The organism is Paenibacillus vietnamensis (genome assembly GCF_020169515.1).
GTDB lineage: Bacteria > Bacillota > Bacilli > Paenibacillales > Paenibacillaceae > Pristimantibacillus > Pristimantibacillus vietnamensis.
In genome coordinates this window covers 115,343-173,013 of the sequence record NZ_JAHMHW010000011.1, presented here as the reverse complement: position 1 = coordinate 173,013, position 57,671 = coordinate 115,343, and the positions used below count along the sequence as shown (strand labels likewise).

Sequence of the window (57,671 nt, the reverse complement as noted above, 5' to 3'; positions counted from 1 at the left end):
ATCGTAGGAAACTGAGGGGCAAACATCTTAAGCGTCATCTGCTTATTCACAATCGGATACGAACCTACGGCCGTGAATACATCCTCTTGTACTTGATTGTTCTCTTTCTGACCGCTTTCCGTATTGCCATTCCCAGGCGCCTCCGTATCCTTGCTGCACGCAGAAAGGAACACGACACAGCTCAGTACGATGTACAATAAGATTGCACTTGATTTTTTCCATCCTTTTCTCATCGAACGACTCCTCCTTGTTATATCGTTGACACTCCCTGAGGCATGAAATCGTGTTAATTCTGAATCTGTATGACCGCCCCGGTCCCAAGGGCGCTCCATCCCCCCTTAACGGAATCATTCCTGTTTAGCCTTTCAACGAACCGATCATGACGCCTTTAACAAAATATTTCTGAACAAACGGATAGATAATGAGCACCGGACCGCTGGCAATGACGATCAATGAATATTTCAACAGGTCCTTTAATCCTTGCTGGGCCAGCATCTGATTCGCATTGGCAACCATGGACGCATCAATCGTATTCAGAATAAGCACGTTGCGCAGCACGATCTGTAATGGGAACAGATCCGGGGAACGCAGGAATATAAGAGCATCGAAATATGCATTCCAATGGCCTACCGCATACATTAGCGTCATAACGGCCAATATTGGTTTGGAAAGCGGTAACACGATACTGAATATAAAACGAATGTCGCTGCAGCCGTCCAAATCGGCAGCCTCGGACAGCTCATCGGGAATGGTCGACTGGAAGAAGGTTCTCGCTATAATGACTTGAAATACGGCCAGCGCTCCCGGCAAAATCATCGCCCACCGGGTATCCAGCAGATTCAGTTCCTTCACGACCAAATAATACGGAATAAGTCCTCCTTCGAACATCATGGTAATGACTAACAACACCATAAAGATATTCCGTCCGTGGAATGTCTTTCTTGCCAAGGGATAAGCAAGCATTACCGTCAGGACAACATTAATTAACGTGCCGACGACTGTGTAGAACAGAGAATTCAAAAATCCGCTGCCGATCTGCGGGTTGTTAAAAACGGCCTTATATCCGTCCAGCGTAAATTGGACCGGAAACAGCCATACTTTGCCCGAGACGACAGCCTGCGGCGAACTGAATGAAGAACTTACGATGTAGAGAAGCGGCAGCAGCACAACTAGCAGGACAAAGGTCAGAAACGCATAGACCAAAACCATGAACAAGCGGTCTCCGCCCGACTCTCGAATGGATACGGTTCTAGCCATCATGACTCCTTTCCGCCCGTAACCGGGCTTGGCGGGTTTGGATTAAGGATTTGGAGCCGTAACGCAAATTACCACAGGCTATTGTTGGACAGCTTTCTGGCTATAAAGTTAACGACAACAAGCAAAACCAGATTAATGACCGAGTTAAAGACTCCGATAGCCGCCGAAAAGCTGAAGCTCGAACCAAGCAGTCCCACTTTGTACACGTAAGTGGAAATGACCTCGGAAGTGGCCAGATTAAGCGGATTTTGCATCAGATATATTTTCTCGAAGCCGAGCTTCATCAGATTTCCCAGATTAAGAATGAGAAGAATGACAGATACCGGAATCAGGCTCGGAATATCGACGTTGATTATTTTTTGGATTCTCGATGCTCCGTCCACTTTTGCGGCTTCATATAACTCAGGATTGACACCCGCTAATGCCGCAATATAGATGATGGCCCCGTACCCGGTATGCTGCCATACATCAGACCAGACATAGATGGATTTAAACAATGACGGGATACCCATAAAGTTTGTATTTTCCACGCCGAGCATCTGGAACAGCTTGCTTACCATGCCTACATTCGGAGTCAAGTTCACAACAATAATGGATACCATAATAACTGTCGAAATGAAGTAAGGCGCATAAGAGACCAGCTGCACGCTTTTCTTGAACAGGCCATTGCGCACTTCATTGAGAGCAAGCGCCAGGATAATGGGAGCCGGAAACCCGACAAGCAAGCCGTAAAGGCTAATGCCCAGCGTGTTTTTCATGTACAGCCAGAAGTTAGGGGATTCGAAAAACTGATGAAAGTATTTCAGTCCGACCCATGAACTTCCCCAGATGCCTTTGACGACGTTATAGTCTTTGAAGGCGATCATAATGCCAGCCATAGGTACATATTTGAAAATAATGAGATAAGAAATAGGCAATAGGATGACAAGATACAGCTGCCAATGACGCAACATCTTGCGCAAGGCCTCTTTTCGTCTCGCTGCTTGCATGGGAAGCAGGGAGACGGGATGCATTTCATGATGAAGTTTGGACATGGGCTTACCTCCTTTTTTTCAGCCTCGTTATTGATTGCGCTTTCATGTGATCATTCTATAAGCTGCCCGCACAAAGCCGCAAGATACATTAATATCAAGCTTAATCTTTTTCGCAATCGCTGCCTCAGAAGAAACGGCAGCACCCGATACACAAGGTGCTGCCGCCATTATGCCATTCACTTTCCTATCAATTATTTAACAATTTTCTAGGGCTTAACCATTTTCGACTCCATCTTAACTCAACCGTTATGCTTCTTCAGCGACTCTGAACGGTATTCGCCAGGCGAAGATCCGACGACTTTCTTGAATACTCTGGTGAACGATATCGCGCTCGCGTAGCCTACGTCTTCCGCAATTTCCTGAACTGGCCGCCGCGTTTCGGCCAAAAGCCTTTTCGCTTCATTTAAGCGAATGTCTATTAAGAAATCGATGAACTTCTGTCCCGTTGTTTCCTTAAACAGCTTGCTCACATATTTCGCATTAATATTGAATTTCTCGCTTAAATATTCAAGGGACATGTTTGGATTCACGTATTCCGCTTCTATAAAGCTGCGCATTTCCTTAATAATTCCCGCATGCTGCCCGTTGTAGCGCATATCTGCAAGCGTATCCGCAAGCTCTGACATTTTAACGATTATAGCTTCACGCATATCCTCCAAAGAATTGCATTTATCCAGTTTATCCGTTAGAACCGGCAGGGCTTCGTTCTCCCATTCGTCCTGAAACTCCTTGCCGAGCCCCGACAATTCGCGTCCTAAACTGTAGATCAAGTAATTCATAATATTCATGATCTCGTCCTTGGTCAATAAGCCCTGCTTCAGCTGGCTAAACATATCGTCCAACAGCGCTTTCCAACTGTCTTCTGATTTACGGAAAGAATGTGCGGCAGAACGAATGATTCCGAGATAGGAGTATACTTCAACTTGGCCTTGACTCATCATATCTTCTCGAGTAATGAGGCGATTTTCTCCCAGAACCATCTTATAATCAAGCGCATCCAATGCTTGATGAAAGGATTTTGCGATATCGGATAAATGTAAGGACGGATCCCCCATCCCTATGCTAATTGTAAATTTCATATTCTGCTCCGTCCAACCGCGGATGCTGTCGCTTAGCTGAACCAGCCGTTTGCCGTCAACCTCGTCTCCATTCTCGAACAAAATGACGCTGAGGCGGGATGAGGCTGTCCATTCAGCCCAGCAGTCGTATCCGAACCGTGAAGACTGTTCATAAGTAATGCTGCGCAAGGCAAACTTCAGCAGATTTTGATCATGACGTGAATAGCTGCTGCAAAATTCTCCATACTTGTCTATTTCCAAGACGATAAGGGAATGAATCTTCGAAGGCGACGGCAGCTGCAGCCTTTCCGCTTCGCGCTGCCAAACCTCCAGCGTCAGCGCTGTTCCTTCTTCTATCAGCTGATGGAACAGGTTGCGAGTACGCAAATGAAGGTCCTCCTTGTATTGCTGCTGATACTGTTTGGCCTGCTCCGTCAAATTGTCAAGAGCGGATTCGATAAATACGAATTCATCAATTCGTCCGGCATTCGTTCTTCCTCCGGCAAGCGGCAGCATATACCCGCTAAAGCGTGAGACAATCTGTTCAACCGGCCTGGCATTACGCCTGGTTATATATATGATCCATAAGAGACCCGCGCCGATCATGATAAGTCCGATAACAAACCAAGCATTATAAAGTAAAGATACCGTTTGTATGAAAGTGCCCTGAACAAACCCGCTTATATAGGACCAATTCGAATAGCTCGACTTATAATTCGCAAATACGCGCATAGATTCTAAAGGCTCCGACTGTTTAAGCAGTCCGTTGCCAGCCCCGTCGTTAATCTGGATAAAGCTCACTTCCGAATCGTACAGCTCATTAACTAATCGCTGCAAGGAGTCCGTTGCCACATTCACGACAATCATGCCTTTTTTGTTCGTCATGAATGGGACACCCCTTACCAGACTGACAACCTTTTTGCCCTCCAAAACGGAAAATTGACGGAACGTCCGCGAGTCCGTCCACTTCTGAGAGATCGACATCCGGTTCTGCTCGATAAAGGATTTGTCCGGGTACGATCCGATATGCCCGTTCGTTGCATTACTTAACACAACCTGGTCATCGTAACGAACAAGATAGATGGAATCGATCAGCGGATAATAGGCAATCAGTTCTTTCATTTTCATAACAGCGCTTATGTTGACGTACGGATCTCCGCCCTCCTTGCTATTGAAAAAATCGATAAGCGGCTTGCTATTGATGGATTCATTCATAACCATATTATCGATAGCCCTTAAGGACGTGTCTATTAAACGCATCGCTTGCAATGACAACATACTGTTGGCATTGATAGCCTCTTTGCGGCCCTGTTCACTGATGAGTTGAAAAAAAACGAAAAAGGTAAAGGTGACCACGATAATAAATATCGGCATATAGGAAAGAAGAAGCCGGTTAAACCATGATTTGCTCATATTTTTGCCCTCACTCACTCCGGAATATTTGGAGCCATCGCTTTCTGTTTGGCAGCCACCCCTTATCTGAAATTTTAGTATCATTAAACAAACAATACAATACTTGAATAAAGAGGTCGCCGTGGCATTTCCCGGGCGATACAAATCGAAGAACCCCGATACCGATTCAGTATCGAGGCATGAATGCTTCATATGGTTCTACACTCGGCCTAAAGGACCGAAGACCGACAGCGAACGAATCTCCGGAGATTCAACTGACTCCAATACGCGCAGTCTGATTCGGCTCGTACGGACAGGCGGTTCGATACGGTCGATCTTCTTATGTCCAATTGCGCTGCCCCCGGCAACAGGTGCCCAATCGCCGGCCATCTCGGCTTCGACGATGTAATGCCTGACCCGCTCGCCATAAGCAATGTCTTCCATCGTCACGACATGATCGATCTCTTGTTCTTTCCCGCATTCAAGTATGATCTCATTGCCGCTGCCCCGCGTCTCGGACAATGGATTGCCGAATCGGTGCCGAATCTCCGCGCCTAATTCCAGCACCCGGCTTACATCTGCCTCCGGCAGCAGTCCCCGATTATCCGGAGACACATTCAGCAGCAGCGTCGTGCCGTGACCGACGGAACGGTAATACAAGTCCAATAGATGCTCGAGCGAATGCAGGCTCTGTTCATCATTCGGATGCCAGAACCAATGACGCTTGCGGATAGGCACGTCGCATTCGGCGGGGACCCATGCGGGCGTCTCTTCCATCCAAGTATTCATGTCGCTTGTGAACATGCTGACTCTGGCGCTTTCAGCGGTATTCCAGCACGGGTACGGAGCGACGCCATCCTCATTGCCGACCCAGCGAATCGTAGGCGCTCCCATGTTAAAGATCATCGCATCCGGTTGATGGCGTTTCACCAGCCCAATAATGCGCGCCCAGTCATACTTTCGCCCTTCCGACCCCGCCCCGTCGAACCAGACTTCAACCAGCGGACCATATCCCGTCAGCAATTCGGTTAATTGTTCGGCATAAAAGTCGTCATAGGCATCCGGATCGCCGTAGCAAAGAGCATTCCGGTCCCAAGGCGATACATAGAGTCCGAGCAGTATGTCCTCTTCACGGCAAGCATCTGCCACCTCGCGGACGACGTCGCCCTTTCCATCTTTCCAAGGGCTTGACTTCACGGAATAATCGGTCGTATTCGTCGGCCATAGACAGAAACCGTCATGATGCTTTGCCGTCAAGATCACATATTTAAAGCCGGCTTCCTTAGCCGTGCGTATCCATTGGCGGACATCAAGCTCCTTCGGATTGAACAGTTGCGGCGAATCCGTCCCTTCCCCCCATTCCTGATCGCAAAAGGTATTAATGCCAAAATGAAAGAACATACCCAGCTCCAAATCCTGCCATGCCATCTGCTGAGGCGTAGGCTGTGCGAGTTTCGTATTATGATTCATCCTGTTTCTCCTCTCATCGAATAAGTTGCCTCCATCTTTGGAGGAAGCGCTATCAAGATCACTAAACTTTTTTCGGCCTCCTGCATCTATCGCCTTAACCGGTCAACCCAGGCCGATGTTCGGGAAGTACGGCAACCGTGCCGTCATTCTGACGTATCCAGGTGTGGAAATCGCGTTCGCCGGCTTGCAAACGGATAACCCTTGCTCCTGTCGGAAACCAATCCTTCCGGATGCCGTCTACATAGCTTACATATCGAGTGGAACGGCCGTAACAGAGACGGATACCGTGAAGCATCCCGCAGAAATCGTTAGCATGATCATGGCCGGCGAACGTTCCCATGACGTCTCCCATTTCCACCATTGCGGCGAAAAATCCTGAATTGATTTGAGGCGAGCTGATCGGATCCTTGCAATGCCCATGACATACGTGATTATTCCAAACCTCGAAATATTCCGGTAACGGAATGTGAAAGAAAGCGAGAGCCGGCAAAGGTTTACCGCCGTTCGTCTCTGTCATTTTCCGGGATTCGGCGACATACCATTCGATCTGATCTCTGCGGATCCAGTCGTAACCGCCGAGCGAAGCGATCGGCGAATAATCTCCGCTGTCGAGAAAATACAGCGCCGCGGCAGGTTTGTCGTTCCGGCCCCGCAGTGTCACGATATAGTTTCCTGCACCGCTGACGTGAGGCGGATCCGCCTCGGCGACACAGTATTCATAAGCCAATTGTTCTTCATGCATCCGTTTACGCGGCACGCTTCCCTCTGAATCATGATTTCCGAAAACCGCTGCCCAAGGGATACGGCGCTCTTCCGCTGCGGCTACCGCCATCCGAAAGGATTGGATGGGATCCTTTCCCCTTGCGCTTGCGGTAACATCCCCCGCAAATACGATCAGGTCGGGCTTTTCGTGCTCGATGACACCTTCCATCGCAGCCCTCGTCATCAGATTTTGCTGGCGGGTTTCCGGGTTGTGGTCCTCTTCGTCAATAAACTCCACATCGGAAAATTGAACGATGACAAATGTGCCGTCATCACGAAACTTCATCGTTTTCCCCATCCGTCCCTCTCCTCATCCGGTTACCGGCACTGACATTGCCTTTATCGCTCGATTGATCCTCTCCCGGGTATGAAGCAGCCAGCCAGGATCTGAAGGGTATGTCTTGAAGGTCAATCCATCCTTCAGATTCTCTTCCAGCAGCGCCATCGCCTTCGTTCTTCCCGCCAGAGATTCAAACAATTCCAATGCGCGCAAATCCTGCAGCGCCTCACGGAATACCTCCCATCGAATCGAATCAATCGGTCCGTCCTGCCCGGGATAAACGACGAACGGATCCCCGGATGCAAAGGCGCAATCCGCGTCGGTGACCCGGAAAGGATCGATCGCTCTCGTCGCATATTGCGAGTACCAGAAATTATAGCCCCAGTGCAGAAACCCCTGGATGCCGAATTTATACAGCTGTACGCCCAATACCCGGTTTCGCGAGGACGGCATGCTGAAAAACCGGTTGGAAACCTCCCGATGCTGACCGCAGCAATAGTAGGTCCATAAAGGCTCGACGCCATGTTCGAGAAAGGGCTCGATATGATCGTTGGAGGGAATCGGGACCGGAACAAGGCCATGCTCGTAAAATTCGTAATCCGAAAGCGCCTCCAGGAACGCGAAATCGGATAAGTGGCTTTTTAAAATATCGCTTGCCTGCTTATAGCTGTCCAGTTGATGCGTAACCGGTTCATCCGAGACATGGAAATACACTTGCTTCTCCAAGCCGCGGGAGCGGATAAAACGCACGAGTTCAGGCAGGAATTGGTCCAGAAATTGCCGATACGGTTCGCCTGCCGCTTCCGTTTCCCATCCGAAGATCCGTTTCTCCTCGCCTTCCACAGCGGCCATGATCTTCGGCGCATGCTGCGCGCCCCATTGCGTGAACAGGTGGGAAAACTCAAAATACCGGATGCCCAGGTCCTTGCACATGGCAACCCAACGCTCCAGCCTGCTGAAGTCGAAACGATATTGATTATCGCCTGTTTGCTCAACGCCGACTAACTGGACCGTCAGACGCTCCCCTCCCACAGCCGTATCGAGCGGCGGGGTAAACAGAGGGGTAAGCAGCATATTGACCCCATGGTCTGCCGCATTGCGTATGTAACGGTCAATGAGCTGCCAATGCTCTTCGCTAAATACCTCGCAGCCGTAATGCGTCGCAATACAGTCGCAATGAAACCATTCCGTGTGAAGCAATTTTTGCTCAGGCAGCTCCGCCGGCATGACCTCCAAAGTAAAATGTTCCTCGCCCAAGAGGTTCCCGTCTGCGTCTGAAAACTGCAGATCGATCGTAAACAATGAGCTTGGACCTATTATTGCCGAATCGAAGTCTGCCTTAGAAGGCAAGGATATGGTAACCCATACTGCTCTCCATTGGCCGGGCATGGCACGAAGTCCCTCCGAAAGCGGATATAACGGATCCGGATATAAGCCCGGCGCCGTTCGCAGATAACCGGAGTCCGGATTGCTGTAAACCGGCAGCTCCGAAGGCGATAACCCGACCGTCCGGATAGAAAGATAGGGCAAGAGCCGGGAATCCACCTTGATCTGGAGAGGCTTGATTAATCTGGAGGAACGGTAAGCGACTTGGAAAGAATAAGTCTCCTTCCAAAGCGCCGTCCCTTCGCATACGGCAGAGTCTTGAAGCTCCGTATCGGCGAATACTTTACTCAGCGAGCTTACACAGCGTGTTTCGAATATGAGAGGCAATTTTGTCACCGTGCCAACTCCTCTGTCGATCGATTTCGTTTCCAGAAACCAACAGGCCATTTCGTAGAAAACGATTGTTTATGGCTCCATTCTAACAAAGCAAAAATACGTCAACAATCTGAATTTGTTAGCCAAACTATTACGATATTTACCTCTAATGGATTCGGCATTTCCAAACATTCGCTTATGCTCCGCCTGTTTATGATACAATTTACAATACAGGATTGATATTAGGAGGTATCCAAATGAATCACGGCGCCTTTGCGTTTCGGTATACCGAACCCATTCCCTATATGCTTCTCGACTCAATCGGCTGGCAGTCCACAAACTCGGAAAAATACGGGAATGACGGACTAACCAGAACCGATAACGGTCATGTGATCTTTCAGTATACGTTAAGCGGAGAAGGCAAGCTTGACCTGGATGGACATACCTACCCTTTGCGTGCAGGTACTGCTTTTCTGGTGAAAATTCCAAGCTCGCATCGCTACTACTACACCAATGAGACCGGAGAACCTTGGGAATTTATTTGGCTAAACGCCAAAGGGGAAGATGCGCTGCGAATGTGGGACCGAATCCTTGAAAGATACGGCCACATTCTAACTCTCCAGCCCAAATCTTTGCCGATATTTAGATTCTGGGAGCTTTACAGAGCGATATCGGAGGATCGTGTATCCGATCCCGCTGCTCTTTCATCCCTGCTTTATCATTTCTTGCTGACGATGCTGGCTCCCGATATCGCCTATGCCCCGGACCAGGAGTCACACCCGTTGATTCGAAAGGCCAAAAACTTTATGAAGGAAAATTATACATTAAATCTTTCATTGGAGGATATTGCCTCCCACTGCGGTATATCCCGAGCCTATCTTTGCCGTTTATTTCAGAAGAAGGAGCTGATTTCCCCTCTGGAATTTTTGCGCCGGAGAAGAATCGAGGCCGCCGTAACCATGCTGCGGATCACGGCTGTCAGCGTTAATGAGGTTGGAAAGCTGTGCGGATTCGATAGTCCAAGCTATTTTGGCAAAGTTTTCCGCCAATACCTCGGATTATCTCCGCGCGAATATCGAAGCCGTAAGATGGATTACCCGTTCCACACCGTCTTTCTGGAGTAGAAGCTTCTGTTTATTCTTGTGTTAACCTCCTCCTCCAGACCGAGCAAAAAGCATGCTCCGGACCCTCCCTCCCCTTACTTTTCCGGTATAAAATGGAGAAAATCTGATTTGGGAGGTACTCTAATGCCCGTATTGGAAGTTCGCGGCTTGCAGAAATCGTTCGGCCCGGTTACCGCAGTCGAAGATATCAGCTTCTCGGTCGAGGCCGGGGAGGTGTTCACCATTATCGGACCGAACGGCGCCGGCAAAACGACGACGCTCGAGATGATTGAAGGTCTCGTGACGCCCGACGGAGGCACGATCGGCTTCGGTCCGCTTACCTGGGCGAAGAACAGCGAGCAGATCAAAGTCACGATCGGCGTGCAGCCGCAATCGAGCGCTTTGTTCGACCTGCTGACCGTCGAGGAAAACCTCGATTTGTTCGCCACCTTTTACCCCAAATCCCGCCCGACCGCCGAGGTGCTCGAAATGATTAACCTGACCGATCAGCGGGATAAGCATGTGAAGAAGCTGTCCGGCGGTCAAAAGCAGCGGCTTGCCATCGGCCTTGCGATGATCAACGATCCGACGATGATTTTTCTCGACGAGCCGACGACCGGACTCGATCCGCAGGCCCGCCGGAACATTTGGGACATCATTCTGAAGCTGAAGGAGCTTGGCAAAACGACGATCCTCACCACCCACTATATGGAGGAAGCCGAGAAGCTGAGCGACCGCGTCTGTATCGTCGATTCCAGCAAGGTCGTCACGCTGGATACGCCGGCGGCGCTCATTGAACGGCTGACGAAGGAACGCGAGGTGCGGCTTGCCCTGCTTGATGGAGAGGCGGCGGCGATCGAGACGGAGAAGGTGGCGCAGATGCATGCCTCCGTCGTAAGAACGGAGCGGGACGGCTCCTCGCTGAAGCTATGGTCGACGCAGCCCGAGGATACGCTGTATGAGCTGTTCGGCTTTACGAAGGACAAAGGCTACCGGGTCGAGCAAATTTCCATCCGCGAAATGAGTCTGGAAGATGTGTTCATTGCCTTCACGGGCAAGGAATGGAGGGATTAGATGAATCATTCCAAGCAATTCTCCAACATGTTCGTCGCTCAGATCAAAATGATGTTCCGCGAAAAGCAGGTCTGGTTTTGGAATATTTTTTTCCCGGTGATTCTGATGGTGCTGTTCATGATCATTTTCGGGGGAAGCTCGAGCAGCGAATTCAAGGCAACGGTCGCCGTCGCCGATCCGCAGCCGAATGCCTCCTCCGCGATGATGCTGGAGCAGCTGAAGCAAATCCCGGTGTTCGAATTCAAGGAGGAGCAGCCGGTCAGCAAGGAGCAGGGCGCCGAATGGGTCGAGCAAAAGGACATTGATGCGCTCATCGTTCTTCCCGATTCGGAAAGCGGCGCCGCGCTGCAGGTCATCTTCAACAAGGAAAATGAGCAGGGCGCTTCGGCCCAGGCGATATCCGGCATCCTGGACAAATTCGTGCAGCAGGCGAATCTGGCCGCGGCCGGGGCGGAGCCGGCGTTCAGCCTGACGACGGAATCGGTGTCCTCGGGCGCGGACGATTTGAAATATGCGGATTTTCTGCTGACAGGCATGATCGGCCTCTCGGTCGCGCAAGGCGGACTGTTCGGCATGGTCGAGCTCGTCGATATGCGCAAGCGGGGGCTCATGAAACGGCTTCGCATGACGCCTGCCAACATGGGGCTCTACGGCCTGGCGGGCATGCTGGTGCGGCTGCTGCTCGGCATTATTCAAATCGTTATTTTAACGCTGATCGGCGTGCTCGGCTTCGGCGCCAATCTGCACATTAACGTATTCAGCCTTGTCGTCGCTTTCGTGGCCGGCGGTCTCGTCTTTAATGCGATGGGCTACCTGTTCTCCTCCCTGAGCAAGACGATGGAAGCTTACATGGGCATGGCCAATATCGCAAGCATGCTCATGATGTTCCTAAGCGGGGTGTTCTTCCCGATCGAAACGCTGCCGGCCTGGCTGCAGACGGTTCCGAAGGTGCTGCCGCTGACCTACTTCGTCGACGGCATGCGAGACGGGCTGATCTACGCATCGGGCGTCGCGTCGGCGAGCTTCTGGATCGGCATCGGCATCATGCTGCTGTGGGGCGTCGTCGCCTTCCTCGTCGGCTCGCAGGTGTACAAATCGAAATCGATCGCCGCGACGAGATAGGCACAGACGAAACGCCGGCAGCCTTGGGCAAAAATCAAGCCCTGGCTGCCGGCGTTTTATTTTGATGGAACATGCCTAAAATTGCTTTTTCAAGCTCGACTTCAATTGTTCGGAAATATAATCCGACGTACGGATGGCAAGAGCGATTGTGGATAAGGTCGGATTGGCTGTGCCGGATGTGGGGAGAACGCTGTTATCGGCGACAAAAAGTCCTGAAACGCCATGAACCTGGCCATAACGGCCGGTCACGGACGTCTCCGGATTTTCGCCCATCCGGCATGTCCCCGTTTCATGGAACTCCCGTCCGGGAATCCTCAAGCATACTTCTCCCTCCCCCGGAACCGGCAGACTCATTGCGGATGCCGCAAGCCTGGACAAAGCGGCCATTTGCCGGATAATCTCCAAATCTTCTTCACTGTAGGAGAAAGAAATTTGAACCTCGGGAAGCCCGTATTCATCCCTTCTCACCGGGTCAAGGGCAACTTTATTCTCATATCTGGATTGAACCTTTCCGTAAGCCCCCAACCAGATTTCCCATTCCTCGCTTAACGGCTTCGCTTTAAACGGCTGGTAGTAGTCCCCTGTCACAAGCTGAAACTGAAACGGACGATCCGCTGAACGGGGAATTAACACCCTAAGGATGCCGGAAACTTCTGCAAATTCGGACCGCCGAATCTTCAAGAAGGAATCGACGGTAGAATGATTGGCCAAATAATGGCCGACAGCTCTCCCGCCGACTCCGGACTGGAGCAAAATAGGTGGATTTCCGAACGTACCCGCCGACAGCACAACCGTCTTGGCCCTGAGCATATACGGCTTTTTGTCCCTGGAGATCGCTTCGATGCCGGACACATGCCCATTCTCAACAAGCACCCGGGTAGTCCGGGCATTGACCGCCAGATCAAACGGCTTCACATTTAAAGCTCTTGCGATAAGCAAAATGGAGCTGAAGAAAAAGCTGGAATTAATCCGTCCGTGTTGGGTCGCCGTGAAGTCGACGGCCGTTGGGGTATCGGTGGCCTCAGGGAACCCGTTCTCCCGAAGACGCTGAAGAATAACTTCCTGAATCGACGAACCGGCGGCAACCCGACGCGTGACGTTCATCATCCGTTCCGCTGTTTTATAATAAAAGTCCATATCCCCGATCGGGACCGGCCATTCCGCCAGGTCGACCGGATCCATGCGCACGCAGCTGTGGCCCCAATGGACCATTCCCCCGCCAAAAATAACCGGCTGGTGAAAATCGATCGGAATCGGAGCCGCATCATTCGAGGCATAGTTTGTCCGGTAATGCTTCACATATTTCGGACTTCTCCACATAAAGACTACATCGTCTACATTCACAGTCGGCAAGTTCTGGGTGTGCGTCGGCACAACCAAATCTCCCGCTTCGACGATCCCGATCCGTATTCGCTCTTTCGCCAATCGCTCGCATAACCGCCAAAGAACGGTGCCGCCCCCCGCTCCTGTACCTACAATTAGAATGTCATAGTCGTTTTGGGACATTTCCTCCAGGCTGATATGCCTGATCCAGGAGTTCATGAAGTCCAAGCTCTTCCCCCCTTGATGTTCCGGAATTTAGTCCATTTTTTCCACGATATCGTCTGCCGTCCGGATTGCGAGCGCAACCGTGGTGAGTGTCGGACTGGTCCCTCCGCTTGCAGGAAGGATGCTGTTATCGGCCACGTAGAGGCCGGACACGCCATGAACACGTCCGTATGGATCCGTTCCCGATGTATCCGGGTCAAAGCCCATTCTGCAGGTGCCCATGCTGTGGAATTCCTGCCCTGGAAATCCGTAGGGCAACTTTCCGCCGTTTACCGTTACAGCTGTTTTCATTGCCGATGCGGCATACTGTATTCCTTGGCTCATTTGAAGAATGACGGCTGTATCTTCCCGGCTGTAAGAAAATTGAACGAGAAGCCCGGGCAAACCGAACTCGTCTGTTTTTGACCGATCCAGCATCACCCGATTTTCGTATCGCGGCTGTACCTGGCCCGTAGCGTGCAAATAAATGTCCCAATGCTCCCGCAAAGGCACTTCTTTAAATTGATACCAGAAGTAGCTGCCCGGTCCTTGAATTTTAATTTGATAAGGTCTTGAATTAGCACTTGGAATTAAAATACCCGCCACTCCCAGATTTTCCGGGAACTCCTTCCGGCTTACGGTACCTGCTGCTGAAAGCATGGAATGATGAACAAGATAATGTCCGATCGCCCGGCCTTCGATATCCGAAGAAAGCAAAATCCGCGGAGTTTCAAAGGTGCCTGCCGCCAAAATAACGGTTTTGGCTTTAATCAAATGCAGCTGTTTATCCGCCGACATCACCTGAACGCCGACGGCCCTTTCCTTCTCAACTTCCACCCGGACCGCACGAGCGTTCACGGCCAAATCAATCTGCCGCCTGTTCATCGCCATCGCCAGGAAATGAAGCGAGCTGAAAAACACATTGGAATGGACTAACCCGTAATCGCTTCTATTCAAATCAACGGCCATCGGAAGATCCGCGGCATCGGGGAAGCCCTGCTTCTCCAGCCGGTGCAAAAGAATATCCTGCAGCTGCGATTCCCGGGCATACATCGCATTGACGCTCATGGTTTGTTCCGCGATATCGTAATATCGGGCCATTTCCTGAGCAGGCACCGGGAAGTGAAGCAAAACGGAATCGTCCATGCGCGGGCTGGTCGTTGCCCATATTAGCGACTGTCCGCCCAAAGCGATAAATTCGCTAAAGTAACCATCGACCAAAGATGCTTCAGGACCAGAAAATGAGCCCGCAATCGGAATTTTCTTTAAAAATAACGGATTATGCCAAAATTGTTCGAAGCGGGCGGTATTGAAGGTCGGGATATTCTGGCCGTGTGTCGGCAGAACAAGATCGCCGGCTTCCACAACGCCGATTCTTTTCTCGTTCTCTCCCCATTGTTCGCTTAACCTCCAGACAGCGGCTCCGCCGCCCGCACCGGTGCCGACGATCAAAACGTCGTACTCTGTTTGAGCCATATCCTCCAGAGAGGTTAACGGAATCCAATGCTCGGGATATTCCGTGTCCGGCACTGGACAAAGAGGCAGCGGCAGCTGCCGGCGAGGCGCGTTCGCCCGGGCCGGAAGCCGAACGTGTGTCCCGTCAATCCATTGATCGGGGTCCGTAATCCGCGAATTTAATGCTAGCAAAGCATGTACATCGGTTTCGTGCTTGGAGGCAATAGATCTAAGCGTATCGCCGTACCCGGCCACGTAAATTCTCAGACACATACACTCCTTTACACCGTTTGGCTTATATAATCTGCTGTCCGAAGCGCTAAAGCGACAGTCGTCAGCATCGGATTAGCCGGCCCGGTTAGACGGATAACGCTGGAATCGGCCACATACAAACCTGGAATGCCATGGATTTGACCATACGGATTAGTTGCGGAAGTATCGGGATCAAGCCCTATTCGGCAAGTACCGCATTCATGATTATCCTCCCCGGGCTCGATTAACCATGGCTCCTTATCGAAATCCAGCCCCATGCCATGAACCGCGGCACGCATCGTTCGGAATAATTCAGGAATTCTGGCCCGGTCCTGATTGCTGTGAGAGAAGCTGACCTGAAGTCGCGGGATGCCATATTCGTCTTCCGTGCCAGGCTCGAGAAACACATGGTTCTCATAGCGCTGCTCCACCGGTCCTGCACTGACCATTCTGAATTTCAGCTCACTCAGCAGCGGTTTCTGTTCATAGGCATACCAAAAATAATCAAAAGGGCTCGTTCCGAAGCCATACAAAATCCCCCATTTGTTTCCCGGTACCGGGACCCAAAGGCTGGCGACGCCCGCTGCTTCGCCGAATTGGCTCCGGGCTCCCTTAACATCCGCAAACACCTTCATGTGATTGGTCAAATAATGGCCGATAGCCCGCCCGGGAATGCCGGAATGAAGAAGCAGCCGCGGCGTCTCCCATGTCCCGCAGGAAAGGATAACCGTTTTGGCACGAATCGAATGGGTTTTAAAATCAGGGGTCATCACTTCGACGCCGGCGGTTTTTCCTTTGTCGATCAGCACTCGAACAGCCTGCGTCCGGACAGCCAAATCGAAAGGTCTCGTATTCAACGCATAGGCCAAAAAATCAATCGAGCTGAAGAAAACATTCGAGTGAACGCGTCCAAAACGGGTAGGTTCCAGGTCGGCCGCCAGGGGAGTATCGGTTGCGCCCGGGAATCCGTTAGAACGGAGACGTTCCAGTAAAATTTGCTGGATGGACGAGCCCGCAGCATATTTGGAAGTTACGTTCATCATTTGTTCGGCTGTTAAATAATAAGGAACAAGCTCGTCGTACGTAATCGGCCAGGTGTGGAAGTCTTCCGGATTTAATCGGGGGGATACCATATACCATTGAAGCGTTCTTCCCCCAAGCGCTTTTATCATTTTGGCGCCTGGATATTCCGGCCATGACTTTCCGATATATTCGGTATGCAACGGATTTTCAAAATACTTGGTGAATCGCTCCTCATTCATGGTCGCCATATTTCGTCCGTGTGTCGGTAATAAAAGCGGGCCCGATTCGATCAGTCCGATGCGCCGGCCGCTGTTTTTCCACTGCTGGCACAATCTCCAGAGCGCCGCCCCGCCTCCTGCTCCGCTGCCGACAATGATCACATCATATTCGGTTTGCGACATGTTCCGGGCCGTACTCAGAGGAATCCAATCATCCATGTTTTCATTGGCCGATTTGATCATGGATATCTCCCCCATCCCGATTACTCTTGAAAATATATTTATGAAAAATACAGGTCAATTATGAAGTAGATTAATCTGGCATATTCCCGTGCCCTACTTTTAGCTGTGCTCAATAAATTTATAACATCAAGTTTACCCTCGTCTAACACTCTCCTAGTAGGATGAACCTAGTAAACAAATCCTATCTCGGAGAGGAAGTTAATCATGTTCAAAAAATGGACTGACAAGCGGTGGGTTCGTACAAGCCTTCTGCTGTCTGCCGCTATTGTGGCCGTTCCAGCCGTCAATGTTGTGGCAGAGCAATTAGCAACGAAGATGCCGACTGCAGAAATCCATAAACCGTCCCTTCTACCCGACAGGGTCGTCCTGACGTGGGAAGGGGATACGGCGACGACTCAAGCTGTAACCTGGCGTACGGATGTTAACGTCAACACGCCTCAAGCCCAAATCGCAGTGGCAACCGACAATTCCGATTTTGAGGATACTGCAATGACCGTTCCAGCCGAGAGCACTTCCGAAGTTGCTACATACCTGGGCTACTCGCAGAAATATCATTCGGTCAACTTCGAAAATCTTACACCTGAAACAACCTACCTGTATCGCGTAGGCGACGGGGTTAACTGGAGCGAGTGGTTCGAATTTACCACCGCGTCCGACCAAGCAAAACCATTCTCGTTCCTGTACGTAGGCGATGCTCAGAACGATATTTTGGAGCACTGGTCCCGCGTCATCCGCAACGCTTACTCCGACCTGCCTGACGCGAGCTTTATCGTCCATGCCGGCGACCTGATCAATCATGGCGACGCGGACGATCAATGGGGCGAGTGGTTTAAAGCAGGCGGATGGCTGAACGGCATGGTGCCGAGCATCCCAACTCCGGGCAACCACGAATATGCCAGAATCTCGAGCAGTACTCCTGCCGGCCTCACTCCTTACTGGCGCCCGACGTTTGCACTTCCGGAAAACGGCCCGGATGAAGCCGTATTCAAAGAGAATGTGTATTACGTTGACTACCAAGGCATGCGCATTGTCTCGCTCGACACGAACCTCAGAGGCGTAAACCTGGACAAGCAAGTAGCATGGCTGGATAAAACGTTGGAAAACAATCCGAACGAATGGACGGTTCTCACGTTCCACCATCCGGTCTTCTCCAGCGCAGAGGGACGCGATAACGCGGAAGTCCGGAACAAGCTGCTTCCGATCATTCAAAAATATAACGTGGATCTGGTGCTCCAAGGTCACGATCACACGTATGCGCGCGGCCAGGTTGTGAACCAAAAGTCCGGCCAGAAGGTGGTCGATCCTGACAGCACTACGGTATTCGTGAACTCGGTTTCCGGTCCGAAAATGTACGAATCCTCTTCGGAAGTCTGGGATAAGAACGGTGCCCAGGTGGACAAAGCCATCGCAAATACCCAGCTGTACCAGCTGATTCATGTCGAAGGTGATGTTCTCCGGTACGATGCACGGACGGCAACCGGCAAACAATTCGACGAGTTCGAGATCGTCAAGCTTCCTAACGGTAAAAAGCAGATGATTGAAAAGAAAAACTAATTTTCGTCTAAAAAGCGAAAGCATAGAGATGGAGACGGCACTCTCCATCTCTATTGTTTTGCGCAAAGCATTAAGAATAGATAGACAAGAAAGGATTCGACTATGAAACGGATCAGAATATTCATTTGCGCTTTGTTTACAGCTCTTGCGCTGACGGGCCCGATTTTTATGCCGTTCCCCCAGCCCGTAAGCGCGCATGCGATGGACAACGGATACTTGGATGTGCAGATTGAACCAAATGAGGTATATGCAGAGCTGCTCCTGGACTTTAACGATCTTGCGAGCGTAGTTCCGCTGCCCGTTGATTTGATGTCTTCAACGTCCGTTGAAGAACTTCAACGAGCGCTTGACGACAGAACGGAGCCGCTGTTCGATTATGTAGCATCAGGGGTTAAAATATATCGTGACGAGGTGCCAACCGAGCCTGAGCTTGTCGGCACAAGCGTCGAGAGGGTTGACGGGATGCCGTTGGCCAGATTTCAATTGGTTTACTCCGGAGAAGGCGATTCCACCCGGATCAGCTATGATCTATTTATCAAAGACGTAAACAAGTCCCATACAAATATCGCTCAAATTAGCGGACCACAAGGGGATCAGGAGTTTATCTTCAGCATTACGAACCAGGAACTGGCGGTAGGCGAACGCAATTGGGTGCGTCAGGCGTGGCAGTTTATTCTCCTCGGTACGGAGCATATTTTTACCGGGTACGATCATATCCTATTCCTGCTTTGCCTGCTCCCGGCTGCCAGAAACCTGGCCGGTGTCGTTGAAGTGGTTACGGCGTTCACGCTCGGGCATAGCGTAACACTGGGATTGGCCACCTTCGGGGTGGTCCAAGTGCCTGGCCGATGGGTAGAATCAGCCATTGCCGCTAGCATCGTCTTTGTGGCGGCTCAAAATATATTCGACAAAAATCCGAAGCACCGTACGATCGTGACGCTGCTTTTCGGCCTTGTGCACGGATTAGGGTTTTCGGGCATTTTGCAGGATATGTCGCTCCCCCGCGAAAGCTTGTTATCTTCGTTGCTATTTTTTAATGCAGGAGTGGAAATCGGACAAATCATCATCATTTCTTTGGTTTTCCCGCTGCTGGTGCTGCTCCGGAATTACCGGACCTATCCCCGCGCCGTCTCGGTCGGCTCCGCCGCTGTGATCGCGGTAGGCCTTTTCTGGTTTGTTCAGCGGGTTATTGAGTTTTAATTTAAAAAAGCCGGTTCTCCTTTGAAGGGAGGACCGGCTTCTAGCTAGGGAGCCTATCGTTTATTTCACCTTTTCGATCTTGAAGGAAAAACTCCATGTCGCGGTTTCTCCGGAATATCTGCCCCGATTCTCGGTCACCGTTACGCTCAGCGATTTGTTCATGCTTTTTATTACGGAAGACGCTTTAACGGAAACATTCGCTTCGCCGTTGTCGGGATATTTGTCCTGTTCCGACACCTTGGCCTTAAGCTTGACCGAATCCGCCGGCTTCAAGGTCAGAACGAGCGATCCGCCCGCCTTCAGTTCCTTCCCGTTCACATATGCTCCGCTCCACCATTCGTTGCCGACATGATTGTTTTCCACCAGCTTGGCGCTTACGAAGGTAACCTTCAGTTTAACCGTTTTACCTGCGGCGGCCAGCGGCTGCACCGTAACGATCAGCAGCAGCACCATACAAAATAAAACCTTTGCCGTCTTCCACATTTTCATAGACCTTCCCTCATTATGATATATATTCCAATTGAATATATTATCACCAAGTCAGTTGGCGGTCTACGTTTGTTTGGGTGAGCGAATCATTGTTGAAAAACGGGTGCTTAAGTCCGAGGCGGCTGAGCCGGACGATCTCAAACCTTCAACTCCGCATGCTCGAGACCCGGCTTCTCGATCTGGATCGTCGAATGCTCGATATGGAAGTCGGCGGCGATTTGCCGGATCGCTTCGTTCAGCACCTGCTGGCAGTCGGTATGGTCCTCGACAAGCAAGTGGCAGCTTAGAGCGTCGAGCCCCGAAGTAATGGTCCAAATATGAAGATCGTGCACATCCTTAACGCCATCGATCCGGAGCAGTGCCGCTTTGACCCGGTCCGCGTCGACGCCAGGGGGAGTGCCCTCCATCAGAATATGGACCGTCGATTTGATGATGCCCCATGCGCTTTTTAGGATGAGCAGCGCAACCACGACGCTAATGATCGGATCCGCGATGTACCAGGAAAATAGAGACATAAGCACGCCCGCAAGGATCGCGCCGACGGATCCAAGTGCATCGCCCAGCACATGCAGGTATGCGCTTCGGACGTTAAGATTGTCTTTGACGTCAGCCTTCCTCATGAGAAACCACGCGCTTGTCAGATTGGCCGCCAAGCCGATGAACGCAATGATCATCATGGAACCGCTGGCGACAGTCGGCGGCTCCGCGAACCGCTGCACCGCTTCGGCTACGATGAAGGCGGCAATGACGAACAACGCAGCCCCGTTCAATAATGCCGACAAAATTTCAAAGCGGTGAAAGCCGTACGTCCGCACCTTCGAGGCAGGCCTTACCGCTACGTACATCGCGGCAAGACTGAGCGCCAATGCAGCTGTGTCGCTAAGCATATGGCCGGAATCCGACAGCAGCGCGAGCGAATTCGTCACAAGCCCGCCGAAAAACTCCAACAGCATAATACCGGTCGTAATGAGCAAGGCGATGAGCAGGCCTGCTTTGTTGTTCGGGCCGTGATGGTGATGACCGTGACCATGGCTGTGGCCGTGATGGTGATGGTGATGACCGTGGCTGTGATTGTGGCCATGAGCGTGGCTGACGTTATGGTTATGGTTATGGTTATGACTATGGTTGTGGCTGACGCTTTGGCTATGGCTATGACCATGGTCGTGACCATGGTCATGATCGTAATGTTCATGATTATGGTCATGCTTATGGTCGTGATCATGCTCCTGGTGGTCGTGTTTGCACGAATTTAATTTATGTTCACTCGTTTGCCCATCTGATGACGCTTTCGTGTGGTCCAGAGTGTGCCCAGCCGAATCACCTGTAACTTGCCCGTACACATGTTCCCCGTGATCATGTCCGAACGAATGCTCCTTGCGCTCATGGCTGGTGTCCGCTTTTTGAAGTTTGGCCTCGTCTTCACTTATCCTCTGATGAACCGTATGATTCCTGCGTTCTGAACTGCTCATCCTACACTCCCCCAGTCGGCCTTCGAAACTCATTACATATGCTGCACTGTCAGTTTCCCTTGTCATCTTTCAAGTATGATATGCCGGCTCCCTGTTCCACGCCCATTCTCCCGAGCTCAAACGACGGTAATCCATGCTTCATACATTTAAATGTATTTGATGCTCCTATTTCTCCCCATTTTGTTCAAAGTCGCATCTTAACTGGATTGGATACAGCTATTATCGCAGAAACGAGGCAATCCGCCAAAAAGTGCTGATTTTACTACATCAAATCCAGCTATTTTTCGCAATTGAGGTACATCACCTAATTTATATACAAAAAATACAGTAAAAACCAGATACAATATATGAACACATGCTCATATGTATTATATGTAACCTACGGCGCTTTTGCAAACCAAATTTAGGGATACTCGCAACCGGCATTCATTCATCCAAAAAAAAGAGCAACCTGTACGAAACGAAAACGCCGTTCCGTATAGGTTGCCTTCTCAAGCCTCTTCTTACCCTTCAAGAGGCTGAACCGCTTCCGCCAGCTTCCGCACCAGATCCGCCGTATACAACGAGCGCTGCTCCCCGCTCCAGCCAAGCTGATTCGCCATAGCGGCGATGACCGGCTCCTTCCATTTGCGAACCTCGGCAATACGGAAAAACAAATCGCCAGTTCGGCGGATGAAGAAATCGACCGGCTTCACCGCCATCTCCTGCTCGATCGCATACTTCAGCTGCACGGCCGCCAAGAGCGGCAGGCCATATTCGGCCTGCCAAGATTGGCACGCCTCCGCCAAGGCGAACAGCCTATCTGCATTGGAGCCATAGCGTCCCGCAAGAAAAGCCGCCTCCTCGCTTGTAAAACCAAATCGCGCACCCTCGCCGCTCTTGCGGCTGACAAACGCTTCAAACCCGTCTGAGCCGCCAACGTCTCCGCCGGACATCGTAATCGACTTCGTTCCGCTTGCCGCATACTGCTTGCCGCGTCCCTCCCCGGACAGCAGCTCGATTACTTTATCGACGACGGTTTCGGCCATTTTGCGGTAGCCCGTCAGCTTGCCTCCGGCAATCGATATAAGACCGGACTGCGATACGAATATTTCGTCGCGCCGAGAAATTTCCGAAGGGGACTTTCCTTCCTGCTGAATGAGCGGCCTCAGCCCCGCCCAGCTCGATTCGACGTCCGTCTCGGTCAGCTTCAGCCCCGGAAACATAAAGTTTGCCGCCTTCAGCAAATACGCTCTGTCCTCGTGCGTCATCGCCGGGTTTGCCGTATCTCCCTTGTAATTCGTATCCGTCGTGCCGAAATACGTTTTGCCTTCGCGTGGAATCGCGAACACCATGCGGCCGTCCGGCGTATCGAAATACACCGCCTGGCGCAGCGGGAACCGGCCCTGGTCGAACACGAGGTGAACGCCTTTCGTCAGGCGGAGCGTTTTCCCTTTTTTGGAGCCGTCGATTTCCCGAATATCGTCCACCCACGGACCTGTCGCGTTAATAACCTTCGCCGCTTTGATATCGTATGCAGCACCGCTGATCGTATCGCGAACGTGAACGCCGACCGTTTTGCCCGCTTGATCGTATAGCAGCTTTTCCACCTTCGCATAGTTAACCGCCAGCGCTCCGGTTTCCACCGCCTTCTTCATCACTTCGATCGTCAGGCGGGCATCATCCGTCCGGTATTCCACATAATAGCCGCCGCCCTTCATGTCTTCACGCTTCAGCAGCGGCTCCTTGGCAAGCGTTTCCGCCGAGCTTAGCATTTTGCGGCGCTCCTTCCGCTTCACCCCGGCGAGAAAATCGTACAACCGCAAACCGACCGAGGTCGAAAACTTCCCGAAAGAGCCTCCCTTGTAAAGAGGCAGCAGCATCCATTCCGGCGTCGTCACATGAGGCCCGTTCTCGTAAACGATCGCGCGCTCCTTGCCTACCTCTGCAACAACCCCGATTTCAAGCTGCTTCAAATAGCGAAGTCCTCCATGAACCAGCTTTGTCGAACGGCTGGAGGTACCCGCGGCAAAATCCTGCATCTCCACCAGCCCGACCTTCATCCCGCGCGATGCGGCATCAAGCGCGATGCCCGCTCCCGTAATTCCCCCGCCGATCACCAGCACATCAAGCGGCCCGCCCTGCATGCGGCCAAGCAGCTCCGCCCGGCTGCCGGCTCCAAACCCAGTCTGTTTTCCATTCCCTTTATCCGTCATTCGTAATGCCTCCCAGCTCTCTATTCTTATTAATGCCCGATGCTCGCCATTTGGTTACATCCGGGATCGTAATCACGCAAAAAAACCACTCAAACCGCTTCCTCATCCCCCAAAAAGGGACCGAAAGCGGCCTGCGTGGTTTCTCCGAATCTCCAACCGTTATTAACTTGTCATCAACTATACCATATTTATTGCGCAAAAGCCATGGCAGCTTTCACCGCACGCTGCCAGCCGGCGTATAAAACGTCTCTTTGCCCGGCATCCATAGCCGGCGAAAACACGCGGTCGATTTGCCGGAGAGCGGAAATCTGTTCGCGGCTTTCCCAGAAGCCTACGGCGAGCCCCGCCAAATAAGCGGCGCCCAGCGCCGTCGACTCGTTCACGACCGGCCGTTCGACCGGCACACCAAGCAGATCGCTCTGGAACTGCATCAGCAGGTTGTTCGCGACCGCGCCGCCGTCAACGGACAACGACTGCAGCGGCAGCCCCGCCTCCTCCTCCATTACGGCCAGTACGTCCTTCGTCTGATAAGCGAGCGATTCCAGCACTGCACGCACAAAATGCTCCTTCGAGGTTCCCCGCGTCAGGCCGAACACCGCTCCGCGGACGTCGCTGTTCCAATACGGCGTCCCAAGCCCAACGAATGCCGGCACGACATATACGCCTTCCGTCGATTCAACGCCGGCCGCATAGCTTTCCGTTTCTCCGGCCGATTCGATCAGCCGCAGCCCGTCCCGCAGCCATTGGATAGCGGCGCCCGCTACGAATACACTGCCTTCCAGCGCATATTCAAGCTTGCCGTTTACTTCCCACGCGATGGTGGTGAGCAGCCCTTTTTCCGACACGATCGCTTTCTCGCCCGTATTCATCAGCATGAAGCAGCCTGTGCCATAGGTGTTTTTCGTGCTGCCCTTCTCGAATGCCGTCTGGCCGAACAGCGCCGCCTGCTGGTCTCCTGCCGCCCCGCCGACCGGAATGCAGCAGCCGAACAGCTCCGCAGCCAGCTGCCCGTACACCTCCGAAGAGGAACGGACCTCGGGCAGCATCGCCTTCGGCACATCCAGAATCCGCAGCAGCTCGTCGTCCCAGCGGCGCTCGTGGATATTGAACATGAGCGTCCGCGATGCGTTCGAAACATCCGTCACATGAACGGCTCCGCCCGTCAGCTTCCAGATCAGCCACGAATCGATCGTGCCGAACAGCAGCTCGCCCCGTTCCGCTTTCTCCCTTGCGCCTTCGACATGTTCCAGCAGCCATTTGACCTTCGTACCGGAAAAATAAGCGTCGATCAGCAGCCCCGTTTTTTCGTGGAAAAGCTGCCCGTGTCCGTCATCCTTCAGCTTGTCGCAAATGCCGGCCGTTTGCCGGGATTGCCATACAATCGCCTTATGGATCGGCTCGCCGCTCGATTTGTCCCACACGACGGTCGTCTCGCGCTGATTCGTAATGCCGATGCCCGCAATCTGCTCGGCATTCGCGCCGGTCTTCTTCAGCACTTCTGCGATCACCCGCTTTGCCGACTCCCAAATAAACGCGCCGTCGGCCTCCACCCAGCCCGGGTGCGGATAATCGAGCGGCAGCTCCTCGCGCGCCATATCGACGATCTTCCCTTTGCGGTCAATGAGCAGCGCCCGCGTGCTTGTTGTTCCCTGGTCTAATGCCAGCATGTATGTCTCCTTCATCTATGTTTCCCCTCTCTCCTCAATCCTATATGCCCGGAGCCGCTTCCGCCTTCCACAGCTCTTTCCGCGACGTCGTAATAGCCGAAGCGCCCGCCTCGATCGCCTGGCTGACATGCTCCCGCGTCCGGATGAGGCCGCCGGCGATAATCGAAATGCCGCTGCGCTCCTTCACTTCCCGGATAATATCCGGAATAACCCCCGGCAGCACCTCGATATAATCGGGCCGCACTTTATCCAGCTGCGTGTAGCTTCGCTCCAGCGCGTCGGAATCGATCAGAAACAGGCGCTGAATCGCAATCAGTCCGTTCTGCTTCGTCCGGCCGATCACGCTGGCGCGGGTCGAAATAATGCCCGCGGGCCGAATCGACTGGCATAGAAACTCCGCCGCATATTCGTCGTTCTTCAGACCGTCGATGAGATCTGCGTGCAGCAGCACTTTTTTGCCGTGCCTGTCCGCCAGATCGACGATGTTTTTCAGCTGTCCCAGATGTCCGCCAAGCAGCACCATATACGTGAACCGGGAGGTCAGCACCGCCTCCACATCCTTGAGCTTATGCACGGCCGGGAGCACCTTCTGACCGTTCAATGCCAGTGACATTGCTAAACGCCTCCCCTTCCGGTAGCCTTCATTAACCAAACAAATAAGACTATTCTCCGGTCGCAACCTTTCGAAGTAGCCTTATTTTATCCTTATTCGTGCTTCAAATGCTGGAGCGTCAGCATAAAAATCTGTTCCACGTGATCGTCGTCGAGCGAATAAAAAACCGTCTTTCCCACCTTCCGGCGCTTCACGATACGCATGTTCCGAAGCAGCCGCAGCTGATGGGAGACAGCCGATTGGCCCATGGCAAGCACCTGGGTGAGATCGTGCACGCATAGCTCCGATTGCGCCAGCGCGTGGATCATCTTCACCCTCGTCGGATCGCCGAGCGCCTTGAACAGAGCCGCAAGGTCGACCGCCGTGTTTTCGCCGATCAGCTTGCTCCGCACTTCCTCAATATTCGCCTCGGAGCCCGCGCAATTATCGTCGCAGGCGGCGCTAACGCGGTTATCCATTGACATCCCACCAACTCTATTTGTCCGTCATGTGGCCTATTATAGCACGATAAGGGCCGGCGGGTGAACATGGGCGCTTGGGCGGCGAGCTCCTGTGGGGGCCGGAGGATAATTCTAACTGATGAGCGTTTCCTTTAAGGTATTAAATAAGGAGTCTCTTCGGATTCTTGAAAATTTTAATAACACAATCGTTTCTGGTGTGAGCAAATGGGTAACAGTTCTAGAAACGTCTTGATCCGTAAAACAATAGTGAATATCATCATGATTCATACCCAGTTTCATGGCATGTTTTCCAATTTCTATTGATTTTTCATCTGTAATGATTAATTTATCAATACCTGTTTCCATAACTCTTGTGGCCATATACTCATATTGCTGCTTGGCCGTATTGCTCTCTCCTAATCGCGGAAAATAGCCTAAAACAGCAATATTTTTCTTCCCATTCGAAATCTCTTTCAATACATTTAGTGCGGCTTCCATAGCGGGAGGGGTATTGTTCCAAGTATCATCAATAATTGAACATCCATTTATCCCGGAAAACGGTTCTAAATGAGAGTCAAGATGACGGAACTTTGATAATTTGTTTATGGACTTCTCTATATCCATACCAATTTGATAAACAGCAGCAATCGAGGCTAAAGCATTATAAACATTATGTCTTCCATACCCTGGTATAAATGCCGGGTACTCTACAGTTTTGTGAACAAGACTAAAGCTTATCCCTATATCCGTATATTGAATATTCTTTGCCATAAAATCAGCTTTTTCATTTATACCAATGTAAATTTTTTGTGTAACATGACTAACATCAATCTTTTTAATATTTGAACAATCGGCATTTAAAATGAGGATATCTTCAGGTTTGATCCTATCCAATATTTCAGCTTTTGCCTTAATATAATTTTCCATCGTTACACAGCCCTCAAGATGGTATACGCCAATATTTAACAATATTCTTATATTGGGCTGAAAGACCCTGCAAGTCTTTTGAAGATCACCGGGTTTTGCCAACCCCATTTCAATGACAGAGGCATCCGTTTTATCGGTAATCTCTAAAAGATACTGTAAATCTCTACTGGGTCCATTATTACTTCTATAAGTGGATTGAACATTTAATCCTTCCATTGTTAACACTTGTGATATCATTTCTTTTGTGGTTGTTTTCCCGCTAGTACCGGTTATTCCAAATACAGGTATCTTAAAAGACTCACGGTAATGGCAAATTAATCCCCAATAAGCAGCATGAATATTCCTTACCTTAATAACCAAATGACTTAACTGAGTGGTTTTAATGAATGTAGACTTTTCGGTAACAATAACTAAATTTTTATATTTTCTTAAACGTTTTAGACGATATCTTGAATTTAAATGAAAAAACAATGTATTTTTATTTCTGTCAATTTGACTATATCTGGTGGCAATATGATTAATCAATGGAGTCCCTTTACCCGATATAACGGTACCTTTTAAAATCTTTAATACGTCTTTTAACGGTAAAGAATTCAGTGGCGCCGCCTCCTTAACGTCCCTAGCCGTTTCATGATTAAAATTCAGCTAAACTTTTAGAATATAGCATAATTGTTTTTAAATACTCATGATACAGGGTCTTATCAAGGAGAAAGCCTTTCTGACCTGGGGAATTGAACTGTATTTCAATAATCCATACCTTCTTAGTGATATCGACTCCTATATCTACTCCTGTATTTGCAAAATGAACGCCTGATTTTTCTAAAGCTTTAACTGCTTTTATTGCTGCAGTCTGCATTGTATGCTCGATTTCATTTACTTCCTGGTCAGTCAGAAACAGTGTTTCTTTTAATAACTGAAGCCCTCTCCCGGCTACCCCTCCTCTATTAATATTACTAACAATCTCCCCCGGCATTCCTTCCTTGGAGAATGTTGTAATATACTTCCATTCTTTTGTGCTATCCTTTGTGAGGTAGATACGAAAATCAATAATACCAGCATTCTTTGTAACAAGATCCAGTGATTTTTGAACGATATATTTGCCTGGTATTAACCTTTGTCTAAAAAATCGATTCATCTCTTTTTGATTATTTAAATTTTTTTGAGTCACTTTACTTCGACCAAAGTATTTAACAAGTGCTCTGTTCTTCCCTAATCGATCTATTTTTATAATACCGTTCCCTCTTGAAGAATTTATGGGTTTCAGGTAGGCTGAGGAATTCCCTTTTAAGAAAGATAAAAGGTCAGAAGGCTTTGTATATAGAACGGTTTTAGGAACGTAATCGGTTAAATCAGGCGAATTCATCAAATGTTTGTGTATACTCCATTTATCAAAGTAAAAATTATTAAAAATTTTATTACCCATAAATGATTCGAAATGTTGCTGCCACTTTGGACCAAACCATTTAATACGCAAAAATAGGGAGGAAGGGTAAAGATAGATACCTTTTTCCCACTCTTTATTTGTCGGATTAAACATAAATCCTTGTATGGTTTGTTCTTCTGGTGTAACTTCATCTAAAGAAAAAACGATGATTGCTCCTCCAATTTGATCATAGTGATATACATAATCTGAAAAATTATTTAAATTTCCCTCTAATTCTTTTTTAGATAATGAAGCCAATATACCGATGAAAGGCCCAATCATAAGATTTTGCTGGTCATTAATAAATTCAAATTCACAGAATAAAGGAATCTTAAGATGCTTTAAAACATTTTCTGAGATGTATAATTCATTTTCTTTGTATTTTGCAGTAATTATTATGTTTATGGTACTTGCTTGGGTGCCGAATTTAAGTGTTCCCGTTCCTTCCTCAATTTTCATCCTTTCTGCCGTAATCGGATGCAAATATACCGTATCTTTTGAATGGTTATCTACTATTAAATAGATTTTCGAATTCACCTTCTCTTCCCCTCCCATATTCACCCTTATTATATGAAGTCTTATAGAGAGCGTTTGTTATAAACAACCAACTGAAATAAAAATAGTTCATTTAACTATGTCAGAATATTTTTTCATGAATATATTCAATTAAGGAAGGGTACAGTCAGAGGTCAGAGAGGGAATATGTAATGGAAATAAAACCAAGCGTTACACTTTATGATATCTATGGACCGGGGTACGTCTTTAATCAACGGGCATCTTATAGAAATATGCAATGGTTGCCTGACTCCGTTTCCCAACATTCTGATACGGGCAGATTATTGAGCATAGCCGGTAAAATGCCGATCTTATGCCATAGTGGTGTTATTGAGCCATCCTCTTTGTCGATTCTTAAGGAATCTGGATTGCAATTGGCAAATAAAATTCATACTTATTGTGATGAAAGAAGTTACTATAAGAAATTAAATGAATTTAATCATTCTAAAGATAAAGTAGTCGTTAATTTCCCGCATTTACTGGAGGAACTAAATTACAATAAGTATTGGATAGCTCCTGAATTAATTGCCTATTTAAATAACAAAGGCAACCTTAAAGACTTAGTCCCAAAACAAAACCTGGCAAGACGTAAAGTATTATCTATATCAGATTTTGCACAAGAGAAAAATTTCCCGTTTGGCTTACCTTTTGTAGCTAAAGCAGCAACGGATGAACCGCAAGGCGGAGGAATCGAAGTCGTTATTTGTAAAAACAATGCTGATCTTCAATATGCCAAACAACTTTTTAATTCATGTAATTTCGTAGTAATGGAAGAACAAATACCCATTCTGCGAAATTATTGTGTTCAATTTGTTCAAACCTATAAAGGAGATTTCATTTACCTTGGAGCAGCCGAACAGATTATAAATGAAGGAAAGTATACGGGGAATTGGGTAACACAAGAAGATAACCAACTTCCGGAGAAAGTCATACAATTAGGGGAACAAATTATGGAAAAAGCAGTTTCGCTGGGGTACTATGGAATTGCCGGGTTTGATATCGTAATTAGCGAAGATAATCGCATCATTGCGATTGATTTAAATTTTAGAATGAATGCTTCTACTGTAGCACTACTTTTAAAAGAAAGTATAATGGAGTCATTACAAGTTAATACACTAAAATTCAGGAATTTTAAAACATTTGTCAGCTTAAATAAGTTTGAACGTACAATTAAAACATTTATTCAACAAAAAAGGCTGGTGCCGCTTAGTATATATAACCCGTCCAATTTAAATTCTGATGAACCTATCATCCTCTACTCCATTCTGGTCGGTAACTCGAAAGAAGAAGTAAACAAGATAGAACAACAACTACTAAATCAATTAGAATGTTAAAGAAAAAAGGGACGGTTTTTCAACCCTCCCCTTCTCACGTCCGCTATTGCTTGGTCAGCTGTTCCTGAATCAGCTTATTGGCCGTCTCTTCGGCCCTTCGAAGCGCCGAATTGACATCGAGCTTGCCCTTCGCAATTTCGCGTACAATATCTGCATCGAAAGACTCCTCAATGACCAGTTCGTCAAATTGCGTCATGACCCGGCCTTTAGCGGGTGTTCCGTAATACAGCGCTTGAATGTTTTTCGAATCGGCAAAAGGATAGTCCGCGAACGCCGCATCCCTAACCGCTTGTGATAAAAGCGGCGTAATCATTCCCCGTTTGGAAATGAGGGTCTGATATTCTTCCGAGATTAAATATTTTAACACCTCCATGGCAAGGTCCTGCTGTTTGGAGGTTGCCGAGATCCCGGCGTAGGTAGCATAAGTCTGCGTGTTTATATCCGGATATTCTTTAAAAGTCGGCACGGCCGCAATATCCCAGTTTTCTGGGAGACTCGTATCCGCCGACATCATCCAGCCCGATTGGTAGATGTACATGCCGACTACGAAGTTTTTGTTAAAGTCCGCGTGCGACAGCCACTCTTTGTTAGCCCTTTGCTGAAAGCCCGGGTCCCGCGTAAAGTTATAAAAAATGTTATCAAAAATAAATTTCCACTGGTCGTTATTAACGGTCGCCTTGTTCGTCTCCGGATCGACCAGACCGGCCGAATTTTGCGCGACGCGGAAATAGTGCTTCGGCGACATCCACAAGCCTATGTACTGCTTGCCGCCTTCGTTTCGTGTGATCTGCTTGGACAGCGTGAGCGCGTCGTCCCAGGTCATGCCGTCCCACGGATATTTTACGCCGAACCGGTCGAACATGTCTTTGTTATAATACATGACGAACTTATTGTCGCTAACCGGCAGCAGATAAGGTTTGCCGTCAACCGTAACGGCATCCATATACGCCGGCTCGATTGCGCTAAGATCGACGCCGTGCTTTTCGATTAACGGACTGAGATCGAGTGCCATATTGGCCGGCATGTATTGCACACGGAGATCGTGCGCCGACGTCAGGTACATATCGATCTGCGTACCGGATGCGATGAGCTGCTCCAGTCTCTGTTCTTCCGTTTGGTTGATGTAGGTAAAGTTGATTTTCGGAAACTTCTGCTTCAGGAATTGACCGTACTGTTCCTCGAAGGTATCCGGGCTCGCGAGACCGAACCAGGTCAAATCGCCCTTCAGCTCGTCGGGCTGACTATCTGCTGGTGGAGCGGAAGTCTCTGGAGAAGAAGCCTGCGGAGCGGCGGATGTGCCGGTTTCCCCATTGCTTCCCGTATTGCTGCTGCACGCAGATAGGCCGGTAAATAGCATGATTGAGGCAAGCATCGTCGAAATCATTTTCCGTGGCACGATCATCGATTCCTCCCTTTGTCCTGTTAAAGTCCAATTCAAGGTTTGACACTGTAAGCGCTATCAATTATGCTAAATCCTATTATAGAGAGGATGTCGGAGCTTTAAGTAGGGCGATGCGATTTTTCTATAGGGGAAAGCTGCGAACTTTGTGCAAAAAAAACGAAACCCACCGCGTATGGCCGGACGCCTAACGGTGGGTTTCGTTTCGATCATTCTTTTATAAGACTACACAAGCTCGAGGGCGCTTTTCCGGCTCTGAACCTCGAAACGGTAGACACCGGACCCGACGCTCACTTTTACGGCAGCCCCCGATTGCTCCACCGTCAAAATACCCGGAGCCGCGTCAAGCGCCTGCCCTCCTTCGCTAACCTGACCGGCTTCAGACGTTCCCGGCAAAAGAATGTCCGCGCTCGTGCCCGGCGGAATCCGCACCTCCAAAGTGAATAATCCGTCGCCGGATTCGCTCCACTTCGAGCCGACCTCGCCGTACATCGTATCCAGGCGCCCTTCGGCCCATGTAATTCCTTCTCCCGGCTGTGGTGCGATCACGAAGTGCTTGTAGCCCGGTCCCGTCTCCGACGAACGGATGCCGGCCACCGCACGGTACATCCAATCGCCGATCGCTCCGTATGCGTAATGGTTGTACGAATTCATGTCCGCGCTCCAGAAGCTGCCGTCCTCCCGGATGCCGTCCCAATGCTCCCAGATCGTCGTCGCGCCTTTCGTTACGGGGTACAGCCAGGAAGGATAGGTTTGCTGAAGCAGCAGCTTGTAGGCTTCCCCGTTCATTCCATGGTCGCTCAGCACATGATTCAAATACGGAGTGCCGACAAAGCCGGTCGTCAGATGATGGTTGCTTGCCTCCAGCAGCTCCTTCAGCTTCGCGGCTGCGCGTTTCTCCGCCTTGCCGTCCAGCAGCCCGAACTTCAGCGCCAGCACATGAGCCGTCTGGGTCGGAGCCGCCAGCCTTCCTGTGGCCGTCACGAATTCTTGGCGGAACGCTTTGACGATATTCGCATGCAGCTCCGCCAGCTCAGCCGCATCCTCCTGCTTGCCAAGCACCTCCGCCGCTTTCTGGACCAAGGACGTCGAATACGCATAAAACGCCGTTGCGATGATGTCGTTTTCGGTCGCGCCCCGGTAATCCCCGGCTTTGGCATCCAGACCGAGCCAATCCCCGAAGTGGAAGCCGGAATTCCACAAATACTCCTGCTCCCCTTGGTTACGAATATACGTCACCCAGGCTTTCATGCTGTCGTACTGCTCCGCCAAAATCCGTTTGTCCCCATAGCTGACATAGAGTATCCACGGGCAAATAACGGCAGCGTCGCCCCATGCCGCGGACGAGTGGTCTTTCTCGCCAAGTATATGCGGCACGACGAACGGAATGCCTCCGTCCTCCGTTTGATCGGCCTTTACGTCCCGGAGCCATTTCGTGAAAAATGGCGCAACATTCATCAAATAGGATGCGGTTTGAATGAACATTTGGGCATCTCCCGTCCATCCGAGCCGCTCATCCCGCTGCGGACAATCGGTCGGCACGTCGAGAAAATTGCCTTTTAACCCCCATTTGATATTGTGCTGCAGCTGATTTACGAGCGGCTCCGAGCACGAGAACGTACCTGTTTCCTCCATGTCGGAATGCAGCACGACACCTTCAAAATCGTCGGGATTCACCGGAGCCGGGAAGCCCTCAAGCTTCACATAACGAAAGCCCTGGAACGTAAACCGCGGCTCGAACGTCTCGCGCTCCCCGCCTTTCAATACGTACGTGATCTGCTGTTTCGCCGCGCGAAGGTTGGCTGTATAGAAATTGCCGTCGCTGTCGAGCACTTCCGCGTGGTAAAGCTCCACCTTCGTCCCCGGTTGCCCCTGAATGCTGAAGCGGACCCAGCCGACCATATTTTGGCCAAAATCCAGCACGGTCTCGCCATTCGGCGTTGTAATGACCTCGATCGGCTTCAGATGCTCCTGCTTGCGAACCGGTTCGTTCACCTGCGGTGTCAGCATTTTTTTGCCGTGGTCCAGCCTGTCTACTCCTGTCCATTCCCCGTCATCGTAGCCGGCACGGCTCCAGCCGTCTCTCTCCAGACGTGCATCGTACGTTTCACCGTGGTAAATTTCCGACAGAAGAATCGGGCCGGCAGCCGCCTTCCAGCTCCGGTCCGAGACGATCCGCTCGGTATTCCCGTCCTCGTATTCGATGTGCAGCTGCATCAGCAGCGCCAGGCGGTCGCCATAGTGAAAGCGTTTATTGCCCCAAGCAAGATAACCTTTGTACCATCCGTTGCCGAGCAGTGCGCCGATGGCATTATCGCCCGGCTGGAGAAGCTCCGTCACGTCGTAGGTCTGCGTTTGCAAAGTATGGCGATAGCTGGTCCAGCCGGGCGTAAAATAGCTGTCCCCGACCCGCCGGCCGTTCAGCTCCAGCTCATATAAGCCCAGCGAGGTCGCATACAGTCTCGCCTTCTTCACCGTGCCGTTCAGGCTGAAGCTTCTGCGCAGCATCGGCGACGGTTCGGCATCGACCGGCAGCAGCTCTAACGGAGCGGATATCCATTCTCCCGTCCATTCCTCCGGAGTCAGCAAGCCCATTTCCCAATAAGCGGCCTCCGACCAGTCCGAGCTCTGACCAGCCTGGTCCCATGACTGAATGCGGTAATAATAGCGCTTGCAGGATTCAGCCGTAAAGTTGTCCAGCTCGACTAGGACGGACTGCTCCGACTCGATTTTTCCGGAGGCCCATATCACCTCAGAGAATGAAGCGTCTCCCCCTACCTCTATCTCGTACGCCGTTTGACGCGCTCCTCTTTCGTCCGATTCCAGCTTCCAGCTGATTCTCGGCTTTATGGTGCCGATGCCAATCGGATTTTTTTGATACTCGCACCTTAAATCCGTCACTTTAAACATAATCGTTAACCTCCTGCCGCTTGACTGGAATTTTGTTGTTCGCCTTCCTTGCCGCCTTGCCTTCCACTATAATTATAAAAAAGTACGGTTCTATGTTTGGGGGCGGCTCGGACATCTTCATGGGGTATTACGGACATCCGCGTTATCATAAAATCATAAAATGATCCGACAGGAGTGTGAGCCATGCAGCGTCCGACAGAAACATTCCGTGGAGACTACTTTTTCAAAGGCGATTCGCTGCTGTTCGTCAATCGGGCGTCCGAGGATTTCAACAGTCCCTTCCACGATCACGACTTCCTCGAAATCGTCTATATCGCGGAAGGCGCCGGCTTCCACCACGTCGGGGACGACATCCACAAGGTGCAAAAGGGGCATATCCTGTTCATCCCCATCGGCTTGTCCCATGTGTTTCGCCCGACATCGACGGACAAAGTCCGTCACCCGCTGAGCGTATACAACTGCGTGTTCTCGCCGCAGCTGCTGCGCAGGCTGGGCACAATCGCGGCCGATCCCCGAATCGCCGACTTTCTCGGCGCCATGGAGCAAGGCCTGCTGCCCTATTTCGTCTGCCAGGATCCGGATAACCGCGGCGAGCAGCTATTCCTTACGATGTACAAGGAATATCATCTGCCGCAGGCGGGTTCGCAGGATTACCTGCATGCGCTGCTGCTGCAGCTGATCATTCTGCTCCAGCGGCTGACGGAGCATCGCGGCGAGGAAACTGCCTCCCGGCAGACGGCCTTTTTCGAGCTGCTGGGCTTTGTTGAGCAAAACTTTGACCGTGAGCTTACGCTCGGCATTCTGGCCGATACGAGCGGCTGGAGCGAACGCCACCTGCAGCGTTTATTTCTGGAGCATACGCAGCAGACCTTTCACCGCTATTTGCAAAACGTGCGCATCCGCCAGAGCCAGGCGCTGCTGAGGGAAACCGAGCTGAAGGTCGGCCATATCGCGGAACGTGTCGGATACCGGGATATTCATTCTTTTAACGCCGTGTTCAAAAGATGCACAGGCATGACGCCCGGCGCCTACCGCAAAGCAGCCCGTCATGCTGTTACTCCCACTTAGAACGGAGGCTTAGGCGGCATGTTTACGTTGAAAGAAAAGCAGTATTTACTGCTGCTGCTGAAGCGGCAGAACCGGAGAAGCCTGCTCGGCTTCCGCAAGAAAGACCCTGTGCATGACCGGCTCGTGGAGAAGCTGGAGCAAATGATTCGCAACGAGCAGGTGAACTCGAAGCATCTTTGATGGGGATGTGTCAGCTGGAGGCTGGGCGGAGTGCGGGGAGGCCGGGCGGGCTGCTCTTGCCGCTGGGCTCCAGGCTCTGCTCGGGCTTAGGGCTCCCTGGAGCTCCGGTCTCCACTGCATAAAATGCAGCAGAGACCTCACATGAGGAGCTCGAATGTGCCGTCTGCTGCAGTTTTACAGCAGATTGCGCTCCCTTGCGGCCGAAAGTGCTCCTTTCCCGCCAATCTGCTGCAAAAAGTGCAGCGGAGTTAGCTAGTTGGCCAAAATTAGCTTATTCTGATGTACAAAGTACATTGGGGAGAGATTGTTGGAATCGAACTAGCGCATTCCGATGTACAAAGTGCAGTACAGTGAGCTGGCTGGGGTTGGTAGGGGTGGAAGGGTTGATCGTTCTCGAAGTAGAAGGTAAAGTGCAGCTGGTTAGTTTAAGTAACTTGGTCCTGAGATTCGCTGCATAAAATGCAGCAGAGACCTCACATGAGGAGCTCGAATGTGCCATCTGCTGCAGTTTTACAGCAGATTGCGCTCCCTTGCGGCCGAAAGTGCTCCTTTCCCGCCAATCTCCTGCAAATAGTGCAGCGGAGTGTGCCAGTTGGTGAAAATCAGTTCATTCTGATGTACAAAGTGCATTGGAGGAGAGTTAGTTGGAGTTAACCGCGCATTCCGATGTACAAAGTGCAGTACAGTGAGCTGGCTGGGATGGTAGGGCTATAACAAACAGTACTTTAAGTAACGAACACAGGAGGCAACATGACAGGTAAAACGCATTTGGCCATCGGGGCTGCCGTTGGAGCGGCTGCCGCCGCCTATTATACGGCCGATCTCGAACAAACCGGCTATTATGTCGGTATCGCGGCCTTCTCCGCGCTCAGCGCCGACCTTGACGGGCAGAGCATGCTCAGCGCAAAGCTGGGCAAAATATCCAAGTTCATCCGGGAATTCGCGCTGTATGGCGCTTTTTTGTTTTTGGCTATCGTCGCTTACTATTATTTTGCCGGTAAAACCTTGTCCCCCCTGGTCGTCGGAGCCTGCGGCGCCGCCGTATTGTCCGGTCTGGTCATGAAGGAGGGAGCCATCCGCAATGCGCTCGTCAGCGTCGTCGGCGCCGCGCTGATCTATGCCGGCTACAAGTACGGTATGAACTGGCTGATGGGCTTCGGCTTGTACGTCGCATGGGTGCCTTGGCTGAATCATCGCGGAATGACACATACCGTGTGGGCGATTCCGATCTGGGGCGCGATCGCATGGGGGCTGGAGCAGCAGCTGGAACTTGATGGCGTGACCATCGTCGCCATGCTCGGGTACCTGTCCCATTTAGTCGCGGACACGCTTACGCCGAGCGGCGTAAAGTGGCTTTACCCTCTCGTCAAAAAATCGTTTAAAATCCGCCTATAACTCAAAAATAACTTTATTCCACTAAACCCAAAGAAGCCGCGATTTACGCGGCTCTTAATGAGATAACGTTCATGTCAACTGACACATGACTGTAAAAGGTCAGGTTAAGAGATCCTAATGTACCTTTACGTATTATAAATATGTTGACATTCTTTCACGGTCGGTTGATAAAAACAGTGTTTCTTCCATCGTCCTACGAACGGCTGATCATACCAAGTTGGCGGACATGGCCCGGGATTTTCGAACGATCCTGGACGGAAATACCATAGGGAGAATTCGCCTGGCCAATTCCGCTCCCCATTCACGGCCCGTTGCGCCAGACGGCGTTCCCTCTCTCTTGCGCCTTGATAGTACATACCGTGTTGCAACGCTTCGAACGCATGCGGCTGGTTGATCATTTGGGGAATTGTCCGGAGATTTTTAAAATCGGAGCAATTCCCTCTTATTCGGTTAATGCCAACATTTCCAACTAGGAGCATGCCCATTTCGCCTTCGGCCTCGGCTTCAGCTCGAAGCAACCTTGCCAACATATCAATATCCTGTTTCCTGGCTTTTACGACTGCCATTGGCTCACCTCTTTAGATTTCTAGATTCATCATATTGTAGCTCAAGCGGATGTGTTACATTTGCAAAAGAGAGCGATAACAAATAACCGTTCCACCACACTCTTCTGGCCGTTATCTTAATGAGGCGAATGTTTCCCTCTACACTTGTTAAAAGAAACAAAAGAACGACTGCGGATGCAGCCGTTCTACTTAAACATGAAAAAGCAACAGATTATCGGATTATCCGTTCTCCTCCGCAGCAAAAGCATCCTTGTTAACCAAGTGCTCCGGAGGCTGCCCGGACAGCCCCTGCAGCAGATTGCGCGCCGCAAGCTCGGCCATCAGGGTTCTTGTCCGGATCGACGCGCTACCGATATGCGGGAGCGTGACTACGTTCGGAAGCGTCAGGAGAGGATGATCGAGCCGAACCGGCTCCTCCTCAAAGACATCCAGTCCGGCTCCCCAAATCGTGCCCTCCCGTAAAGCTTCATAGAGCGCCTGCTCGTCTACAATCCCGCCCCGGGCCGTGTTGATCAGAACGGCCGTCGGCTTCATAAGCTTCAACTCCCGCTTCCCGATCAGATGGCGCGTTTCCGGTGTCAGCGGCGTCATCAGACATACAAAATCGGCCAGTCCGAGCAGGCTGTCGAGCTCCGCATAAGCAAGCCCCATGCTTGCTTCGAGCTCCTGCTTGCGGCTGCGATTATAGTACAGGACACGCATATTGAAGCCTAGTGCCCGCCGGGCCAGTGCCTCCCCGATTCTTCCCATCCCGATAATGCCCAAGGTCGCCCCGTATATGTCCTGGCCGGTGAGCTGCATCGGTGACCAAGTCGTCCATTGTCCCGACCTCAAATATTCGGAGGCTTCGACGATTCGGCGCGAGGCAGCCATTAGCAGGGCAAACGTCAAGTCGGCGGTCGTTTCCGTCAGGACGCCCGGCGTATTCGTCACCATAATCCGTCTGCGGCTTGCTTCCGCGATATCGATGTTGTTGTAGCCGACCGCCATATTGCTGACGATCTTCAGCCTCGGAGCGGCGGACAGCAGCGTTGAATCGACTGACTCGGTGAGGAGACAAAACAAGCCGTCCGCGTCCTTTATTTTATCCTCCAGCACCTCGCGCGGCACCGGCACCGCTTCCTCCGGCCACATCTCTACATCGCAGCTTTCCTGCAGCTTTTGCAGCGCGGCATCGGGAATTTTTCTCGTAATATAGATTTTAGGCCTCACGCTTCCACGCCCTCTCCGTCTGTGTATAGCCCGTTAACGATTCATTGTATATAGGCGCATGATCTGTTCCGTACGCAATCTGGCCCATAACGAAGCGCCGGCCATGGCCTCCTCAAGCGTGCAGGGTCCCGGCACAATGGAGAAGGCTGCTGTCAGCCCCAGCTCGTCCATCTCTTCTGCTGTCAGATCCATTCTCCCGCATAAAGCAATGACGGGGATTTGATTCGCCCGCGCCTTACGGCAAATTCCCGCGATGACTTTTCCGGACAGGGTTTGCCGGTCGAGCCTGCCCTCTCCCGTTATGACCATGCTTGCACCTTGCAGCTTATCTTCAAAATCTACAGCCTCCATCACCAGATCGATGCCGGAGCCGCTCTCCGCCTGCAATACGGCGAGCAGCGCGGCGCCCATTCCCCCTGCGGCCCCGCTGCCCGGCATTTGGCGCACGTCTGTACCCGTGACCTGAAGCAGCACCTCTCCGTAGCGGTTCAACGCTTCATCCAAGCGGCGGACCATCTCTTCCGTTGCCCCTTTTTGCGGTCCGAACACGGACGACGCTCCGGAGGGCCCGCACAGCGGATTCGTGACGTCGCCTGCGATTCGAAAGGCCGATTCCCGTACGGCAGAATCAAGTCCCGACAAATCGATCGCCGATAGCTGCGCCAGCCCCGCACCGCCTTCGGGAATTTGCGCACCCGATTCATCCGTGAACGAGGCACCAAGCGCACGGAGCATGCCGGCACCGCCGTCGTTCGTCGCGCTTCCGCCAAGACCGACCACGAATTTGCGGTATCCGGCGCGCAAGGCACGGCGAATCAGTTCTCCCGTTCCATAGCTGGAGGTGATTAACGGATTCCGGTCGCTTTCCTGCAAAAGGGTTAAGCCTGATGCCTGCGCCATCTCAATCATGACCGTTTGCCCGTCTCCCATAATGCCATAAGAGGCTTTGACCGGTCTGCCGAGCGGATCCTTTACCTCGCATTCGCATTTCGTTCCTTTGGTCGCATAGATGAGCGCATCCAGCGTGCCCTCTCCTCCGTCCGCCATCGGCAGCTCCACCGCTTCGGCCGAAGGAACGACCGCCTCAATGCCGCCGCGGATCGATTCGCACAAATCCTGCGCCGAAATCGACCCTTTGAAGGAATCCGGCGCGATTATGATTTTCATGCTGCTCCTCCTTCTCTCCTGCACGATTCATGAAGATCCATCGTTTCCTTTTGCATATTCTCCCTCCGGGAGCCAATCTCCTTTGCCGGCATTCAGCCGATTAATCGACAACCGCGCCTAATGCCGCCGCCCTGACATAAGGCTGTCCGTCTAGACTTAGCATCTCTTGCGCTGTTCCCGTCACAACGACGCCCAGCAGCCGAATATCTGAAGCTTCAGGTTTAGCTTTATCCCCCTTCAGATAGTTATAAATTCGATTAAATTCATAGTGATAGCGCCCGTCCAGCCCTAGCTCCAGCGACTCAATAAAATCCACTTCCTTCACTTCCGGCCCGTCGAGATTGACGCCAAACCCGTATAACCAGTCTTCACCCAGCGGGACAGCATAGCTCATTTTTCCATTCCCATCCTTGTACGGTTCAAAATATTTTCTGTTATCGTAAGTATCTACCCAATACCACATCTGGGTCAGCTCCGCAGGAAGCATCGACCGTACCTCCGCAAGCGAATAAGGTTTATCGAACGAAACAGCCATTTCAACCAGTTGATCCTTGTCCATTTGCTCTACGGCAGGCAAGTCGTTTACAATTTTGCCGTTATAATCCACTTCCGGAATGTAAAACATCATCTCTCTTTGTCCGTTTTGCCCGTTATAGTTGCGATTATATTCAAAGTTTTGTTGACGAAAATCCGGATCGGGGAGAGATATCGAAGAGTCGCCACCTGCTAGACTAATAAAAGAAAACAAAGGAAACACGTTGTATGCCGTCTTTTTTGTGAGCCAAGGTATCGGCACGCCTTCAATGATCTTATACATTTCAAATTCTAACCTTCCTGATAAAAAACCACGTTCGTCCGTATAGTTCGAAAGATATTGATTGGGCCCACTGATGCTCTGGAGCGCGTATTCGTCTAACTGGGCATGCCGAGAACTTGAGTTAATAAGCTGAACATTCACGATCACTGCAACGAACAGCAAAAGCAGCGACACACAAAACGAAATTACAATATTCCGGATGATCGTATTTCTTTTCGCCCTTTTGATCGTTTTTGAAAGTTTGATAGGGTCTTCGTCTCCCCATGGAGCTGTCATCTTTCTTCACCTCTGTACCTTTTTTGAAATTGCTTGCGGGCATAATACAACGTTGATTTTACCTGCTCGATCTTCACTCCAAGCAGTTCGGCGATTTCCTGGTATGAAAGCTCTAATTCATATTTCATGATTAAAAGTTGCTTGTGGTGGGGAAGCAAATCATCGAGAACGGCTTCGATTTCCTCCCGCTTCTCCTTTTGCAGCAGCTTGTCCTCCGGCAGCTCCGAATCCGGGATGTCCACCGAATCGATCGGTACTTGAATCCATTTTTTTCGGCGGCATAAGTCATAGTAACGGTTGATCGCGACCTTGTATAACCACGCGCTGAATTTATTCGCTTCGATCGATCCAATGTACAGAAATGCTTTGTAGACGGTATCCTGTACGATATCCTCCGCGTCGGACGGAGCGGCTCCCAGACGGATCAGGTATTTTTTTATTTCGGTTAACTTGGGTTGGAGCAGTTGATGCAGCTGTCCGGGCTCCATTCTCCACCTCCTTCACCTATATAACGGACGACCAACTCGAATGTTAGAGTAACGGTAAAAGATTTTCCAGCCATGAAAAAAAAGCTTCCCGGATCTTCACCCAGAAAGCTTTCATCGTGCAGTCGCGATCTGCTTCCGTATAATTCATCAGAAATAAGCCTCCACATGCTCCTTCACCCGCAGCTGCTCTTCCTCCGTCAGCATGATGCTCCGAGATTCCTTCAGCTCATCAGGGACAAGAATGGTGGAAGGCTCCTGCAGCGTCTTCTTCCGCTCGTCTCCATCCAGCGAATGGAGGAGCTTGGACTTGTCGGACTTGGAATAAATAAGCTCTGTTTTCAAATAATCGCCTTTCAAATCGTAGTGATCCTCAATCATTTTTACCTCGGCATTCAAGTGATGCTTGCCCTCTTCGACGATCGTTATCGCGTTCACTTTCTTGTAACCTGTCTTGACGAACATCCCCTCGTCATTCTGTTCCATGGTTTCTATGATGAACGCTTCATAATTCATATGCCTCTCTGACGTGCCGCATGCACTGAGCACCAGAGCAAACACCGTCATCATATACAAAAACAGAACCCGGCGAGCATAAACCTTTTTCTTTCCGGTCAATTTATTCTCCTTTCCTGATTCTGTCTCTTTCCATCGCTTCCTTCACCACATCCCTGCTTGGGATCTTTTGATTGATATGCAGCAGCAAGCCGACGATGACAATGAGCAGCCCCGCAATGACGTAATCCATTTCGGCCTCCTACTCTACCTCAGCGATCGAAGGATCGACTCCGTCGTTTTCCAAATAATCCGCCGAAACCCACGCAAAATAAGTCAGCCCCAGACTTTCCGCAATCGTGTAGGCCGGCGGTTCGTCGAGCCCGAACATCTCTTCCTCATCCGTCTCGAACAATGCTTCAATTCCCTCGTCCGAATTTCCCTGCTCCCCAATCAGCTTCCGGATCAGCTCCAAGTCGTATGTAGGCTTCTCGATACGCAATTCTTCATTCCAATCTGCCGAATACTCGAAGACCGGCTCGTTTTTCTGAAAAATCCGCATCCCCCAGCCGTGGTCCTCTGCATAAATGTAATACACCAGCAATCCTGTATTAGCGGCGATAATCTCCTCATTTACTTCAAATACGTCGCCGCGGACGACAAAGGTGACCCAGCCGTTTTGCTCCGGGTAGACGTAGCCTTGATGCCCCGCATTTCGGATAAGAGCGATGGCCTCCTCCCGATCTCCTGCTTTCAAATGGTAGCTTGCGCTGAACTCGCTCATATTCGGTCTCCGTTCTTTTTTATGATTTGTCCCGCGTATGTTAAACTGTCAGCATTTACCTTTCTTCGACCATAAGTCAAAATCCTTTATTTTGAAAAAATAGGGCTCCAAAAGCGCTTGACTCTGACACTAATGTCAGACTTTATAATGGAGTAGAACCTTTTTCGATCAAGGGAACCCGGGGGAATGTTATGAAAATAGGGGAATTATCGGAAGCCACGGGGGTCAGCATCCGTTCGCTCCGATATTATGAAAAGCAAGGACTGATCGCGCCGGCCCGTTTGGCCAATGGGTACCGTGAATATTCGCCGCTGACGGTAGAGACGGTGGCCGCAATCAAGCTTTATTTGAATTTGGGGCTTACGACGGAGCAAATTGCCGGATTTTTATCCTGCGTATTGATGAATAAGGAAGCATTCTGCTCGCAGGTTTTGCCTGTTTACCGCCAGAAGCTGGAGGAGATCGAGCGGCAAATCGTGCAGCTGAGCCAAATCAGGAACAACCTGATCGACCGGATTGCTTCCGTGCAGGCTGAGATGACACAAACGATACAAAACGGGGAGGAAACGTAAATGACGATGATCAATGCGGAAAGTAACGCCGATTTGAAAAGCATGGTAAAAAAAGGGCTGACACTTGTCGATTACGGGGCGCCATGGTGTCCGCCTTGCAGAACGCTGCTGCCGATTCTCAAAGAGCTCGACCGGGATTTGAAAGGCCAAATCCCTATCGTGAAGGTGAACTGCGATGACCTGCCGGATGCCGCTTCGGAAGCCGGAGTGATGAGCATGCCTACCGTTATCGTCTACAAAAACGGTGAGCCGATGGAGAAGCTCGTCGGGCTGCGTCCAAAAAACGTCTATCGTCAAGTGCTCGACAAACATCGGTAATCCGAGGACACATGAAAAAAGGACAGTCTCTTTCGCAAAAGCCATCCTCGATGGCTTGCAGAGCTGCCCTTTTTTCCGTTTCCTATATGATTGACCGCGCATTAACCATACAGCATAAAAAAGCTCAGCTCATGCCCCGATTGCTTCAAGTAATTGTACAGCTGCGAGCGATGATGGAACGTATGCGTGACGACCTCGATCAGCCATTTGACCTGCACCATTCCATGATCCGAATAAAAAGCTTTCGTCGACTTGTTCAGCAGCTCATCCTCGCTCAAGGATACGATGTAATCACGGAACGTATCGTAGTTCGCTTGAAAACGTTTAACCAATTCCTCAGTTTCCCTTATATCCGACGCGGAATGCTCAACCTTATCGACCTCGGGCTGCGGCTTCTCCTGCAGAATGGCCAAATCGGAGGCCGGGATCGCGGTCAAATGGTGAACCAGCTGCAGCAGAGTACGCATATTGTCCTGCGGCCGGAAATCCCATTCCTCTTCCCTAATCAATTTAATCAGCGAGCAGCTTGTCTTAACGCCCAGTTGCAGCTCCTGCAGCAGGTGATCCCTAATTTGCATTGTACCGGTCACTTTTTTCGCTCCTTTGCGAATTTTATTGTCCATTCGACTGACTGATGCGCGTTTTGTCTGCGGTTTTCTATGAAGATCGTACATGAACTTTTCGGACTAATCAATACGAGTCTTTCCCTTCCACAATCACAGAGCCAAATAAGTCGTCGTTGATATAAACGTCGAGCTTCCAGAGGCCCAATTCGGTAAGCCTTATACTAGAGGGCGCCGAAGTAGTCGATCCCCGGACGGAAGCCCCTTTCGTGAGCCGCGTTTCGAAAAGAACCACTGTGTCTCCGGTCTCCGCACTTGTTCCCTCAATTCTAAGGTTCCCTTCCAGCACATCTTGGTCGCCCCAAAAATGCCACAACACCTTCTGAGGCGTTCCGACGATGAGCGGTGAGTCGATCATGCCCAGCTTATTTTCTATTCCTCTTAGCATCGTGATGATCGTATTCCCATCAGCGTCCTTTCCCTGTGTCTCGAAGAGCGGGCTCAGAGCCCAATCTTTGAAATCTCCATTCGCATCCGCCCTCAATGTAACAAGGTCTGAATCCGTTGGGTCATTTACGGTCTTGCTCCCTGTCATCGTCCCATCACCATCGTAAAGTTCAATCCGGTAAGGCACAGCGGCAGTCCGGGGGAGGGCGGCGAACCATATCGGCGTCTCCAGCCCTTCCCGAATAACGGTTGCTTGTTGCTCAACATCGTCGTTTTCTACAGCAACGGCGACCTGTTGAACCGAATCATCCAAGAGCTCCCCGAAGAAAATAGGAAACGGAACACTCAGACTTCCTTTCGAGTAAGGCATCGCCATAAAGCTTGCAGCCATTTTCTGTGATGCATCCTGTACGTAGCTGAAGCTAATGCTGTATCCCCCGCCCATTCCCCATTTCCAACCGAACCAGCTTTTACGCACAAACTCAAGCTGCAGGCCGCTTGTTTTCAGCTCATTTTCCTTTTTATAAAATAACAACATACCTCCGTCCACGCTCTCCCTATGAATGACCCTGCCCATTTGGCCCCCTCTAAACTTCTCGACCGCTTCTTCAGGAGTCCTTCCAAGCGGTATCTTGAGCGTTTCCTCCAAGCCGCTGGCCCCAGACAGTCGTTGATCCGAAAAGCCTCCCGGCATTTCGAATAAGAAAGCGATCGTCAGAAATAAAATGACGGAAGCGGCCGCGGCTCCAATTACCATCAGCAATCGTTTTGCTCTCTTATTTACTGCCGACTCCACGGCAACACGGTCATGAATGGCCCGCAAGCGTTCGACAGACGGTCTGCGCCGCTCTCGAAATGGTCCGCGGCGAAGCCTTTCATCCAGTGCCGAATCATTCTCTTGCATTCGTCTCCACATTTGTCTCCGCCTCCTCCATCATTTGTTTTAACATCGCTCGCGCCCGGTGAAGCCTGGATTTAATCGTACCTGCCGAAATTCCAAGCAGATCAACAAGCTCCGCATGAGTAAGACCATAGTGGGCATGAAGAATGATTATTTCCCGGTAACGTTTCGGCAGCGCAAGCACCGCCTCCCAAATTTCATCCGTTAGCATGTTATTAAAATAATGCGCTTCAGCTGAGAAAGAGGCTGTTTTGTCTTTTAGCAATCCGAATAAAGTAACTTTCCTGAAAAAAGCGGATTTCCGGTAGTTAAACGCAGTATTACGAGCGATCTTGAATAGCCAGGTTTTGACCGAGCATTCTCCCCGAAAGGAGCTTATTGACCGAAAAGCTTGAACAAAGGTGTCTTGAGCAATGTCTTCGGCCAACTGTTCATGCCGCGTGAGAAAAAACGCATACTGCCATATCTCATGCCAATAACGGTGCACCAATTCCTCTATCTCGGGAGCACCCAAGCTTATGGCTGTATTTAGATAGTTCTCCTCCATCAGCTTCCCTCCCCTACATGTATTAGACAACTAAAAAGGAAAAAGGTTCCCGTGTTCATATCTTTCAAAAAATTCATGTTACATAACTGGAATTTTCTGATAATATCAAAAGGACGTGCCATTATGATGGGAGGGTTCTTATGCAAACGATTTATCATCAGCCGACGATTGTGGATATCCCTGCTTTTACGGTAATTGGCGTAACCTATGATGCTAATCTGCAGCAAATTGTGGAGACGAATATCGGTACAAGCGCCTACAAATCGCTTATAAGCCGGAAGGATGAAATCGGCCCGCGGTTATCCGAGAATGTGCATCTGGTCCAAATTTATCCGATGAAGGAAAACTTCAATCCGCACGTGGATGCTTTTACGCAAATATTGGCCTTTGAAGTACCGGAAGGATCCGCTCCGCCCAAAGGCATGATCGTGCATAACCTCCCCGCCCGCAGCTACGTGACGATGACGCACATAGGACCCGAATCCGAGCTTGGACGTACTTACGACCTGTTGTATAACGATTGGATGCGGCAAAACGGCCGCCAACCCGACGGGTATGATTTCGAGGTTTGGGACGAGCGGTACAAACACGATCAAGAAGACAACGAGATTGACGTTTTTATTGCTTTGAAGGAATTATAAGCGGAAGCCGCAGAATAATTCATTTTCAATCAGGGAAGCTTAAACTCATCAAAAACTTTAACTTAAAGGAGAAATCACCACATGAAAAAAGTTTTTGCATTAGTTTTGGCTTTCACAATCGTCTCCTCTGCATTAACCATCCCTGCCTTTGCGGATAACCAAAATTACCGGACAAACGCTGCAGCAACCAATGATAACGATATGGATTGGAACTGGCTTGGTTTACTTGGCTTGGCTGGTTTACTTGGCTTAAGAGGCCGCAACCGGGAGCGCACCTAATCACTCCATTTCTGCTCTTTTGAGCAGATCTACATAATAATTAAGTTAAGGTGAAGCGATTATGAAATGTGTTCACTGTGAAAATGTTAAGAAAATAAAGGGTTTAAAACACATCTGCTACATTTGCGCGATCATCAGGAAGCACTAAGATTCTCGTGCCGGAAAACAACCTGCCGCAGTTCATGCGGCAGGTTGTTTATTCTAGGCGACCTCCAAAAAGAATCCCAAAATCCGTCAAACAGCTCATATGTTTTCCCTACGTATAGTTAACTATCCTCGTCCTTCGCTTAATTTACAGCCGCTTCCCCCAGCCGTCCTTCAACGGCACGATCCGGTTGAATACGGGACGTTCGCGGGTCGAGCTCTTCCGGTCGGCGCAGAAGTAACCATGGCGGAAAAATTGCAGCTTATCTTCCGCCCTGGCACCCAGCACAGCCGGCTCCGCAAGCGCATCCGCCACAGCAACACGCGAGTCCGGATTGATGAGCTCCATCCAGTCTCCTTCCTCCTCGGGAACGTCCTGCTCCAGCAGCAGCTTATCGTACAGATAAACGTCAGCTTTAACTGCATGCTCCGCCGAAACCCAGTGGATTGTCCCTTTTACCTTGCGCCCGGTAAAGCCGGAGCCGCTTTTCGTCTGCGGATCGTAGGTGCAGCGGAGCTCCGTAATTTCGCCCGTTGCCGGATCTTTGACCGCTTCCTCGCATTTGATGAAATACGCCCCCTTCAAACGGACCTCCGCGCCCGGACTCAAACGGTGATAGCCTTTAACCGGCTGCTCGAGAAAATCTTCCCGTTCGATATACAGGACTCGCGAAAAAGGAACCTCCCTCTTGCCCAGCGCATCGTTCTCGCTATTGTTTTCGATACTCAGCAGCTCTGTGCCGCCTTCGGGGTAATTGACAATGACAACCTTCAAAGGCTTAAGCACAACCATCACGCTGGTCGTCTCCGCCTTGAGATGCTGCCTTAACGAATGCTCTAGCATCGAAATGTCCACCGTGCTCTGCGTCCGGATGCTGCCGATCTCTTCAATGAAGCCGCGTATGCTTTCAGGCGTGAACCCTCTCCGTCTTAAGCCTTGGATCGTAGGCAGCCGCGGATCGTCCCAGCCGTCCACATAGCCGCCTTCCACCAGCTGCCGCAAAAACCGCTTGCTCGTCACGACCCCCGTCAAGCTCAGCCGGCCAAACTCCCTTTGCCGCGGCGGCTCCGGAATCTCAAGCTCTTGCAGCACCCAATCGTACAATGGGCGGTGATCCTTGAATTCGATCGAGCATAAGGAATACGTGATGCCCTCTATCGCGTCCTGAATCGGATGGGCAAAATCGTACATCGGATAGATGCACCATTCCCCGCCCGTCCGGTAATGCTCCGCATGGATGATCCGGTAAATGACGGGATCTCGCAGGTTCATATTCGGGGACGCCATGTCGATTTTGGCGCGGAGCACTTTGGAGGAGGACGGAAACGCGCCCTTTTTCATGTTGATGAACAGCTCCAGATTTTCTTCCGGCGTACGATTCCGGTAAGGGCTGTTTTTCCCCGGCTCCGTCAGCGTACCGCGGTAGCCCGCTACCTCCTCCGGCGTCAGGTCGCAAACGTAGGCTTTACCCTTCCGGATCAAGGCGACCGCCGCCTCGTAAATGCGCTCCGAATAATCCGAGCCGTAATAAATATACTCTCCCGGATCGTAGCCCAGCCATTTGATATCCTCGATAATCGCCTTAACATACGCGATATCTTCCTTCAGCGGATTTGTATCGTCAAAGCGCAGATGAAACGTCCCGCCGAACCTTTGCGCCATTGTATAATTCGTGTGTATCGCATAGGCGCTGCCGATATGAAGATAACCGTTCGGCTCGGGCGGAAACCGGGTGCACATGCTTCTGCCGAAGGGCTCCTCTTCAAGCTCTTTGCAGATTTGTTTATACAGAAAGCTGTCCGCTGTACGCTCTTTATCATGTTCCATGGCTTGTTCCTCCTAATAAAAATGGGATATGGCCGCCAAAAATAAAAAAGCTTCACCTCCAAGACTTTGCGTCTTGGGGACGAAGCTTTTGTTCGCGGTGCCACCCCAGATTCATTAGCATGTCGCCATACTAACCTCTTCAAGTACGGCATTGCAGGCAATGCTTATACTCTAGCCCTGTAACGGGAGCACCCGTCGCGCCATCCCCTCGAAAGTTCCGGCGCGCTGCTCGGAGGCTTGGTTCGGGGAGAGGCGCTTTGCTCCTTTTCAGCTGCCGGAGCTCTCTGCGAAAGCGTGCAATCCCTTACTCTTCTCGTCGTCGCGTTTGCATGATGCTTATATGGTATCAAATGATTCCCAATTTTGTAAACGGGCATTCCGCGCAAGCGGTAACCTTTCTCCGCTGTAATCCGGAACACACCGAATTCGAGCATTGCTGCTTAAATCCTTGCCAAAATGGGTAACTACATGTTAACCATAACGCGAGGAGGACATTGCCATAATGAAAAGAAATAAAATGCTGCTTAGCGCAATCGGAATGGGTGTTACCTATCTGATGAGGAATAAACACGCCCGCAACAAGGTGATCGGCACCGTAAAATCCTTTTTCAATAAACAGAAAACGAAGCCTCGAATGGAATAAATCTCTGCGCTGAAGCTTGCGATTCAGCTCGGAAATCAAGAGATAGCCGATTTATATAGAGAAGAACTGGGATCGCGCTGCTGCCCCAGTTCTTTTTTATTGTCACCGATCATTTGCGTTCCCCAAAGAAAAGCCGGGTCACTCGTTTAGTGAAGTCTTCTATTCCAAAATTCACCCTGTTAATACGGTTATACCAGTTCTTTATGGTTTCCAAGATCCATAAAGGCACCTGCACCTCGCGTATCAGAGGATAAACATGTTTATATGTCCATACCAAATGTTCCCACCGGCTATCGTTTCCTTCCTTGATATATTCCGAAACATCAAGAACTTTTCCTCTTCCCTCTTGCAAAAGAACATTTTTCAGATGAATATCCCTTGGGTTCAGCCCCTTTGTCCGGACAAATTCGCGGGCCTCCTCAACGTCTTGGATCACTTGCTCCGGAACACGGACACCTTGTACAAGACAATCATACAAAGTAATTCCCTGTTCGAAACTCAATACCAAATAGTTAGGTCCGGATCCATAACATTGGGGGAAATACGGCGATCCTTCTAAGCGTTTGTATATTTTTTCTTCCACTTCCTTCTTCTCTAATGCCTGAGCGGAATACACTTTATATGCGTAATCAGGGGTGTCCGGGTAATAAAAAACCGCAGCATCCGTTCCGATGCCGATGCAACGCAAATTTTCCAGAGAACCGATGACGGAAACAGGCATATTGTTTTTATGTCCAACGACTTCAATATCCCTCAGTGCCTCTTCAGCTTGTTTCCAATCCGAAATCACAATCCCTCCCGTTCTCTTTAGAAATATTTATTATTTATTCGAGCAACTGACTAAGCATACCTGCCCAATCGTAAAGCTTAATGGCGGAGATATGTATCTAACCTCTTATTTTATGAAAAAGCAAAAAGGAGCTGCTGCGGCAACCCCTTACCCCTTGATATCCCTCGTTGATTAATCATTCTCCACTGAAGAACAGCCCAAAACCAAACATCATAAAAATCATGGTTAAAAATCTTTTATTTTTATAGAGGCGCCGCTCCCGGATTATCGTCATGCTCGATTGGAGCATTTCGCAGACGCGATAAACGAAACGGCAGCCGGATCAGCAGCAGCTCCGCAACCAGCATGAAGAAGCCGATGAAAAGGAGCATGATCGCCCAGCTGTCTTCCATATTTAGCAGGAACGGATACAAGAAAAGCTGTGCGCAGAATAACGTCATATAAAACTTTAGCCTGAAGGTGAGGGCATCCCGCAGCTCCCGCGGGGCAATCGGTTCCGCGATCGCATGCAGACCGCGAAAAATGAAATAGACGAGCAAAGCATGCAGGATGGACGCTGCTTGCATGTAAACGTGCAAGCCGAGCGGCGCGGCGGCTAATTGATTGATATCAATGCTCGTTTTCGTAACAAGCTGCGGCAAGGACAACAAGATGAGAATTCCCGCCAGCAAGCTAGCCGCTTTGAATCCGCCGTCCACCGCTCCGAGCCGGCCTAAGGAGAACAGGATCATCACGTATCCGATAATGTCCGGGAAAATATCAAAGATGCCCAAGTGAAGATCGACAAGCGGAAACAGAAGGCCCCAGCCAAGCCTTCTTAATGCGCTTCGCATTGACGGATTCAAGACAGCTCACCTCCCGAGCGGACGAGACGCTTGAGTTGCTTCTCGTTCAAGTAGAGATTGAAGTTGATTGGCAAACTGCCGGTGACCGTTCTTCCGTCTTCTGTTTTGAAGGTGAGCAGCATATCCGTTTTGTACACCTCAAAGGCTTTCGCCGAATCATCCGGAATGGTCCATTGGTAGTTAAAAGTCAGCGGATCCCCGGCGGCAAGCTTCATAGGCAGCTGTGGAACCGGTTCATCCTGACCGGCGATTGACAAAGAGAACATAGAGCCCAGCCGTTCACTAAAACGATAATCGACTTGCTCCAAGGTAAGCGGCTGCTTCACGATCACACTGTAATGGCCGTCTCCGTTCGAGGAACCGCCGCTTGACGACATATCCAGCAAGCCTTCATCCTGCTCCCACACCAGATGAATTTCCCCGATATCAACGGTTTCGGGATGCCCCTCACTGTAATAGACCGTGGCTTCCTTAATCGTAAGCGGCACCTTCTCCAGCTGCCCGGCTTCATCGTGGCTCCACTCGGCATAAGCCTTTCCGAGCTGCTGATGCCTGTAGTCATCCGGGTACGGGTTAATCTGGAACCGGAGCATCGGAAGCTCCTCTAGCCGGACACCCGTCACCTTCCTGCCATTCTTTTTGTTCTCCAAAAAACTCAATTCGAGCAATTCGTTCTGAAAGCCGTTTATCGTAACGTAATGCTTCAGGAAAACCGGGTTTTCGAGCTGCATGACTTTGTAATACCAGACATTACCGACCCAGCTCGCCGCAATGATCAGCACAACAATCGGCCAAAGCAGCTTCCCGCCCCATTTCGAGCGTGGATTCGCGCTTGGGATCGAATGCATTCTCTATTCACCGCCCCTCCAATGAGATGAGAAGAGCTTACCACATTTGTGAACCTCTCCACCTAAACGCTAACGCGCTATAGATGGAGCTTCCATTATCTTAAATACGGTACTACACGAGCTGTGGAACCTTCGAAACAGATTCCTGCGCTTGTTGTAGACTAATTAATGAAGACAATGTTAATTGAGTCCTTTTTGCCAATTCAGGAGCTTTTGCCTGAAGAAACAACCATTTCTTTTCAGAAGTGGATTTTTGTATTTCTCGTATGAAATAACGAGCACCAATATTATACGAGGCGTTTAGGTCGGCATGATACTTTTTTCCGGTTGTGAACGTGCAAAGGTCCTTGCGGTCACTGCGAACAATTTCGCCGCTGCCGTCGAAAGCAAGAGCGCTGGTGTTCTTGGCATTTACTCGCGAAAATCGCATACCCAAATAATGCGCCATTTGCTCGACTTTCTTTTGAATGCGCATTTTTGCCCAGAATTGTAGTTTGTGTCGTAAACGACGTGCACCCCAGATCCCTTTCGGCATTTTCATTTTCCCAAGATATTCGAAAACGATGACATGAGCACCGTGTTTATTTGCGAATTTCACGATTTGGTGAGCAGTATCGTTTACAATTTGGTCTTGCAAACCATTAATGCGTCTCCAAAAGTTAGGTTTTGGACCTTTGCCGGATTCATGTTGTGCTTTTTTCAGTTTGTTTATCATGGTTGCAAAACGGTCTTTTTCTTTGGATTGGTTAATGAATTTTCTTGCCAAGACAGTTCCGTTCGAGTCCATGATGGAACAAACCGCAGATTTTGTGAGTCCAAGGTCCACATTGCAAGCTCTAATATTTTGAATTTTATCTTTCTTAAGTTTCACTTTCGACTCGTAAGAAATATGAAGGAAATACTTCTTTCCAACCTTAACAAGTGTAGGATTGTTTTCTTTCCAGTTCCAAACACCACGTTTGTAAAGGTCTTGTTTCTTAAATTCGATTTCTATCCAAACCCAATCGTTTTGATGAAAAACCTTAATTAAAGCTGTGGAGTCAGATGTTCTTTCGAACATGTTGTCTTTATAAAACACTGGAAATGCATTGTGTTTTAATTGTAACGAGGGTGCTTTTTTCTTGAAGAGCAGACCTTGAGAAAAAGCAATCTCTTTTTCATTTTCCCAATTTTGTAGATTCGAACGATAACTTTTTACAATACCAAAAGCTTGAGCGATTGTACTTCTACGAAGGTACGATGGGTATTTGTAAAACAAACTATCAAAATTTTTATATTTTGGGTTGGTGTTCGTCTTTGTAAAATGAATGAATGATTCCACTGCTGGCACCAACGATTTCGTTGATAAATGACCAATAGAATCGAATTCTTGGTCAATGACATAAATTATAAAACTAAGTGCTTCGTTATAAATTTCGATGGTTTTATCGAAAATTTTACTGTGATTTTTAATTTTATATGCTAATGTTTTGACCACTTCCACAAGGACTCACCTCCCAATATTTACTACCATCATAACAGAAACATATGTTCGGTTAAAGGGTATTGTAAATTAATTTTTGCGACTAACCCCCACCAATACGTAGTTTGGAAGGGGAATGCGTCGCTAGTTTTTGTTCAATTTAGAGGAACGCTTAAGATTTCCTGGTATTTCCTTCAACGTGCCGCACAAAAAAAAGATGGGCAGTCACCAGAATGAGCTGCCCACAATAAATTTGAATAATTAACGAAGATAAGTCCCTAAGCTTGGTCTACAGTTTCTCAATTTCCAAGCCCGTACCTTATTTAATATAATAAGTCCGTCTGCAAAAAATTCGATACCGGTTGAGCTTTCCTGAGGGTAAATTCTTGCGCTCATCACTTTCTCGCCGCGCTGAATAAAAATTTCCACAGATGAACGATCAATAAACAAACGAAGATGAAGCTCTCCCTCCACCAGATCCACCGGAACCTCGCGAATTCCGCCGGGACCTTTACCCGATTCGTTCCGGTTTAATGCAAGCATGCCCGTAAGCCTATCATAAGAAAGGATGGTTGCTTCTTTGCCGTGATCGTCGCATCTGAAGCGGATGCCAAAGATGAAAGCGGACTGTGCATCGATACATGCCTCAAGCTCCAAACAATCGCCCGATACGCCTTCCAGTTCAACCTTTCCTGACACGGGCACATGCTCCGCAGTCACTTCATCCTGGCGCAATTTTCGAAGCTCCCGGGCAGGAACGCTAATTATCTTATCGTCTTTCATTTTCAATTCGCGCGGAATCGTCATGGCTCCAGCCCATCCGTGCTGCTGCTCCGGCATTTCGCTTTCCCACATAGCCATCCATGCGATCATAATCCGTCTGCCTCTATCATCAAGAACGGTTTGCGGAGCATAGAAATCAAAACCGTAATCAAGAAGATTAAAATCCCAGTGATGAAACGTCCCTGTTTCGTCATCCAAACGTCCAAGCAGGTAACCGGACTGATGCAGGTTATGATAAAGATGCCCTTCCGGCTTCATGCCTTGAGGGGATAAGATCAATACGTCGTGATGCTCCAGAGAAAATAAATCCGGGCACTCCCACATAAAGCCCAATTTCGGATCTCCCCCGGCAATCACATTTACGAACTCCCATCGGATCAGATCGGCTGAACGGTACATCAGAACTTGACCGGCCTGATCGTTTGTCCTTGAGCCTAGAACGCAGTAATAGGCGTTGCCCCGTTTCCATACCTTCGGATCACGAAAGTGATTGGGATGAATATCTCCTTCAGGCGCCGCAGGGATAACTGGATTTTCGGCTATTTTATGAAAAGTGACGCCATCTTCGCTTACCGCGATACATTGAAATTGTTTTAAATCCGTATCATAATTGCTTCCGGTCCATTGGTTGCCTGTATACATTAGGTAAAGCATCCCATCCTTCTCAATGGCACTGCCGGAAAAACACCCGTCACGATCATACTCCATCTCCGGCGCGAGCGAAATCGGCAGGTGAGTCCAGTACGCGAGGTCGCTGCTTTTGACATGTCCCCAGTGAATGCTTCCCCACACCGACTCATATGGATTATGCTGATAAAACAGGTGATACTCTCCTTTATAATATACAAATCCGTTCGGATCATTCGTCCAGTTGGCCAGCGGCGATACGTGGTACTGAGGTTTCCAATAAGAAGCGTTCGCCGCGATTTGCGCCTTGTTGACCGAATTCATCGCCTTGTCGATCTCTTTCTGATGACGGTTCATTTTACCCCTCCATGCGGCAGCAAATACTTGCTAATCAAAGCCTCATAAGGCTTTAAAATACCTCGCTCATGCTCCATACTGTTAGATAAAATAATGGTGTCGGAATAGGAACCCTCAATAGGGATGCTTCTGTCCGTAAAGTTGCACAGCACCGTCCAGCGTTCTTCCCCGAGCGTGCGGCTGTACCCGCCGATTTCATCGGACTCCGCGTAAATTTCCTCATAATCGCCATAGACAAGCGCTTTGTTCGAGCGCCGGAGTTTAATCAATTGACGGTAAAATTGCAAGACGGACTGATCGTCAGATATAGAATTCTCCACATTGATATGAATGAAATTCGGATTCACCTTCAGCCACGGCTCTCCTGTCGTAAAGCCCGCCGCCGGCCCTGCATCCCACTGCATCGGAGTGCGCCCGTGGTCGCGGCTCCGTTTCGCCAAATACTCCATAATTTCCGGTTCCGCTCTACCGAGCTTCGTCTCTTCACGGTAAAAATTCAGGCTCATAATATCCGCATATTCGTCGATAGAATCGATCGGGCAATTCGTCATGCCGATTTCCTGGCCTTGATAAATAAAAGGTGTTCCCCGCATCATAAAATAATAAGCAGCCAGCATCTTCGCAGACTCGGTCCGATACTTTCCGTCATCACCGAACTTCGAGACGGAACGGACATGATCATGGTTCTCCAAATACAGCGCCATCCACCCGTATTTAGCCGTTTCAAGCTGCCATTTGGTAAGCGTTCGCTTGAATTCGGACAGCTTCCACGGATGATAGACGCCTCTTGCATCCGGTTTAATGTCAATATCGACATGGTCAAACTGAAAAATCATATTGAAAACGCCTGTTTCTTCATCCAAATAATCGGGAATCTGCTCGATCGGTACGCCGGGGGCTTCCGCCACGGTCATCATTTCACGAGGCATAAGCACTTTCTCCTTCATCTCTCTCAAAAAATCGAGAATTCCCGGCTGATTGAGACAAGCTTCGTTCAATGGCGCGTAAGGCCGATTGTCTTCCTTACCGAGCTGCGGAAAACGCTGGTCCTTCTTGATAAACGTAACTGCATCTACGCGAAATCCGGCTATCCCTTGATCAGCCCACCATTCCATCATATCGAATACAGCTTGGCGTACGTCTGGGTTCTCCCAGTTAAGATCCGGCTGCTTCTTCGAAAAGCAATGCAAATAATATTCACCGGTCGTTTCGTCCAACTCCCATGCTGATCCGCCGAATATCGATTCCCAGTTCGTCGGTTCCCCCCCGCCGGTACCTCCCTTCCAGATGTACCAGTCTCGTTTCGGATTGTCTTTCGACTTGCGCGATTCTGCAAACCAGGCATGCTCGTCGGAGGTATGATTGGCCACCAAATCCATGATGATCCGAATGCCATATTTCTTCGCTTCGCCGATCAACTCAAGCATGTCGTCCATCGTCCCGAATTCCTCAAGAATCGCGTGGTAATCGCGTATATCATAACCG

Annotated in this window: 52 protein-coding genes and 1 other annotated feature (2 of these 53 running past the window's edge); of the genes, 14 read left to right on the top strand and 38 right to left on the bottom strand. The window is 50.0% G+C overall.

The window, feature by feature from the left end:
* The 7 genes from KP806_RS19430 to KP806_RS19400 all read right to left on the bottom strand — a co-directional run.
* On the bottom strand, window positions 1-233 hold the start of the coding sequence (locus KP806_RS19430; protein ID WP_224725397.1) for an ABC transporter substrate-binding protein. It extends 1,474 nt beyond the left edge of the window; 233 of the gene's 1,707 nt are visible here — the first part of the coding sequence; the start codon lies at window positions 231-233; the stop codon falls past the left edge of the window.
* A gap of 124 nt (window positions 234-357) precedes the next feature.
* Window positions 358-1,257, bottom strand: coding sequence for a carbohydrate ABC transporter permease (locus KP806_RS19425; RefSeq protein WP_224725410.1), 900 nt, complete (start codon window positions 1,255-1,257; stop codon window positions 358-360).
* 68 nt (window positions 1,258-1,325) lie between these two features.
* Window positions 1,326-2,246, bottom strand: a complete 921-nt coding sequence (locus KP806_RS19420) for an ABC transporter permease (protein ID WP_224725409.1) — start codon at window positions 2,244-2,246, stop codon at window positions 1,326-1,328.
* Between the two features lie 284 nt (window positions 2,247-2,530).
* The gene (locus KP806_RS19415) at window positions 2,531-4,762 is read right to left on the bottom strand and encodes a helix-turn-helix domain-containing protein (protein ID WP_224725396.1); all 2,232 of its coding nucleotides are present in this window, start codon (window positions 4,760-4,762) and stop codon (window positions 2,531-2,533) included.
* Between the two features lie 198 nt (window positions 4,763-4,960).
* Window positions 4,961-6,211, bottom strand: coding sequence for an alpha-L-fucosidase (locus tag KP806_RS19410; RefSeq protein ID WP_224725395.1), 1,251 nt, complete (start codon window positions 6,209-6,211; stop codon window positions 4,961-4,963).
* Window positions 6,212-6,305: 94 nt separating this feature from the next.
* A complete protein-coding gene (locus KP806_RS19405) occupies window positions 6,306-7,271 on the bottom strand; it encodes a metallophosphoesterase family protein (RefSeq protein ID WP_224725394.1) in 966 nt (321 codons plus the stop codon).
* A 12-nt stretch (window positions 7,272-7,283) separates the two neighbouring features.
* Window positions 7,284-8,975, bottom strand: a complete 1,692-nt coding sequence (locus tag KP806_RS19400; RefSeq protein ID WP_224725393.1) for a DUF4091 domain-containing protein — start codon at window positions 8,973-8,975, stop codon at window positions 7,284-7,286.
* A gap of 236 nt (window positions 8,976-9,211) precedes the next feature.
* On the opposite strand from KP806_RS19400, the gene KP806_RS19395 reads away from it, so the two are divergent.
* From KP806_RS19395 to KP806_RS19385, 3 genes are all read left to right on the top strand, one after another.
* Window positions 9,212-10,078: a helix-turn-helix transcriptional regulator gene (locus KP806_RS19395; RefSeq protein WP_224725392.1), complete on the top strand. Its 867-nt coding sequence runs from the start codon at window positions 9,212-9,214 to the stop codon at window positions 10,076-10,078.
* A gap of 123 nt (window positions 10,079-10,201) precedes the next feature.
* Complete coding sequence (locus tag KP806_RS19390) at window positions 10,202-11,131, top strand: ABC transporter ATP-binding protein (protein ID WP_224725391.1); 930 nt, start codon at window positions 10,202-10,204, stop codon at window positions 11,129-11,131.
* Window positions 11,132-12,253 carry an ABC transporter permease gene (locus KP806_RS19385; protein WP_224725390.1) on the top strand — a complete coding sequence of 374 codons (1,122 nt, stop codon included), beginning with the start codon at window positions 11,132-11,134 and terminating at the stop codon, window positions 12,251-12,253.
* Window positions 12,254-12,328: 75 nt separating this feature from the next.
* Here KP806_RS19385 and KP806_RS19380 read toward each other — a convergent pair whose 3' ends face one another.
* Genes KP806_RS19380 through KP806_RS19370 form a run of 3 tightly spaced genes read right to left on the bottom strand, consistent with a single transcriptional unit; the run spans window position 12,329 to window position 16,971 of the window.
* A complete protein-coding gene (locus KP806_RS19380) occupies window positions 12,329-13,795 on the bottom strand; it encodes a GMC oxidoreductase (protein WP_224725408.1) in 1,467 nt (488 codons plus the stop codon).
* A 36-nt stretch (window positions 13,796-13,831) separates the two neighbouring features.
* A complete protein-coding gene (locus KP806_RS19375) occupies window positions 13,832-15,508 on the bottom strand; it encodes a GMC oxidoreductase (RefSeq protein ID WP_224725389.1) in 1,677 nt (558 codons plus the stop codon).
* A gap of 8 nt (window positions 15,509-15,516) precedes the next feature.
* Complete coding sequence (locus KP806_RS19370) at window positions 15,517-16,971, bottom strand: GMC oxidoreductase (protein WP_224725388.1); 1,455 nt, start codon at window positions 16,969-16,971, stop codon at window positions 15,517-15,519.
* 204 nt (window positions 16,972-17,175) lie between these two features.
* Between KP806_RS19370 and KP806_RS19365 the strand changes: the two genes are divergently transcribed.
* Complete coding sequence (locus tag KP806_RS19365) at window positions 17,176-18,525, top strand: purple acid phosphatase family protein (protein WP_224725387.1); 1,350 nt, start codon at window positions 17,176-17,178, stop codon at window positions 18,523-18,525.
* 102 nt (window positions 18,526-18,627) lie between these two features.
* The gene (locus KP806_RS19360) at window positions 18,628-19,725 is read left to right on the top strand and encodes a HupE/UreJ family protein (RefSeq protein WP_224725386.1); all 1,098 of its coding nucleotides are present in this window, start codon (window positions 18,628-18,630) and stop codon (window positions 19,723-19,725) included.
* Between the two features lie 60 nt (window positions 19,726-19,785).
* On the opposite strand, the gene KP806_RS19355 is transcribed toward KP806_RS19360, so the two are convergent.
* The 8 genes from KP806_RS19355 to KP806_RS27840 all read right to left on the bottom strand — a co-directional run bounded on the left by KP806_RS19355 (window position 19,786) and on the right by KP806_RS27840 (window position 29,485).
* A complete protein-coding gene (locus KP806_RS19355) occupies window positions 19,786-20,214 on the bottom strand; it encodes a hypothetical protein (RefSeq protein WP_224725385.1) in 429 nt (142 codons plus the stop codon).
* A 137-nt stretch (window positions 20,215-20,351) separates the two neighbouring features.
* On the bottom strand, window positions 20,352-21,515 hold the full coding sequence (locus KP806_RS19350) for a cation diffusion facilitator family transporter (RefSeq protein ID WP_397376417.1): 1,164 nt from the start codon (window positions 21,513-21,515) through the stop codon (window positions 20,352-20,354).
* A gap of 671 nt (window positions 21,516-22,186) precedes the next feature.
* Entirely contained in the window at window positions 22,187-23,878 is a 1,692-nt protein-coding gene (locus tag KP806_RS19345; RefSeq protein WP_397376416.1) for a glycerol-3-phosphate dehydrogenase/oxidase, read from the bottom strand.
* A 188-nt stretch (window positions 23,879-24,066) separates the two neighbouring features.
* Window positions 24,067-25,560: a glycerol kinase GlpK gene (glpK, locus tag KP806_RS19340; RefSeq protein WP_224725384.1), complete on the bottom strand. Its 1,494-nt coding sequence runs from the start codon at window positions 25,558-25,560 to the stop codon at window positions 24,067-24,069.
* Between the two features lie 25 nt (window positions 25,561-25,585).
* Entirely contained in the window at window positions 25,586-26,152 is a 567-nt protein-coding gene (locus tag KP806_RS19335) for a glycerol-3-phosphate responsive antiterminator (RefSeq protein WP_224725406.1), read from the bottom strand.
* 98 nt (window positions 26,153-26,250) lie between these two features.
* The gene (locus KP806_RS19330) at window positions 26,251-26,616 is read right to left on the bottom strand and encodes an ArsR/SmtB family transcription factor (RefSeq protein ID WP_224725383.1); all 366 of its coding nucleotides are present in this window, start codon (window positions 26,614-26,616) and stop codon (window positions 26,251-26,253) included.
* Window positions 26,617-26,730: 114 nt separating this feature from the next.
* Window positions 26,731-28,050 (bottom strand): Mur ligase family protein, encoded by a 1,320-nt coding sequence (locus KP806_RS19325; protein ID WP_224725382.1) that lies wholly within the window; start codon window positions 28,048-28,050, stop codon window positions 26,731-26,733.
* A 109-nt stretch (window positions 28,051-28,159) separates the two neighbouring features.
* Window positions 28,160-29,485, bottom strand: a complete 1,326-nt coding sequence (locus KP806_RS27840; protein ID WP_224725381.1) for a YheC/YheD family endospore coat-associated protein — start codon at window positions 29,483-29,485, stop codon at window positions 28,160-28,162.
* A 170-nt stretch (window positions 29,486-29,655) separates the two neighbouring features.
* Here KP806_RS27840 and KP806_RS19315 point away from each other — a divergent pair, with 170 nt between their 5' ends.
* A complete protein-coding gene (locus KP806_RS19315) occupies window positions 29,656-30,837 on the top strand; it encodes an ATP-grasp domain-containing protein (RefSeq protein ID WP_224725380.1) in 1,182 nt (393 codons plus the stop codon).
* Between the two features lie 43 nt (window positions 30,838-30,880).
* Here KP806_RS19315 and KP806_RS19310 read toward each other — a convergent pair whose 3' ends face one another.
* Entirely contained in the window at window positions 30,881-32,239 is a 1,359-nt protein-coding gene (locus KP806_RS19310) for an ABC transporter substrate-binding protein (protein ID WP_224725379.1), read from the bottom strand.
* A 222-nt stretch (window positions 32,240-32,461) separates the two neighbouring features.
* Entirely contained in the window at window positions 32,462-35,146 is a 2,685-nt protein-coding gene (locus tag KP806_RS19305; RefSeq protein WP_224725378.1) for a glycoside hydrolase family 78 protein, read from the bottom strand.
* Window positions 35,147-35,329: 183 nt separating this feature from the next.
* On the opposite strand from KP806_RS19305, the gene KP806_RS19300 reads away from it, so the two are divergent.
* The 3 genes from KP806_RS19300 (at window position 35,330) to KP806_RS19290 (ending at window position 37,789) form a co-directional block, all read left to right on the top strand.
* Window positions 35,330-36,214, top strand: a complete 885-nt coding sequence (locus tag KP806_RS19300; RefSeq protein WP_224725377.1) for a helix-turn-helix transcriptional regulator — start codon at window positions 35,330-35,332, stop codon at window positions 36,212-36,214.
* Window positions 36,215-36,232: 18 nt separating this feature from the next.
* On the top strand, window positions 36,233-36,394 hold the full coding sequence (locus KP806_RS19295; RefSeq protein WP_224725376.1) for a hypothetical protein: 162 nt from the start codon (window positions 36,233-36,235) through the stop codon (window positions 36,392-36,394).
* 750 nt (window positions 36,395-37,144) lie between these two features.
* On the top strand, window positions 37,145-37,789 hold the full coding sequence (locus KP806_RS19290; RefSeq protein ID WP_224725375.1) for a metal-dependent hydrolase: 645 nt from the start codon (window positions 37,145-37,147) through the stop codon (window positions 37,787-37,789).
* Window positions 37,790-37,914: 125 nt separating this feature from the next.
* On the opposite strand, the gene KP806_RS19285 is transcribed toward KP806_RS19290, so the two are convergent.
* The 8 genes from KP806_RS19285 to KP806_RS19255 all read right to left on the bottom strand — a co-directional run bounded on the left by KP806_RS19285 (window position 37,915) and on the right by KP806_RS19255 (window position 43,591).
* Window positions 37,915-38,355 carry a cell wall hydrolase gene (locus KP806_RS19285; RefSeq protein ID WP_224725374.1) on the bottom strand — a complete coding sequence of 147 codons (441 nt, stop codon included), beginning with the start codon at window positions 38,353-38,355 and terminating at the stop codon, window positions 37,915-37,917.
* Between the two features lie 219 nt (window positions 38,356-38,574).
* Window positions 38,575-39,567, bottom strand: coding sequence for a 2-hydroxyacid dehydrogenase (locus KP806_RS19280; protein ID WP_224725373.1), 993 nt, complete (start codon window positions 39,565-39,567; stop codon window positions 38,575-38,577).
* Between the two features lie 33 nt (window positions 39,568-39,600).
* Window positions 39,601-40,734, bottom strand: a complete 1,134-nt coding sequence (locus KP806_RS19275) for a glycerate kinase (protein WP_224725372.1) — start codon at window positions 40,732-40,734, stop codon at window positions 39,601-39,603.
* A gap of 100 nt (window positions 40,735-40,834) precedes the next feature.
* Window positions 40,835-41,827: an anti-sigma factor gene (locus KP806_RS19270; RefSeq protein WP_224725371.1), complete on the bottom strand. Its 993-nt coding sequence runs from the start codon at window positions 41,825-41,827 to the stop codon at window positions 40,835-40,837.
* Entirely contained in the window at window positions 41,824-42,315 is a 492-nt protein-coding gene (locus KP806_RS19265) for an RNA polymerase sigma factor (protein ID WP_224725370.1), read from the bottom strand. The genes KP806_RS19270 and KP806_RS19265 overlap by 4 nt, the downstream gene beginning before the upstream one ends.
* A gap of 147 nt (window positions 42,316-42,462) precedes the next feature.
* Complete coding sequence (locus KP806_RS19260; RefSeq protein ID WP_224725369.1) at window positions 42,463-42,930, bottom strand: hypothetical protein; 468 nt, start codon at window positions 42,928-42,930, stop codon at window positions 42,463-42,465.
* Between the two features lies 1 nt (window position 42,931).
* On the bottom strand, window positions 42,932-43,060 hold the full coding sequence (locus KP806_RS27650; protein WP_263575775.1) for a hypothetical protein: 129 nt from the start codon (window positions 43,058-43,060) through the stop codon (window positions 42,932-42,934).
* Window positions 43,061-43,069: 9 nt separating this feature from the next.
* Window positions 43,070-43,591 carry a hypothetical protein gene (locus tag KP806_RS19255; RefSeq protein WP_224725368.1) on the bottom strand — a complete coding sequence of 174 codons (522 nt, stop codon included), beginning with the start codon at window positions 43,589-43,591 and terminating at the stop codon, window positions 43,070-43,072.
* 191 nt (window positions 43,592-43,782) lie between these two features.
* Here KP806_RS19255 and KP806_RS19250 point away from each other — a divergent pair, with 191 nt between their 5' ends.
* Window positions 43,783-44,163, top strand: a complete 381-nt coding sequence (locus KP806_RS19250) for a MerR family transcriptional regulator (RefSeq protein WP_224725367.1) — start codon at window positions 43,783-43,785, stop codon at window positions 44,161-44,163.
* Window positions 44,164-44,481 carry a thioredoxin family protein gene (locus KP806_RS19245; RefSeq protein ID WP_224725366.1) on the top strand — a complete coding sequence of 106 codons (318 nt, stop codon included), beginning with the start codon at window positions 44,164-44,166 and terminating at the stop codon, window positions 44,479-44,481. It abuts the gene before it with no gap.
* Window positions 44,482-44,582: 101 nt separating this feature from the next.
* Here KP806_RS19245 and KP806_RS19240 read toward each other — a convergent pair whose 3' ends face one another.
* The 3 genes from KP806_RS19240 to KP806_RS19230 all read right to left on the bottom strand — a co-directional run bounded on the left by KP806_RS19240 (window position 44,583) and on the right by KP806_RS19230 (window position 46,939).
* Window positions 44,583-45,071 carry a DinB family protein gene (locus KP806_RS19240; protein WP_224725365.1) on the bottom strand — a complete coding sequence of 163 codons (489 nt, stop codon included), beginning with the start codon at window positions 45,069-45,071 and terminating at the stop codon, window positions 44,583-44,585.
* Window positions 45,072-45,171: 100 nt separating this feature from the next.
* Window positions 45,172-46,140 carry a DUF4871 domain-containing protein gene (locus KP806_RS19235; RefSeq protein ID WP_224725364.1) on the bottom strand — a complete coding sequence of 323 codons (969 nt, stop codon included), beginning with the start codon at window positions 46,138-46,140 and terminating at the stop codon, window positions 45,172-45,174.
* Window positions 46,141-46,381: 241 nt separating this feature from the next.
* Complete coding sequence (locus KP806_RS19230; protein ID WP_224725363.1) at window positions 46,382-46,939, bottom strand: RNA polymerase sigma factor; 558 nt, start codon at window positions 46,937-46,939, stop codon at window positions 46,382-46,384.
* Window positions 46,940-47,079: 140 nt separating this feature from the next.
* On the opposite strand from KP806_RS19230, the gene KP806_RS19225 reads away from it, so the two are divergent.
* Window positions 47,080-47,580, top strand: a complete 501-nt coding sequence (locus KP806_RS19225; protein ID WP_224725362.1) for a GyrI-like domain-containing protein — start codon at window positions 47,080-47,082, stop codon at window positions 47,578-47,580.
* A gap of 81 nt (window positions 47,581-47,661) precedes the next feature.
* Window positions 47,662-47,859, top strand: a complete 198-nt coding sequence (locus tag KP806_RS19220) for a WGxxGxxG family protein (RefSeq protein ID WP_224725361.1) — start codon at window positions 47,662-47,664, stop codon at window positions 47,857-47,859.
* Window positions 47,860-48,151: 292 nt separating this feature from the next.
* On the opposite strand, the gene KP806_RS19215 is transcribed toward KP806_RS19220, so the two are convergent.
* Window positions 48,152-49,831, bottom strand: a complete 1,680-nt coding sequence (locus KP806_RS19215; protein WP_224725360.1) for a glutamine--tRNA ligase/YqeY domain fusion protein — start codon at window positions 49,829-49,831, stop codon at window positions 48,152-48,154.
* 72 nt (window positions 49,832-49,903) lie between these two features.
* Window positions 49,904-50,160 (bottom strand) — a binding site (T-box leader).
* A gap of 173 nt (window positions 50,161-50,333) precedes the next feature.
* On the opposite strand from KP806_RS19215, the gene KP806_RS19210 reads away from it, so the two are divergent.
* Window positions 50,334-50,474: a hypothetical protein gene (locus KP806_RS19210; protein WP_224725359.1), complete on the top strand. Its 141-nt coding sequence runs from the start codon at window positions 50,334-50,336 to the stop codon at window positions 50,472-50,474.
* 109 nt (window positions 50,475-50,583) lie between these two features.
* On the opposite strand, the gene KP806_RS19205 is transcribed toward KP806_RS19210, so the two are convergent.
* The 6 genes from KP806_RS19205 to KP806_RS19180 form a co-directional block, all read right to left on the bottom strand.
* Window positions 50,584-51,264 (bottom strand): protein kinase family protein, encoded by a 681-nt coding sequence (locus KP806_RS19205; protein WP_224725358.1) that lies wholly within the window; start codon window positions 51,262-51,264, stop codon window positions 50,584-50,586.
* A 242-nt stretch (window positions 51,265-51,506) separates the two neighbouring features.
* Window positions 51,507-52,109, bottom strand: a complete 603-nt coding sequence (locus tag KP806_RS19200; RefSeq protein ID WP_224725357.1) for a hypothetical protein — start codon at window positions 52,107-52,109, stop codon at window positions 51,507-51,509.
* A complete protein-coding gene (locus KP806_RS19195) occupies window positions 52,106-52,957 on the bottom strand; it encodes a hypothetical protein (RefSeq protein WP_224725356.1) in 852 nt (283 codons plus the stop codon). Before KP806_RS19195 ends, KP806_RS19200 begins: the two co-directional genes overlap by 4 nt.
* Before the next feature lie 112 nt (window positions 52,958-53,069).
* A complete protein-coding gene (locus KP806_RS19190; protein ID WP_224725355.1) occupies window positions 53,070-54,440 on the bottom strand; it encodes an RNA-guided endonuclease TnpB family protein in 1,371 nt (456 codons plus the stop codon).
* A 240-nt stretch (window positions 54,441-54,680) separates the two neighbouring features.
* Window positions 54,681-56,186, bottom strand: a complete 1,506-nt coding sequence (locus tag KP806_RS19185; RefSeq protein ID WP_224725354.1) for a glycoside hydrolase family 32 protein — start codon at window positions 56,184-56,186, stop codon at window positions 54,681-54,683.
* Window positions 56,183-57,671, bottom strand: partial view of an alpha-glucosidase gene (locus KP806_RS19180; protein ID WP_224725353.1) — the 3' portion only. Its footprint extends 182 nt past the window's final position; only the last 1,489 of its 1,671 coding nucleotides appear in the window; its start codon lies off the right edge, out of view; its stop codon occupies window positions 56,183-56,185. The genes KP806_RS19185 and KP806_RS19180 overlap by 4 nt, the downstream gene beginning before the upstream one ends.

What these genes read in the sequence shown, in the direction of transcription:
- KP806_RS19425 (WP_224725410.1), bottom strand. Translation starts at nt 1,257, where the DNA reads ATGGCTAGAACCGTATCCATTCGAGAGTCGGGCGGAGACCGCTTGTTC.
- KP806_RS19420 (WP_224725409.1), bottom strand. Translation starts at nt 2,246, where the DNA reads ATGCAAGCAGCGAGACGAAAAGAGGCCTTGCGCAAGATGTTGCGTCAT.
- KP806_RS19415 (WP_224725396.1), bottom strand. Translation starts at nt 4,762, where the DNA reads ATGAGCAAATCATGGTTTAACCGGCTTCTTCTTTCCTATATGCCGATA.
- KP806_RS19410 (WP_224725395.1), bottom strand. Translation starts at nt 6,211, where the DNA reads ATGAATCATAATACGAAACTCGCACAGCCTACGCCTCAGCAGATGGCA.
- KP806_RS19405 (WP_224725394.1), bottom strand. Translation starts at nt 7,271, where the DNA reads ATGGGGAAAACGATGAAGTTTCGTGATGACGGCACATTTGTCATCGTT.
- KP806_RS19395 (WP_224725392.1), top strand. Translation starts at nt 9,212, where the DNA reads ATGAATCACGGCGCCTTTGCGTTTCGGTATACCGAACCCATTCCCTAT.
- KP806_RS19390 (WP_224725391.1), top strand. Translation starts at nt 10,202, where the DNA reads ATGCCCGTATTGGAAGTTCGCGGCTTGCAGAAATCGTTCGGCCCGGTT.
- KP806_RS19385 (WP_224725390.1), top strand. Translation starts at nt 11,132, where the DNA reads ATGAATCATTCCAAGCAATTCTCCAACATGTTCGTCGCTCAGATCAAA.
- KP806_RS19380 (WP_224725408.1), bottom strand. Translation starts at nt 13,795, where the DNA reads ATGAACTCCTGGATCAGGCATATCAGCCTGGAGGAAATGTCCCAAAAC.
- KP806_RS19375 (WP_224725389.1), bottom strand. Translation starts at nt 15,508, where the DNA reads ATGTGTCTGAGAATTTACGTGGCCGGGTACGGCGATACGCTTAGATCT.
- KP806_RS19370 (WP_224725388.1), bottom strand. Translation starts at nt 16,971, where the DNA reads ATGATCAAATCGGCCAATGAAAACATGGATGATTGGATTCCTCTGAGT.
- KP806_RS19365 (WP_224725387.1), top strand. Translation starts at nt 17,176, where the DNA reads ATGTTCAAAAAATGGACTGACAAGCGGTGGGTTCGTACAAGCCTTCTG.
- KP806_RS19360 (WP_224725386.1), top strand. Translation starts at nt 18,628, where the DNA reads ATGAAACGGATCAGAATATTCATTTGCGCTTTGTTTACAGCTCTTGCG.
- KP806_RS19355 (WP_224725385.1), bottom strand. Translation starts at nt 20,214, where the DNA reads ATGAAAATGTGGAAGACGGCAAAGGTTTTATTTTGTATGGTGCTGCTG.
- KP806_RS19345 (WP_397376416.1), bottom strand. Translation starts at nt 23,878, where the DNA reads ATGACGGATAAAGGGAATGGAAAACAGACTGGGTTTGGAGCCGGCAGC.
- glpK (WP_224725384.1), bottom strand. Translation starts at nt 25,560, where the DNA reads ATGAAGGAGACATACATGCTGGCATTAGACCAGGGAACAACAAGCACG.
- KP806_RS19330 (WP_224725383.1), bottom strand. Translation starts at nt 26,616, where the DNA reads ATGGATAACCGCGTTAGCGCCGCCTGCGACGATAATTGCGCGGGCTCC.
- KP806_RS19315 (WP_224725380.1), top strand. Translation starts at nt 29,656, where the DNA reads ATGGAAATAAAACCAAGCGTTACACTTTATGATATCTATGGACCGGGG.
- KP806_RS19310 (WP_224725379.1), bottom strand. Translation starts at nt 32,239, where the DNA reads ATGATCGTGCCACGGAAAATGATTTCGACGATGCTTGCCTCAATCATG.
- KP806_RS19305 (WP_224725378.1), bottom strand. Translation starts at nt 35,146, where the DNA reads ATGTTTAAAGTGACGGATTTAAGGTGCGAGTATCAAAAAAATCCGATT.
- KP806_RS19300 (WP_224725377.1), top strand. Translation starts at nt 35,330, where the DNA reads ATGCAGCGTCCGACAGAAACATTCCGTGGAGACTACTTTTTCAAAGGC.
- KP806_RS19295 (WP_224725376.1), top strand. Translation starts at nt 36,233, where the DNA reads ATGTTTACGTTGAAAGAAAAGCAGTATTTACTGCTGCTGCTGAAGCGG.
- KP806_RS19290 (WP_224725375.1), top strand. Translation starts at nt 37,145, where the DNA reads ATGACAGGTAAAACGCATTTGGCCATCGGGGCTGCCGTTGGAGCGGCT.
- KP806_RS19285 (WP_224725374.1), bottom strand. Translation starts at nt 38,355, where the DNA reads ATGGCAGTCGTAAAAGCCAGGAAACAGGATATTGATATGTTGGCAAGG.
- KP806_RS19275 (WP_224725372.1), bottom strand. Translation starts at nt 40,734, where the DNA reads ATGAAAATCATAATCGCGCCGGATTCCTTCAAAGGGTCGATTTCGGCG.
- KP806_RS19270 (WP_224725371.1), bottom strand. Translation starts at nt 41,827, where the DNA reads ATGACAGCTCCATGGGGAGACGAAGACCCTATCAAACTTTCAAAAACG.
- KP806_RS19265 (WP_224725370.1), bottom strand. Translation starts at nt 42,315, where the DNA reads ATGGAGCCCGGACAGCTGCATCAACTGCTCCAACCCAAGTTAACCGAA.
- KP806_RS27650 (WP_263575775.1), bottom strand. Translation starts at nt 43,060, where the DNA reads ATGGATTACGTCATTGCGGGGCTGCTCATTGTCATCGTCGGCTTGCTG.
- KP806_RS19255 (WP_224725368.1), bottom strand. Translation starts at nt 43,591, where the DNA reads ATGAGCGAGTTCAGCGCAAGCTACCATTTGAAAGCAGGAGATCGGGAG.
- KP806_RS19250 (WP_224725367.1), top strand. Translation starts at nt 43,783, where the DNA reads ATGAAAATAGGGGAATTATCGGAAGCCACGGGGGTCAGCATCCGTTCG.
- KP806_RS19245 (WP_224725366.1), top strand. Translation starts at nt 44,164, where the DNA reads ATGACGATGATCAATGCGGAAAGTAACGCCGATTTGAAAAGCATGGTA.
- KP806_RS19230 (WP_224725363.1), bottom strand. Translation starts at nt 46,939, where the DNA reads ATGGAGGAGAACTATCTAAATACAGCCATAAGCTTGGGTGCTCCCGAG.
- KP806_RS19225 (WP_224725362.1), top strand. Translation starts at nt 47,080, where the DNA reads ATGCAAACGATTTATCATCAGCCGACGATTGTGGATATCCCTGCTTTT.
- KP806_RS19220 (WP_224725361.1), top strand. Translation starts at nt 47,662, where the DNA reads ATGAAAAAAGTTTTTGCATTAGTTTTGGCTTTCACAATCGTCTCCTCT.
- KP806_RS19215 (WP_224725360.1), bottom strand. Translation starts at nt 49,831, where the DNA reads ATGGAACATGATAAAGAGCGTACAGCGGACAGCTTTCTGTATAAACAA.
- KP806_RS19210 (WP_224725359.1), top strand. Translation starts at nt 50,334, where the DNA reads ATGAAAAGAAATAAAATGCTGCTTAGCGCAATCGGAATGGGTGTTACC.
- KP806_RS19195 (WP_224725356.1), bottom strand. Translation starts at nt 52,957, where the DNA reads ATGCATTCGATCCCAAGCGCGAATCCACGCTCGAAATGGGGCGGGAAG.
- KP806_RS19185 (WP_224725354.1), bottom strand. Translation starts at nt 56,186, where the DNA reads ATGAACCGTCATCAGAAAGAGATCGACAAGGCGATGAATTCGGTCAAC.